This window comes from Corynebacterium sp., from assembly GCF_030532195.1.
Lineage (GTDB): Bacteria > Actinomycetota > Actinomycetes > Mycobacteriales > Mycobacteriaceae > Corynebacterium.
The window spans coordinates 75866-133536 of sequence record NZ_JAUNLP010000003.1 but is presented as its reverse complement, the minus strand read 5'-3'; the positions used below and the strand labels follow the sequence as shown (position 1 = coordinate 133536).

The window sequence follows — 57671 nt, the reverse complement described above, 5'->3', positions numbered from 1 at the left end:
GTGCCGTGGCGTCGCAGGAGGTCATCAAAGAACTGGGCACCAACGGCGGTGGCTACTTCAATGCCAACTCCGCGCACCCGTTTGAGAACCCAAATGCGTGGACCAACATGCTGGAGATCTTCCTTATCCTGCTGATTCCGGTGTCGCTGACCAGGGCATTCGGTGTCATCATCGGTGACAAGCGCCAGGGCTGGGCAATTCTTTCCACCATGGCGGTGCTCTACTTCATCTCTCTGGCTGTTGTTATGTCCAGCGAGACTGCATTGCAGGCCTTCCAAGGTGGCGGCATGGAGGGCAAGGAACTGCGCTTCGGCGTACTGCCGAGTTCTTTCTTTGCGGTGACCACGACCATGACGTCGACAGGCGCGGTGGACAGCTTCCATTCCAGCTACTCGCCATTGGCTGGTGGCATGCTCATGCTGAACATGCTGCTGGGTGAGATTAGCCCTGGTGGTGTGGGTTCCGGTCTCTACGGCATGCTCATCATTGCCATCCTGACCGTCTTCATCGCTGGCCTGATGGTCGGCCGTACGCCGGAGTACCTGGGCAAGCGCATTGGTGTTTCGGAAATCACCAAGGTCTGCCTCTACATCCTGGTCATGCCAGTGCTGGTGCTGGCAGGCGTCGGTATCTCCACCATGTTGCCGTCGACGCTGGACTCTGTCTCCGCTGATGGGCCGCACGGTTTCTCCGACCTGATTTACGCCTTCACCAGTGCGTCCAACAACAATGGTTCGGCATTCGCGGGCTTCGGTGCCGATACCCCGTGGTTCAACATGAGCCTCGGCTTCGCCATGCTGTTTGGTCGCTTCCTACCAATTGTCATGGTGCTGGGTCTGGCCGGTGACTTCGCAAAGCAGCGACCAGCCGCCGAGACCGCAGGCACCCTGCCAACTCACCGACCTCAGTTTGTCGGCCTGACCGTTGCCATCGCAATCATCGTCAGTGCCCTGACCTTCCTACCAACCCTCGTCCTTGGCCCGCTGACGGAGGCCCTGTCATGAGCAAGAATTCCAACGCATCTTCCGCATTTTCACCCAGCGCATTGAAAGCGGCTCTGCCACTGGCGCTGAGCAAGATGAATCCGCGCCAGCTCATTGCCACCCCGGTGATGTTCCTGGTCGAAGTCGGTGCCGCATTTACGCTGGTCCTGGCCATTGCGCACCCATCGCTGTTCAGTATTTCCATCACGGTGTGGCTGTGGTTGACCGTCCTATTTGCAACGCTGGCCGAAGCCGTCGCCGAGGGCCGTGGCAAGGCGCAGGCGGAATCGCTGCGCGCCTCGCGCACGACCTCCGATGCCTTCAAACTCAACAAGGGCGCCAATGCCGCCGCAGCGCTGGAGAATCCAGCCGCACAGACCACCAAGGTCGCGGCCACGGATCTGGTGCCGGGTGACGTTGTGGTGGTCTCCGCAGGCGAGCCCATTCCCGCTGATGGCGACGTTATCGTCGGTGCCGCCAGCGTCGATGAGTCCGCCATCACGGGCGAGTCCGCGCCGGTCATCCGCGAGGCCGGCGGTGATCGCTGCGCGGTCACCGGTGGTACGCGCGTGCTTTCCGACGCCATCGCCATCGAGGTCACCACCATGCCCGGTGAGAGCTTCATGGATCGCATGATCGGCCTGGTCGAAGGCGCACAGCGCAAGAAGACCCCGAACGAGCTGGCACTTGGCTCCCTGCTGCACGTGCTGACCCTGATCTTCCTCATGGTTGTCATTGCACTGGCTCCCATGGCCGTCTTCAACGGGGCTGAGCAGGACCCATTGGTCCTGGTCGCACTGCTGATATGTCTGATTCCGACCACCATCGGCGCACTGCTGTCCGCCATCGGCATCGCCGGTATGGACCGCCTAGTCCAGCACAATGTGCTGGCCATGTCGGGCCGTGCGGTCGAGGCCGCCGGCGACGTCGCCACGCTGCTGCTGGACAAGACCGGCACCATCACCTTCGGTAACCGCCAGGCCGCGGAGTTCTCCGAGGTCGGCGACACCTCGCACGCTGAACTGGTGCACGCCTGCCAGCTCTCTTCGCTTGCCGACGAAACCCCCGAGGGCCGATCCATCGTCGAGCTCGCGGAAACCGAATCGAATGAACGCATCGACGAGTCCGTCTACACCAATGCGACCTTCATTCCCTTTACTGCTCAGACTCGTATGAGTGGCATTGAGTTCCCGGCTACCAATGGTGAGAAGAACCGCAAGGTGGTCAAGGGTGCCGCAACGGAGATTGTGAAGCTGATGGAGCGCATTGGCACCACCGTGCCACCTGAAGTCGATGGCATTGTCCAGCGCATTTCGGAGGCGGGCGGTACCGCGTTGGTGGTCGCCGAGGTATGCGGTGGCGATGAAGTAACCAGCGGTGAGTCCGGACGTGTGCTGGGTGTTATTTATCTCAAGGACGTCGTTAAGCCTGGCATGCGTGAGCGTTTTGACCAGCTGCGTGAAATGGGCATTCGCACCGTCATGATTACCGGCGACAATGCGATAACGGCGCATGCGATTGCGAAGGAGGCCGGCGTCGACGATGTGCTCGCGGAGGCCACCCCGGAGCAGAAGCTGGAGCTAATCCGCAAGGAGCAGTCGAAGGGACGCCTGGTCGCCATGACCGGTGACGGCACCAACGATGCGCCGGCATTGGCGCAGGCAGATGTGGGTGTGGCAATGAACACCGGTACCTCGGCGGCGAAGGAAGCGGCCAACATGGTGGACCTGGATTCGGATCCGACCAAGCTCATAGACGTGGTGGGAATTGGCAAGCAGTTGCTGATTACCCGCGGTGCGCTGACCACCTTCTCCATTGCCAATGACGTGGCCAAGTACTTCGCCATCATCCCGGCCATGTTCGTTACGGCTCTGCCGGGACTGGACAAGCTCAACATCATGAACCTGCACTCGCCGGAAAGCGCCATCCTGTCTGCGGTGATCTTCAACGCGCTGGTGATTGTCGCGCTGATTCCGCTGGCACTCAAGGGTGTGAAGTACCGCGCCGGATCGGCTGCCTCACTGCTGAGCCGTAACCTGCTCATCTTCGGTGTCGGCGGCATCATCGCACCGTTTATCGGCATCAAAATTATCGACCTCCTGCTCTCCGGAGTGTTCGGGATGTAAATGCCTTCGGCCTCGCGCCAAAAAGGCGCGGCCGACGCACAGCACTTGGCATCTCGCAACATGTGAAAAGAATTGAGAAGGACATGAACAAAAATTTTCGGTTGGTATCCACCACAATCAAGGCATACTTGCTGCTCACCGTGGTTATCGGCCTGCTGTACCCAGCCGCCATCTGGTTAGTGGGGCGAATTTGGTCCGATAACGCTGATGGCTCGATGATCTATGACTCCGCGGGGCAAGCTCAGGGTTCAGAGCTCATTGCCCAAGAAGTGACGAAGCCGGGATTTTTCTACCCGCGCCCGTCGGCTGCGGGGGATAATGGCTACGACGCGATGTCGTCTTCGGCATCGAACGTGTCGCCGTATAGCAAGGAGTTCCAGGCTGAAATCGAACAGCGCCGCCAAGATGTCGCCGCCCGCGAGGGCATCGACCTGGCCAAGGTCCCGGTGGAGGCAGTCACTGCCTCCGGTTCCGGTTTGGATCCGCATATCTCCGAGGAATACGCGCAGCTCCAGGCCCCGCGCGTGGCCAAAGAACGCAAGCTGCCACAGGCAGAGGTTGAGCGTTTGATTTCGGAAAATAGTGAAAAAGCAATCACGGAACAGGGCTCGCAGGAAGGCGGGCAACTGGTCAACGTCGTAAAGCTCAACGCCGCGCTGGCAAACGGACAGTGAGCGTAAATACGGTAGTGAGGTCCTAAGAGATGACCCAGCGAGGAAAACTGAAGGTCTACCTGGGGTTTGCCCCGGGTGTGGGGAAGACGTGCGCCATGCTCAATGAAGGCCACGATCTGTATTCCCGTGGGCACGAGGTGGTCGTTGGCCTGGTGGAACACCATGGGCGGGAGCGCACGAAGAAGCTCATCGAGGGCCTGCCGGTGCTGGATTGCCGTGAGGTGAGCTACCACGGCAATACCTACCGTGAGCTCGATGTGGACGCGATTATCGCGGCGCACCCTGAAGTCGCTCTTGTCGATGAACTCGCGCACACCGTCGTCACCGAGGAGCCGGGCAACGAATTCGTTCAGCAACGCAAGCGCTGGCACGATGTCTACCAGCTTCTCGACGAGGGCATCGATGTCATCTCGACGATGAACATTCAGCACTTGGAATCGCTTAACGACGTCGTTGCGGCCGTGACCGGTGTACGCCAGATGGAGACCGTGCCCGACCGTGTCCTGCGCGATGCGGACGAAATTGAGCTGATTGACCTAAGCCCCGATGCGCTGCGCATTCGTCTGTCCCGCGGTGAGATTTACCAGAAGGAACAGGCGGAGCTGGCGCTGCGGAAGTACTTCCGCCCCGGAAACCTCAGTGCCCTACGTGAGCTGGCCCTTTTGTGGCTGGCCGACAAGGTCGAGGAAGTGCTGGATGCCTACCGCGAAGACGAGGAGATTGACGACCACTGGACCACACGTGAGCGCGTGGTAGTGGCTGTGCGCGATGACGAGAACGCGGAGTCGATGATTCGTCGCGGCGCGCGCATGACCGGACGTGTGGCCGGCCGCGAGATGATTGTCGTGCACATTACCGGCGAGGACGACGGCTTGGACCGCGGATATCTGCGCCGGTTGCGCAACCTGCAGGATCTCACGGAATCGCTGGGTGGGCAGTGGCGCACCATTGTCGGAGATGATGTGCCGGGGATTTTGCTGGAGTTCTCCCGCACGGTCAATGCATCGCAGCTGGTCATTGGCTCGGAGCGGGGCTTGCGACGCTATGTGGGCTTGAGTACCTCGCAGAAGATTATTGATCAGTCCGGGCCAATCGACGTGCACATTATCTCCAGCTCGTCGGAGAAAAGAGCCAAGCGCCGCAGCGAGTTTCAGTCCCGCTTTTCCCGGCCACGTCGTGTGACTGGTTGGGTGTTGGCGCTGGTGGGGCCGGTGCTGCTGACCATGCTGCTGCATCGGTTGGATACCGGCCCGGAGTTTCTGGGCGTGCTGCTTCTGACCTATCTGATGCCGGTGGTCTTCGCGGCCATGGCCGCAGGTCTGATCCCGGCGCTGGCGGCCGTCGTGGTGGGCTCGCTGCTTGCGAACTGGTATTTCACCGATCCGACCTACACGTTGACCATCACTGAACCGGCCAGCCTGATTCAGATTGTGCTCTTCGGCGTAATTGCCGCTGCTGTGGCAACGGTGGTGGAGCGTTCCGAGCGTCGCCGCGAGATGGCCGACCGCAGCCTGCATCAGGCAGTGGTCATGTCGGAGCTCGCCCACGGTGTGGTCCATGATGGCGACAATATGTCCAACCTGGTCCACAGCCTGGCGGATACGTTCTCCATGGAGCGAGTGGATGTTGAGCGCTACTCCTCCGAGCGCAAGAAGTGGCTTCCGATTGTCACCACCGCCGAGCACGGTCTATCCGAGCCCTGGCCATCGGAGCTGCCGATGACCAAGGTCGCTTCCGGCGATGACCTGCGCTTTGTGCTCAGTGGGCGTGAGCTCACCGCAGCTGAGACTGCCATGATTGCCGCGCACGGCTCGCGCATCCGCGCGTTGATGGACATGGAGGAAATCGCCGCCATGCGCCGCGCCACCGCCGCCCTCGAGGCCGGCAATCGCGTCGGCAGTGCCGTGCTCACCGCCGTATCGCATGATCTGCGCACCCCGCTGGCCAGCATCAAAGCGGCCGTTTCCAGCATGAATATGGAAGACGTCGAGCTTGACGACGAATCGCGGGAAATCCTCATGGAGACAATTGAAAGCTCCGCGGATCGTCTTGAGGTCGTCATTGGCAACTTGCTTGATGCCAGCCGTATTGATTCCAACAGCAAGCGCGTGGAGTCGGTGGCGGTCAGTGTTTCCGATGTGGTCGATGCCGTGTGTGCTGAGTTGCCGGAGGCCGCCAGCCACATCGTCCGAGACCTCGATTCCGATGCGGGAATGGTCGAGGGGGATCCCGGTCTGATTCAGCGCATCCTGTCCAACATCGTGATTAACGGTAGGCAGTATGCGCCTGAGTCGGAGCTGACCATTCGCACACGCCGTAGCGAGCGCGGTGTACATGCTGGTGGTTCGGGTGGCCCGGGTGGAGTCCCCGGCGGCATCGGCGGAGCTGGCGGAGCCGGAGTGAGTGTCGTTGGCGCTGTAAGTGGTTCACTGCCCGCCAGTGCCTGCGTAGACATTTTGATCATTGACCACGGTAAAGGCATTCCCGAGGATAAGTTGGAAGAGATTTTCCAGCCGTTCCAGCGCCTTGGTGACTACACCTCCGGGACTCAGGGATTGGGACTTGGGTTGGCCGCCGCTGCGCGTTTCGCCGATGCCATGGGAGGCGCCATCCGTGCTGAGCAAACGCCGGGTGGCGGTGCCACTTTCGTGTTGACACTGCCACGTGCGATGGGCAAGAGAAAGTAGGAATTCATGAACCGCAATCCAGGACAATCTGCAGGTCAGGCCGGCGAGAAACCTGGCGCATCCGGCAAGCCCGGGCGAAAGATTCTCATCGTCGAAGACGATGTCGCTATGGCACGCACCGTACTGGTCAGCCTCAAAGCTCGGGGCTACAACCCCCGCGTCGCGCAGACCGCCACGCGTGCGCTTGCCGAGGCCAGCGACTGGAAACCCGATGCCGTACTTCTCGACCTCGGCCTGCCGGATATCAGCGGCCTTGAAGTTCTGCGCTCGTTGCGCAGGTGGAGCGACATTCCAGTACTGATTGTCTCCGCGCGTCACGACGAGGCGGGGAAGATCAACGCTCTGAATGAAGGGGCCGATGACTACGTCACCAAGCCATTTTCCATGGGAGAACTGCTGGCCAGGTTGCGCTCGACCATGCGCCGCGCCAGCAAAGTCGTGGTTGAAGAAGAGCCCACGGTGACCTCCGCCGATGGGCACCTGGTCGTTGACCTGGCCAAACGGCAGGTGTTTGTCGCCGATGAACTGGTGCACGTCACTCCACGTGAGTGGGACATGCTGGTCTACCTGGTGCAGCACCGCGGAGAACTGGTTACCAAGACGGAGCTACTCAAAGCCGTCTGGGGTGACCAGTATGAGAAAGAGACCAACTACCTGCGGGTGTATATCTCTCAGCTCCGGCACAAGATTGAACCGGAGCAGGCCCACAACAAATACCTGCGCACTGAGATCGGTGTGGGCTACCGCATGGTCCTGGATGAGGAGTAGGGGAGTAATAGCCCGCAGCTTCTTTCTGCGACTAATCCGCGACTTCACGCCACCTATGTCACCTCATGCCAGCTGCGGAGGCGGCATGAGGTGACACTGGTGTCATGAAGTGAAATGGGCAGATTGGGCCGATTGGGCAGATTGGGAGCGGAGCCCCTACAAATCCAAATCCAGCGATGCGCCCGGAATAGCGTCCAGCAGCCGCTGGGTGTACTCCTTCTCCGGGTGGTCGAAGAGCTCATCGGTTGGACGGTGCTCGACCATCTTGCCGTGCTCCATCACGATGATTTCATCGGCTACCTGGCGCACCACCGCGAGGTCATGCGTAATAAACAGGTAGGCCAGGTCCAGCTCTTCCTGCAGCTCAGCCAGCAATTCGAGCACCTGCGCCTGCACCACCACGTCGAGGGCGGACACGGCCTTGTCACAGACCACAACCTCAGGATTCAGCGCCAGAGCACGCGCGACTGCCACGCGCTGACGCTGACCTCCGGAGAGTTCACCGGGGAAGCGGCGCCCCATCTCAGCTGGCAGTGCAACGCGGTCGAGCAGATCGAATACCCGCTGTTCACGCTCCTTCTTGGTGCCAATCTTGTGAATGCGCAGTGGTTCCTCGATGGAGGAGTGCACCGTGCGCATGGGATCCAGCGTCGCGTATGGGTTTTGGAAAATCGGCTGAATGCGACGCCGCAATTCCAGCTCTTCTTTTCGATTCCGGCCTTGGACGCGTTTGCCGTCGAAAAGCACTTCGCCTTCGGTCGGATCGAGCAGACCCAGCGCCATGTTGGCCACGGTGGATTTGCCCGAGCCGGATTCGCCCACGATGCCGATGGTGCGACCGCGACGCAGCGTGAAGCTGATGTCATCGACGGCGCGGAAGGAGTCCTTGCGCCACGGACGATTGCCCGGGATGGCGAAGTCGCGCACGAGATTCTTTGCGACCAGAATTTCCTTCTGCTCATGGTCCGCAGTTGTCGGTGCAGCGACCACGCGGTCACCGCGCCGGGCAGCCAGCGACGGCGCGGCGGCAATCAGCTGCTTGGTGTAAGGGTGCTGTGGGTGCGTGAGGACTTCCAACGCAGGGCCGGTCTCCACGACATGTCCCGCTTGCATGACGACGAGTCGGTCGGCGCGTTCGGCAGCCAACCCGAGGTCATGGGTAATCAGAACCACGGAGGTGCCCAGTTCGCTGGTGAGTTTGGCCAGGTGGTCGAGGATTCTCTTCGCCACGGTCACGTCGAGAGCCGAGGTGGGCTCATCGGCAATCAGCAGCTTTGGCCGTGCGGCCAGACCCATGGCAATCAGTGCACGCTGGCGCATACCGCCGGAGTACTCGTGAGGGTACTGGTCGATGCGCTTTTTAGCGTCGGGAAGGCCAGCCTGTTCCAGCAGTTCAATGGCTTTTTTGTGGGCTTCGGAGCCGGTGGCGATGTTGTTTGCACGCAGGGCTTCCTTGATTTGGGCACCGACGGTCCACACTGGGTTCAAGTTGGTCATCGGGTCCTGTGGGACCAGGCCGATTCCGCTTCCTCGGATGCCGACGAATTCGCGGTCAGTCAGGTGAGTGATGTCGCGGCCATCGAAGGTGATGGTGCCACCGGTGACTTCGCCGTCACCGGGTAGCAAACCCAGCGCGGCGTGAACGGTGGTGGACTTGCCGGAGCCGGACTCACCAACGATGGCGACCGTCTCACCGGGGTAAACCTCCAGGTCGACGTTGTGCACCACATCGGTGAGCTCTTTACTGCGGCGGCCGGACGCTGTGGCCGTCGGAAAGCCGATGCAGACGTCCTTCAGAGTGAGAATGGGTGCTGCGGTCTTAGTTGTGTCGGTGCTCATCGACGACGCTCCTTCGGGTCGAGAGAATCCTTCAAAGCGTCACCCATGAGGATGAAGCCAAGAACGGTAATCGCCAGGGCAAGTGCTGGCCAGAACAGGTTGGACGGGGCCTGGCGGAGCACCTGCTGTGCGACAGAGATGTCGTTGCCCCAGGAAACGGTGGTCGTCGGCAGACCAATGCCCAGGTACGACAGCGTGGCTTCGGCGACGATGTAGATACCCAGCGAGGTCGTGGCCATGACGATGACCGGGGCGAGGCAGTTCGGCAGCACGTGACGGAAGAGGATGCCGGTGTTGGACAGGCCGAGTGCCTTGGAAGCGGTGACGTATTCCTCGTTCTTCACAGAGATCACCGAGGAACGCACCACGCGCGCCATCTGCGGCCAGCCGAAGGCGGCGAGCACGAAGACGACGGACCAGATGGTGCGCTCCGTAAACAGCTGCATCAGCACGATGCCGGCGAGGATTAGCGGGATGGCGAAGAACATATCCGTGATGCGGGAGAGCACCGCGTCGACCCATCCGCCCAGGTAGCCGGCAATGGCGCCGAGGATGATGCCGATGACGGTCACGGCCACAGTCACACCAATGCCGACGATGACCGAGGCGCGGGCACCATAGATGACACGGGCGTAGACGTCGTAGCCCTGCTGCGTGAACCCCATGGGGTGGCCTTCGCGGGCCGGTGCCAGGGAGTCGCGCAGGTTAGCTGCCGACGGATCCACCGAGGTAAACAGTGACGGGAAGGCGGCCACTGCAATGGAGAGCAAAATGATGATTGCTGAGACCCAAAACAGTGGGCGGTGACGCAGGTTCTGCCAGGCCGAACCCCACAGGCCAAGTGGCGGGTTATCGGGCAGTTGGGTGTGGTCGGGCGCGGTCGCCGCGGTTGGAGCCTGCTTTGTTTCGGCCTGCACGGCGCTGGTCTGCTTTTCTGGCTGCGTTGAATCTGGCTTAGGCATAGCGAATCCTCGGGTCCAGGACTGCGTAGAGCAAGTCGATGAGCAGGTTGGCGAACATGTAAATAACCACCAGGATGGTCACAATGCTGACCACGGTGGGGGCTTCACCAATCTGGACGGCGTGGAAGATTAGGCCACCGATACCGGGCACGTTAAAGATGCCCTCAGTGACAATTGCGCCACCCATCAGGGCAGCGAGGTCTGCGCCGATGAAGGTCACAACGGGAATCAGCGAGTTGCGCAGAATGTGACGGCGGGTGACTTCAGAGGTGGGCAGACCCTTGGCGCGAGCAGTGCGCACGAAGTCGGCATGGCGTGCCGATGCCACCTCGGAGCGAGTCAGTCGCAGCACATAGGCAACCGAGACCAACCCCAACACGAATGCCGGAAGTAGCAGGGAAGTAAAGGATGCGTCGCTACCGACGGTGGGGGAGACAATGTGCCAGCGCACACCGAAGAGGTAGCGGGCAACGAAGCCGAGCACGAAAGTCGGAGTTGCAATGACCAGCAGGGACAGCACCAGAACGGTGGAGTCGAAGAAGCCGCCCTTGCGCATACCCGCGATGACGCCAAGGCCGATGCCGAAGATTGCCTCAATGGCAACGGCCATCAGTGCCAGGCGAATAGTAATGGGGAAGGCCAGAGCAATTTCCTCGCCGACTGAGCGGCCGGAGAAAGTCTCGCCCATATCCAGCGTGAACAGGCCCTTTAAATATTCCCAGTACTGGACGAAGAAGGGTTCATCCAGGTGATAGTGCGCGCGCAGCGCGGCGACCTGCTCTGGCGGCAATTGCTTGTCGCCGGCCAGTGCGGCGATGGGGTCACCGGGCATGGCAAAGACCATCGCGTAAATCAGCAGCGTGGCACCGAAGAAGACCGGCACCATCTGTAGGAGTCTCTTTCCGATATACCAACCCATGGCGCTAGTCCTTTTCAATCATTGGGTAGTCCAAAATGCCGTCCCACATCACCTCGGCATTGCGCAGCTTCGGGTTCCACGCCACCGAAGCATTCGGGTACCACAGCGGGATTGCAGGCAGGTCTTCCATCAGCACAGACTGAGCCTTGACGTAGATTGGCTTGGCTTCCTCTGCGTTCTTTGCCGAGGCGGCCTTCTGGATGAGCTTGTCGAACGTCGGATTCGAGTAGTGGTTGTCATTCGACGAACCCTCTGTGACAAACTGCGGAATCATGTAGTTGGCAACCGATGGGTAGTCCGCTGACCAGCCGGTACGGTAGCCGCTGGTCAGGGTCTCATTAGTGATCTCATCGCGCAGCTGCTTGAAGGTCGGGTAGGCCTTGCCATGGGATTCAATTCCGAGGGTTTCACCAATCATGTTGGTCACCGCTTCAACCCACTGCTGGTGCCCGCCGTCGGCGTTGTAGGCAATGTCGAACGAGCCTGTAAACGGTGCAATTTTGTTGGCCTCGGCCCACAGTTTGCGAGCCTTGTCCGGGTTGTACTTCAGCACATCTTGGCCAGGCACGTTCGGGTCCAAGTCGCCGAGCGTCAGCGAGCTGAACTCGCGCGCTGGGGTACGCGTTCCGAAGAAAATCTTTTCAGTAATGAGCTGTCGGTCAATCGCCATGGAAATCGCTTGACGACGAAGCTTGCCCTCTTCACCCGAAAAGCCTGGCAGATTTCGCGGAATTGCGAAGTACTGCGATGAGGAGGTCGGAACGTTTGCGCTGGAGTCAGGGAAGTCGGTTTCAAAGCTGGCCATCGCCGTCGGGGGAATGGTGCGCGGCAGCGTATCCAGGCGGCCGGCCTGGAGGTCCGCGTACGCGGTGTCCATATCTGAGTAGAAGCGGTAGACCAGGCCATTGTTGCGAGCCTTGTGTTCACCGGCGAAATCATCATTTTTGACCACGGTTAGCTGGTTATTGTGCAGCCAGGCACGGCCCTCGGCCATTTTGTAGGGGCCATTGCCGATGGGGTGTTCGCCGAATGCCTTCTTGTCGCCAAATGCGGCCTTCGGCAGCGGCATAAATGCGGTGTAACCGAGGGACAGTGGGAACGAGGAATCCGGATTGACCAGGTCGACCGTGAACTTTAGGTCATCGACCTTTTTCAGCCCAGACATCGTCTTGGTCGTGGCCTTTTCGCCCGAGACCTCATCGTATCCTTGGACATTGGCGAAGAAGGACTGCTGCTTCTGCAGGTTCGGGCCATAGGCAGCGTAGTTCCACGCATCGATGTAGCTCTGTGCCGTCACTGGCTCACCATCGTGGAACTTCCAGCCCGGCTTCAGCGTGATGTCGAAGTGAGTGGAATCCTCATTCGGTTTAATTTCTTCCGCATGGTCCAGAATCATTGAACCGTCGGTGTCGTAGCGCACCAAGCCGGAGTAGAGCATGCGGATAATGTCGCCGCCACCGGTTTCATTGGTGTCGGTGGTGTACAGCGGCGACTGTGGTTCAGAGTTTTGAATAACAATGAACCCTTCACCAACCTGCTGTTGGTCAGTGCTGCAGGCGGCAAGCGCAGCACCGGGCAAAGCGACAGCCAACAATGTCGCCAGGATTCGGCGTACATGCAGGCTGAACTTCTTCTTCGGACTGAGTTTTTCTCGCTGCCGGATACGGAAGGGGCCGGAGGCACTAGGTCTATGCATCGCGAGCCTTTCTAGTTTCTGCCAGATAGGCGATATGAATTTGGTGATCGGCTCACTCCGAAAAACCTAGCTACATGCCCCTTAACCTGCGTAAACAATGGCGATTGCGATACTGGATTGGAACTTTCACTCAGGCTTGGATAAGTCCGTTCAATACAATTTCTAACTTTACAAGTCCAAAGAATAAGTAAATATTAATCGGATTATTTGTCCCCTATTTGGCGGGGTGTGATACCCGCATTTGGGGAGTTAATGTCATGTATGCACCCAGTGACATCACAATCTGATACCCCCACAGGTGTCGAATTTTCCGGGTGGAAAACATAGTAGGCTAGGCAGATTTTATGTGCCGCAATAAGAATGGAACCCTCCCAATTCCATCGGCGCTGGTTGAGTGAACTTCGCGGGCGCCTCCTGCGGCTTAAAGGGATTAGTCACCGCTGCCAGAAGACGCTGGTAGAGGCCCATATCTCCTTCCGTTGCCGCTGCTAGCGCCTCTGTGACCAGGTGATTCCGCGGGATATACAGCGGATTGGTCTGCTCCATCAGCGCCCGCGCCGCCTCCTGTTCAATCTGCAGCTCTTCTCTGGTCCGCTGCCACAACTGCACCCACTCAGCCGCCGCAGCAGGGAACTCCGGATTATCCGACAGCGCAGCCAACGCTGCAACATCACCGCTGGTCAACACATCAATCAAGGCGCGATGAGCATTCGTGTGGTCAAGCCCAAACTTCGTCAGCAACGACTGCCACCGCTGAACCAGGGGGATGGCCAGGGGATCGTCGTAAAGCGAGGGGAAAATCCCCAGCTTAGGCAACCACCTGCGGCTGAGCGAATCAGTGAAGTCATCAGCGAAGGTGCCGATGATGTCGCGGGCGCGTGCCATGGCAGCATCGGGTGAGCTTTCAAAATGCGGCAACAACGTCTCCGCCAACCTGGCCATATTCCACCCCGCAATGGTCGGCTGCGCGCCATACGCGTACCGACCACCACGGTCAATGCTGCTAAACACCGCCCGTGGATCGTGCACATCCAGAAACGCACACGGCCCAAAATCGATGGTCTCACCTGCGATGCTGGCATTGTCCGTATTCATCACGCCATGCACAAAACCGCAGGCCAGCCACGCTGCAACGAGATTTGCCTGTCGCTTTACGACGGCCCGGAGAACCGACTCCGCGGAGGACTTATAGCCATGCCGCTTGGCCGCAAACTCGATGAGCCGCGCCATAATGTCGGTGCTCTGCGCCGAGCGTGCTACCAGCTCAAACGTGCCGACACGCAAGTGGCTGGACGCTACTCGCACCACGATGCCACCCGGCTGGAGCTCCGAGGTGGGATTGGTGTTGTCGAAAGGAGTTTGCGAGCCGCGGTAAATGTGCTCACCAGTGCTGATGACCGCCAGCGCGCGAGTGGTGGGGATGCCAAGGGCGAACATGGCCTCGCTGATGAGGTACTCCCGCAGTGCCGAGGAGAGCGTGGCCTTGCCGTCGCCCCCGCGGGAAAAAGGCGTGGGACCAGTGCCTTTGGCCTGGATTTCATAGGCCTGAGTGCGTGTGTTTTCCTGGTCGGGCAGTCCGGTCAGACCTGGCTCCGCCGACACGGTGGCCAGCAGGAGTGCGCGGCCATCACCCAGCAGTCCAGCGAAGTTGCCAAATTGGTGTCCCGCATAGGCCGTGGCCACAGGAGTCTCGTATGTGCCGACGCTGGGTGAGGTATCAGCGCCGCTGTAGGCTCCGTCGTCGGCACCGTGGCCAGTGAGGAACTTCAGGCCGGCATCCGAGCGAAGCCACTGTGGGGAGAGGCCGAGCTGGCTCGCAAGTTCGTCGTTAAGCAGGAGGAGCTGCGGTGATGGGGCATCAAACCCCTCTTGAGTGATGGCGAGTTCGGGGAGTTGCGTGGGCAGATCAACGACGTTTCGATCCATGTGCGCAGTTTAACGGGTAGGCCGGATTGGGTTTATGCGCTTTGGTACTCAGGGCTTGCCGAGACGCTCGGTGTCGTCTTCCAGCTGGCCCGCCAGGCGACGATTGAGCGTTGTGCGCCACCGCTTCGGGAGCTCAGGGGCCGCGAGGAGACGGTGGATGCCCTCGATGTCCTGGCGGTCGATATTCATGACTCGATTGGTTTCTGCGACCGACACTGCGTTGGGTAGGCGTTTGACCAGCCGCATGGTGTCGCCTTCGGCGATGGTGCCGGGGCGAAGAACCCGCAGGTAGTAGCCGGAACGGGACTTCGACTGCATGAGCCTGGGCAGTTGCTTGTCGCGCCAGCGTGCCGAGACCGTGGCGCAGGGACGGCGTGGCTGGGTGACCTGGACTGTCAGATCGTTCAGTTCGAAGATGTCACCCAGATAAACTACCTGGTCAGGAAGGCCTTCCAATGTGAGGTTTTCGAAGAACGCGCCCTCTGGCAAATCGAATCCATCGGTCGCCCACTGCGCCATGAACTCGAATGGGTAGCAGCACATGGCCTTGTTTGGCCCGCCGTGGACCTTCAGGTTGCCCTGGGCATCGCCGTCGAGGCCGTTTTCTGTGGCGCTCACGCGGTCCGTGCGTGGTGCTTTGGCCGCGCCGGTGCTGATTTCACGGCCGCTCCACTTTTGCGTCACCACCTGTCCGGTGCGGACTCGGCGCACTCGGCCGATGAGTTCTGGGAGTTGCTGGCTTGATTGTTGCTGGCTTGGCTGGGTTTGCGGGCTCATGTTTTGAGTTTGTCACATGGTAAGAAGCGATTTAGTCAGAAAAGAAGAATTTGTATGCGTCTTTTGGAAGTGCAGTAATGGCATCAAACCAGCGCCCCCGCGGTGTCGTTGAGGCTGCCAATGCCTTACGAATCATGCCCGCCGCCGAGCCATCAAAAATCGCATCCCACGTCAGGTGGATGATGGCGTAGCCGAGGTTGGTGAGTTGGTAATCACGACGCCGGTCATGCCAGATGTTGGCGGTGTTGGAGTGCTGTTGGCCGGCGCCGTCGCACGTATCTGATTGTGCTGTTGTTCGCGCTCTCGACTGCGCGGGCTCGTACTTTATCCGCCCGTCGCACTCGATGATGATGCCGTGAGCCGGAAGCAGGAAATCCACACGCGCAACGAACGCCCCAGCCTCATCTACTATTCGCGGTTGCTGTACAAATGAGAGCTTTAGCTCCATGAGCAGCGCCTTTGTCACTGATTCAAATGCACTTTCCGACCACGGTGAGGCCGCCATCAGTACCTCCAGCGTGCGGGGCCCACGCACCCTCCCGCGTTGATCGTGCACATGGGGTAAGAAATCCGTACTGGAAATGGCCACGTGCCGCGGCGTTGCGAGCTGCGGAAACTCCTGTTCAATGCCCCAATTGGATGGCTCAAAGCGCGGCGGCGCCTCCGGCCACGGCAGGGCTTGATGAGGCTGCATTCCCGTTGAACCAAGTGTTCCGACCGAGCCGCGCAGGGCGCCGTCGGCAAGCGCGATGGCTTCGGCGAAGCGTCGAAAGACCTCGGGTTTGCGGCGTGTGGCGTCGTCGACGCGCGGTTGAGCGGCGGCAATATCGACCACGGTCCGTGCCAGCGTGGTGACTCGCGCGCCATCGATGGTGGTTTCGTGCTCAGGTAGAACACGTTGGTAGTTTAAGAGAAACTGCACTTCGTGGCTAGTTTTTCTCGTATGTGAGGACCGTAGCGTCTGCGAACTCAAGGTCAGTTTTCGAGGCAAGTCCAGCAGTGGAAGTCCGTGCACGAGTGCCGCAGCGTAGCCAGTGAGCACTCGATCAGGATGTACCTGTGCCATGGCGATGGCCTGGAGTCGAGCTTGCGTAAAAGCCGCCTTAATTTTCAGTACACCATTTTCAAAATCACTGGTACCAGGCCAAATCGTCCGATTGATATACGTACCGCGGAAGAGTTTCACTAATTCACCATGCTCCACGCGGCGATTCAGCAGATTCCGTGCAGCATTCTTGCTGACATGTGTTTGTTCATGCAGGTGGGCAATACCTGCGGCGTTGAAGATTGGTTCTGCCTTTTGCTTCACGACGGTCATTGTTGCCAATCCCGATCATTCTTACAGTTTTGTTTTCGGGAAATTGGCCTCAGCAGTGGATAACTTTTACTTCCTGTTTCGGGACGGTACTCCCTGTGGATAACTTTTGGTCTGTGCTGGTTGGAGTCCTTAATGAGGCCAGAGCCCCAAGCACGCGAGACTGAAATTAACTGTTAACGCCGTTTATCCGGGGGTTGTTGCCCTAAGGTCTCGATTTGTGTGGCTTTTTGAGGCACGCTGGGCAATCTGACCTGGGAGTTTCTAATCTGAAGCCCACACAAATCGAGACCTTAGGGAAAGATGGCCCGATTTTGGCTCGTATTTGTTAATTTGGCGCGGTATTCGCTCGAAACTGGTCTCTGGTTCACTTTTCTCCCGGCTTTGAAGGCAGAAAAATCCCCGGCCACTGGAAAAACCCAGTTGACCGGGGACTACAACGGCCTAAGCTGTATGAACTGATTAACTAGCTGGCCGGGGACGCAACGAGCCCTACTTCTTCAGGGACTCCGGCGCGTTGAAGCGCTCGCCGTGCTTAGCAGCCAGCTCCTCAGCGCGCTCGACGAAGCCTGCGACACCGCGGCGCTCCGGGCGAGCGGCAGCCGGGTCGATAACGGTAGCACCGTCGTAGTTCTTAATGAACTGGCGAGTACCACCGGTCCAGGCCGGGTAGCCGATACCGAAGATGGAACCGATGTTGCCGTCGGCGTCGTGAAGCAGAACGCCCTCGTCGACGCACTTCTGAGTCTCGATGGCCTCGATGAACAGCATGCGGTCGACCAGTTCCTGCAGGTCGGTATCTTCCGGAGCAATCGGGGTGATGTTCAGCTCCTCGCGGAGCTCCTTGAACAGACCTGGCCAGAGACCGGAGCGCTTGCCGTCAACGTACTCGTAGAAGCCCTTGCCCTCGAGCTTGCCCGGACGCTCGAACTTGTGCAGCATGGCCTCGACCAGAGCGGGGACGCCGCCCTCATCCAAGGTCTCACCTGCAGCTTCGGCTGCGGCGCGGGTCTCGCCAGCGATCTTCTCCATGAGCTTGAGGTTCAGCTCGTCGGCAAGCTGGAGCTGCGGTGCCGGGTAGCCAGCCTGGCGACCAGCGGCCTCGATGATTGCCGGCTCGTAGCCCTCGGCGACCATGCGCAGAGCCTCGTTGATGACGGTACCGATGACGCGGGAGGTGTAGAAACCGCGGGAGTCGGTGACGACAATCGGAATCTTGCGGATCGCAACAGCGAAGTCCAGGGAAGCGGCCAGGATAGCCGGGTCGGTGTTCTCGCCGGTGATGATCTCAATCAGCTGCATCTTGTCAACCGGGGAGAAGAAGTGCAGACCGATGAAGTCCTTCTCACGCTTGACATGGGATGCCAGCTCGGTAATCGGAAGGGTGGAGGTGTTGGAGCCCAGAATGCAGGTCTCCGGAACAGCTGCCTCAATCTCCTGGTGGACCTTGTGCTTGAGATCAGTGTTCTCGAAAACAGCCTCGATGACCAGGTCGATGTCAGCCAGATCGTCGTAGGAGTCGGTCGGCTTGATGCGGTTGAGCAGAGCTGCGGACTTCTCCTCGGTGGTGCGACCACGCTTGAGAGCCTTGGCCTCCAGGCCCTCGGAGTAGGACTTGCCGCGCTCAGCGTTTTCAACGGAGATGTCCTTCAGGACAACCTCCATGCCAGCCTTGGCACAGACGTAAGCGATACCTGCGCCCATCATGCCGGCGCCGACAACGGCGACCTTCTTGAACTCGCGCTTCGGGTACGCAGTGCCGTCAGCCTGCAGCGGGCGGGAGCCGCCGCCCTGGGCGTGGTTGAGGTCGAAGAAGAAGGCCTGCATCATGTTCTTCGACTGAGTGCCGGTGACCAGCTCGGTGAAGTAGCGGGACTCAATGCGCAGTGCGGTGTCGAAGTCGACCTGGGAGCCCTCGATGGCGGCCTGCATAGCAAGGCGCGGAGCCTTCATCGGAGAGCCCTTGAGCTGCTTGGTCAGGTTTGCCGGGAAGGACGGCAGGTTCATAGCGAACTTCGGAGTCTTCGGGTCGCCGCCCGGGATCTTGAAGCCCTTCTCGTCCCACGGCTGGGTTGCCTTAGCATTCTCGCTGGCAAGCCATGCGCGAGCGGTGTCGATGAGCTCTTCTGGGGTAACGACCTCGTCGATGAGACCAGCGGCCTGTGCCTTGCCCGGGTTCATCTGTGCGCCGGTCAGGATGACCTTCATCAGGGCATCCTGGATGCCCAGCATGCGAACGACGCGGGAAACGCCGCCGCCACCTGGCAGAAGGCCGAGGGTGACCTCCGGCAGGCCAATCTTGGAGCCGCGCGCGTCAGCTGCAACGCGGTGGTTAGCAGCCAGCGCGACCTCGAGGCCACCGCCGAGAGCAGCGCCGTTGATGGCTGCAACGATCGGCACCGGGAGCTTTTCCAGGCGACGCAGCGAAGCCTTCATGTCCTCGACCATGTTGAACATGTCTTCTGCGTCATCCTCGGTGGCCTTGGACATCTGCTTGATGTCGCCGCCAGCGAAGAAGGTCTTCTTTGCGGAGGTGATGATGATGCCCTTGATAGAGGTCTCGGAGCCATCACCGATTTCGTTTTCCAGGCGCTCCACGGTTTCGCGGATATCGTTCTGGAAGGTCTGGTTCATGGTGTTGACCGGCGCATTCGGGTCATCCATGGTCAGGGTGACAATACCGGCGTCGTCCTGGTCCCACCGGAACATGTTGTCAGTGCTCATAAGTCTGTCAGTCCTTTGCGTGTAGCTGTGTCAGTCGCTGTGAGTTGTTGTTCCGGTAAGTGCTAGACGCGCTCGATGATCGTCGCAACGCCCATGCCACCTGCCACGCACAGAGCAATCAGGCCGTAGCGGCCGCCGGTGCGGTGCAGCTCGTCGATAGCAGTGCCAGTGATCATCGCGCCGGTTGCGCCCAGCGGGTGACCCATGGCCATTGCGCCACCGTTGATGTTCAACTTGTCGTAGTCGATGCCCAGGTTCTGCTGCGCATGCTTTACGACGGCGGCAAACGCCTCGTTGATTTCCCAAACATCGATATCGTCGACGGTCAGGTTGGCCTTGGCCAGTGCCTCACGAACAGCCGGTTCGATACCGGTGAGCATGATGGTCGGCTCAACACCATTGACGGCAGTGGCGACGATGCGAGCGCGCGGAGTCAGGCCCATGTCGTTGCCGGCCTTTTCAGAGCCGACCAGGGTCAGTGCAGCGCCGTCGACGATGCCGGAGGAGTTACCGGCGTGGTGGACGTGGTTGATCCGCTCGAGCTGTGGGTACTTCTTCAGTGCGACAGCGTCGAAGCCACCCTGCTCACCCATCATGGTGAAGGCCGGACGCAGACCGGAGAGAGACTCGGCGGTGACGCCGTCGCGGATGGTCTCATCGCGGTCGAGGATGGTCAGACCGTTGGCATCCTTGACCGGTACGACGGAGCGGTCGAAGCGGCCTTCCTGCCATGCCTTGGCGGCACGTGCGTGGGAGAGTGCAGCCATCTCGTCGAGCTGCTCACGCTCGAAGCCGTCGAGGGACGCAATCAGGTCAGCGGAGATGCCCTGCGGGACGAAGTCGGTTGCGAAGGAGACCTGCGCGTCCATGGCCATGGCGCCGCCGTCGGACATCATGGGCACGCGAGACATAGACTCAACGCCACCCGCGAGCACAAGCTCATCGAAGCCGGAACGAACCTTCTGGGCTGCCAGGTTGATGGCAGACAGACCGGATGCGCAGAAGCGGTTGATCTGAACGCCACCGGTGCGGAATGGCAGACCAGCGGTGAGGCCAGCAGTGCGAGCGATGTCTGCACCCTGGTCGCCGACTGGGGTGACACAGCCCACGATGAGGTCGCTGATGCGCTCCTCATCGAGATCCGGGAAGCGGTTACGGATTTCGTCAATAAGGCCGACGAGCAGCGATACCGGGCGCACCTCGTGGAGGGAGCCAGTCTTCTTGCCCTTGCCGCGCGGGGTACGAATTGCCTCGTAGATGAAGGCCTCGCCGCCCGGCTGAATGGTGGCGGAAGTCATGTTTTAATACCTCACAAATTCGTCGAAGAGTGTTGTGCGTCACTCTATATGCTCGGGCGGATTCGTGGGTGGAAATCCTCCAAAAATCGGGGGTAATTACATAAGTAATCTCAGCGCGGTTGTGAGTGCGCGGTCATGGACGTTCCAGGGCTGTGTGATGGCTCCGGAGCAGAGAACTACGCATGCGCAGTCACCGCACAATATGCAGTTAATCACAATAAAGTAAGCACCAATTCGGGCATAGGCGGGAATAAATCACGAATGGCACCCTGTTGAATCAGAACGCGAGCGCGATGAAAAGCGGTTCGCTGCGACTGATTACGCAACTGATTAGCCGTAACTCAATTCGTTAGGAGTTCTGTTTCAATGGACGCTTTGTACACCACCGAAGCACTGGCAACTGGCGCAGGCCGCGACGGTCACGTTTCCGTCCCGAATGGCAACCTGGAATTCGATCTGGCAATCCCGAAGGAAATGGGCGGCTCCGGCGAGGGCAACAACCCTGAGCAGCTCTTCGCAGCTGGCTACGCTGCTTGCTACCACTCTGCACTGCAGATGGTCGCTCGTATGAAGAAGGCCGACCTGGGCGAGTCCAGCGTTGGCGCAAAGGTCTCCATTGGCAAGGAAGGCGAGGGCTTCGGCCTGGCAGTCGCCCTCGAGGTTGTTATCCCGAACCTGCCGCACGATGAGGCTCAGGCTCTGGCTGACGCAGCTCACCAGGTCTGCCCGTACTCCAACGCAACCCGCGGCAACATCGAGGTCACCGTCGAGGTTGTCGAGGACTAATTTCGACTTTTCATCTGCATATCCGCGCTTGGCCCGTCGGTGGGCTAAGCGCGGTTTTTGCGTTGTTGGCCTCGACCCCTACTTCCTCCGCAGCACCAGCACCAAATTGGACACGGCGAACTCGCGGAAAATCGGCACATGCACCATCCACCACGCCCACCAGGGGTGATAGCGCGGAAACGCAGCCAGAAGCTCGGCCTCACCCGCGCGCTCCATTGCGCGCGCCCAGGTCAGACCCTCGGAGCAGTCGACGCGGAACAGTGACTCGCCGTAGTAATTCTTCGGTCGCTTGCCGTGCTTCTTCTCATACATCCGGCGCGCGCGATCGCCACCGAGGTAATGTGTCCGCCCCATCTCATGCCCACCGAACGGCCCAAACCACACCGTGTAGGAGTACACAACCAACCCGCCGGGCGCGGTCACGCGCAGCATCTCGCGGCCCATCCGCCACGGATCGGGCACGTGCTCTGCAACGTTGGAAGAGTACGTCAGATCGAAGGCTCCACTGCGAAATGGCAGGTCAAGCCCACTGCCACGCACCGAGGAATCCAATTTAATCCCCGCCGCAGCCATCTCGCCGACATCGGGCTCACAGGTGTAGTACTCGACTCCGCGCTCCGCGAACGCGCGCCCGAAATACCCCGGACCGCCGCCGACATCGAGAATGCGGTTTCCGCGCAACGGGGATTCCGTCGTAAAGCGTGACGACGACCTCCGTGCCCCAGCTGCAATTCCTTCCAGTAACCCCACGGTGTCGTTGGCGAGGTGACCGTAGAAGATGTCCGGGTCGGTTTGCTCGTACTTGAAGTCATTGAGCAAGCCGAAGGAGCGCTTCAATGTGGCAAAGCGACGCAGTGGTTTCAGTGCTGGTGGGATGAGAGAGGAACGGATAGTCACGCCTTTGAATCTAGTAGACCCTCGAAAGTGGTAGCGGTATTTGTACGAAAAGTACGAACAGTGAGAGCTTCCGCGTTAAGGTTATTATTGTTATGAAAATTTTACTGTTGTGCTGGCGCGACACGGGACACCCCGAGGGCGGTGGCAGTGAGCGCTACCTTGAGCGCGTGGCTGCTTACCTGGCTGAGCAGGGACATTCGGTGGTGTACCGCACGGCGGCGTATCCGGACGCGCCGAAGATTTCGACTCGTGACGGCGTTACATTCTCCCGTGCAGGTGGCAACTTCTCTGTTTATGTGCGCGCCTGGGCGGCGATGGCTGGCGCCAGGTTTGGCATAGGGCCTATTGCAAAGGCGCTCGGGGGCAAACCTGACGTGGTGGTGGACACCCAAAATGGCGTGCCGTTTTTCGCGCGCGTCTTTTCGGGCGCGCCAACGGTGCTGCTTACGCACCACTGTCATAGGGAGCAGTGGCCGGTGGCGGGTCCGGTGATCAGCAAGTTGGGGTGGTTCATTGAGTCGCGGCTCTCGCCGATGATTCATCGCCGCTGCCGCTACATCACCGTCTCGGAGCCAAGTGCTGCTGAGCTGGTAGGACTCGGCGTTTCGTCAGGGCGCATCTCGGTGATTCGCAACGGCGTGGATCCGATTCCGGAGGAAGTGCTCGCCACCGCGGGCGTGGCGGATTTGTCTGAGTGTAAAGGACCGGCGCCGCACTTGGTGACGCTGTCGCGGCTCGTGCCGCACAAGCAGATTGAGCACGCCATCGATGTGCTCGTGGATTTCGTGCAGGATCATCCGGGTGCGATTCTCGATGTCATCGGCTCCGGCTGGTGGCACGATAATCTGGTGGAATACGCTCGTGACAAGGGCGTTTCGGATCACGTCATTTTCCACGGCCAAGTCACCGAGGAAGAAAAGCACCGCATCCTCTCCGGCGCATGCCTGCACCTGATGCCCTCGCGCAAGGAAGGTTGGGGGCTCGCAGTCATCGAATCGGCGCAGCACGGCGTGCCGACGGTGGGGTACAGTTCCTCGGCGGGCCTGCGCGACTCCGTCAACGACGGCGAAACTGGTCTGCTGGCCAGCGATCACGCAGACCTGATTGCTAAGACTCGACAAATACTTGACGACGAAGCCCTGCATCACCGCATGTCTGAGGCCTGTGTGGCTCGCGCTGCGGAATTTGGCTGGGATAAAACTGCCGCAGCAGTTCTCAATGTGCTGGAGCACCCCGCCCTGGACTAACCACTACCCACGGCGGGGTAGCAGAGCTCTGACCACTCCAGCGAGCAGGCACACCGTCCAGAGCGCAAAGGCCATCCACGCGGCGATGTACGCGCCCTGGCTCGGCTGGGGCCGTGGCGCCCCTACTCCTGGAACGTGGTATAGCTGCAGGTCAGGGTCGGCATAGACGGGATCCAACGCAGCCACAAGCTCGGCGGAGTCGCCGAAGTTGCCGGGTGAATTCTCCACCAGCACCCAGCCAATTCCCTCGTTCCGGAGGTGCTGCAGAGCAGAGTCGACCTCGGCGGGCGATTCCACTCCGGCAAGTAGCGTGCGCTCAACGCTGGTGGCGCCCTCGCCAGCTACCGCCTGCCCAGAGACAATCAATTCGCCTGAGTTAGCAACGGGGGCGGGCAGAATTTTCGTTGCTGGGTCCAGCACAGGGCGTCCGTCGATGATGCGATAAGAACCAGCGGGCAGCACCGCAACGCCGTCGTCGTCAAGCGCGACCACGCCAGAGACGGCGGACCAGCCCGCCCAACTGGGGATGGGGCGCAGCGGTGCGACATCTGCGGGCAGCGTGGGAACTGCGGCGATGACAATCAGCGCACTGACGCCCACAGCCAGCCATTGACCACCGGTGTTGGCGGCCGAGCGGGCGCGACGCGCCAAGTGCTCAGCGCCAGCGGCGGCGAGAATGACATACGCGGGAAGGGCGAGTGCGATCCATTTTTGGGCATCGCGAAGCAGGCCTGCACCCGGAATGTGCTCGAGTGCCCGCCCAAGGGCGACAATGCCCGGAGTGGTAGCTGCTAGCGCCACGGCAATAATGGCCACGGCCCCGGTGATGATTGGGCCACGCCACTGTTCGGTTGAATGCCACACGCGGCGAAAACCCAGTGCCATCAGTGCCAGCAGCATCAGCACCATGACAGCCGAAAAACCGACCTCGCGCGTCAGCGGCACCGCCTGCTTATTCCAGATGCCACCGAGTCCCAGCAGGCTGCCGAGCGTGCCGACGTGCGCCTCTGCCCGGGCCGCAAAGGCGGCAGCGCCAGCCGCATCGGATGACCCTGCAGCACCGGGGTTCAGCAGGGAGGCGACCAACCACGGGGAGCTGACTACGGCGGTTGTAGCCACAATCCAGCCGCGGTCGCGGTTGTTGCGGGCGGCAACAACGCCGGTGATTCCCGCCAGCAGCGCGCCGGTGGGGGTTAGTCCCGCAGCGGCGATGGCGCTGGTGCGCCAGCAGACACTGCCCATGCGCACAGCCAGAACCACGGCAGGAAGCAGCAGCGCGGCAATCACCAGCGACCACTGTCCCTGCAGCAGACGCTCAACCACGAAGGGATTCCACAGCAGCATCGTCGGCGCAATCAGCTGGCTGGCCAGGCTCGGGGTCATGCGGACGATTCCATTGCCAGGTCGCGCGACGCTGCTGTGCGTTAACCTGCGAGCCAGCTCAGCGGCTGCGAGACCACCGACAATACACGCACCCACCATGGCAAAGCGCACCCAATGGCTGGCATCGACGAAATAGCCCAGCGCCCACAGTGCAGTGTCCTGTGGGACTGCACGTGCCGCTGCTGGGCCGAGCCCCAAGGCTGCGTCGGTAAGCGGTGGGTGATTGGGGATGACCATGTCGCGCAGTAGGAACATCGGCGGCCCAACGGGAGCGCCAGCTGCCGCCTTGTGCGGGATAAACAGTGGCCAGCATACGGCTGCGGTGAGAACAAAGATCCACATCAATACAAAAACCCAGCCGACGCGCTCCGAGTGGGGGCGGGCCGACTGGGTCAAGGTAGTGCGGAAACGTTGTGTCACGTGCCCTATCTTAAATTATTTTTAGGTTTCCTCGAGCAGGCCGTGCAGAATCTGAACCCCGCTGGTTGCAAGGAATCCTTGCCCTAGGTGGTCTTAGGCTACGCGGCCTTGCTGCGAACGCGGAAGCCAATGACAACCAACACCAGGCCGAGAACACCGAGGACCCACGGTGCGATGGTGCCACCGATGTTCAGGGACTTGCGAGCCTCCTGAGCGGTATCCATCTGGCGAGCCTGGGATTCCTTATCCCACTGCGCGGTGTACTTCATTGCGGTGCGGTTCTGTTCCTTGTCTTCCTTCTCGCGGCCAGCCTTGGAAGCAATCTCGTCAGCTTCCTTCTGGTCGCGGGCGTAGTACATGAACATCTCTTCAGTACCGTTGACAATCACACCAGAGGTTGGCTCCACACGAACGGTACGAACGTTGGTGTAGTAGCGGTCCATCTCAACGTCCTTGTCGCCCTCCAGGCCCCACTTGTGAGCCGGGAAGCTCAGGCGCAGAGCAGCCAGAGTGGACTTATCAGCTTCAGTCAGCTTGCGACCATCACGAGTGAAGTGCTCCTTCAAAGACTCGTACATGTTCTGTGGCGGAATGCTCATGGAGTACTTGTAGACCTTGACGCCGTCCTGAGTTTCCTCACCGACGTAGTCAATCTCGAAGTTACGCATCACCTGAACGTCGTAGTACGGGTACGACTTCTTCTCAGCACCGAATGGGAACTGGTACTGAATACCCGGACGGGTGAACGTCGGCGGCTTGGTGTCCGAGCCGCCCTGCGGGGCATTGATGGCGACGCTGGAGATTGGGTCATCGACCGGGAACGCAGTGGTGCGGTCGACCGTGATGCGGTCGAGTGTTGCGTTGACGAGGTTATTTGGTTCCTCGAGGTCATCGCGCAGCATGGTGGTACCAACCTGGAAGGTGGCAATCTTCTCGTCTGCTGGCTCTTCGATTTCCACATGGCGCTTCGAGATCATCGGAGTCTGATCATTAATGAAGCAGTGGACAGGGAGCTTCTGCTTTTCCTCGTCGGTCTCCGCCTTACAGCGCGGATCATTCTTACGGTTTGCCGTTGGCTCGTTCTTAGCCAGCTGGCCAGAGTCCAACAACGAACCATCACGCAGTTCCGTGTTGGTGTCGCTGACAGTGTCAAGCGGAATCACACGGAGACGAGGTACCAGGAAGGTTGGCAGCAGGACGGCAATGACAATCAATGCGGCACCGATAATAATCAGTGCATGTCCGAGAGTTCTCTTCATCAGCGGTTGGTCCTTTGACTGTACGTAACTTTCTGCAGCAAAACCTAGCAGGAAGTTATTAGTTATGGTGGTGTTTTTTCAGAATAACTTGTGGGGAAAACAAAAAAGAATTTAAGAAAACTGTCCTGAACTGGTCTTATCAAATATTAAAATACCAGTAAATTTACTACTTGTGGCACACCTGTAAGAAAGTATTTATGACGTCTAAGGCATCTGAGGCATCATCTCACCCCAGTAATTCGACGGACCTTGCTACCAATGGTTCGGCTGAACTGGGGGATTGCACTGTGTCTTCGCAGGCCACCGTCGCGACAGTCAAGCCTGAGCAGTCTACCCCCGAACGCACCACCTTTCGCCCCGGTTTCCTCCCCTCATTGGAGGGACTCCGCGCCGTTGCCTCGATGGGCATTATCGGCACACATGTCGCATTCCAGACCGGACATGACGTAGGCGCTCTGTGGGAACGCGTCCTCGGCCGCTTTGACTTCTTCGTGGCTGTCTTTTTCGCTCTGTCCGGATTTTTGTTGTGGCGTTCGCACCGCTCTGGCTACGGCGGAATTCCCCGTCGTAAAGCACTTGCTGAGTCCGATCGCGGTCGGAAAAAGAGCTGGGCGAAGTACTACAAGAAGCGTTTCGCGCGAATCATGCCCGCCTATTGGGTGCTGGTGCTGATTGTGCTCATCGCATTGCCGGTGGGCAGTGGGGCGGACTTCAAGACTTGGCTGACCAACCTGACACTGACGCAGGTGTACTTTGCCGGCACGCTTCACGGCGGGCTCACACACCTGTGGTCGCTGTCGGTGGAAGTCGCGTTTTATATCGCTCTGCCGCTGTTTGCCATTGGCCTGAGCAGGCTGGATCCGCATCGAATGCAGGGACGTCGAATTGCGGCAATCTGTCTGTTGGCGGCATTGAGCTTCGGCTGGCCGTACCTGCCGCTGCCATACCCCGAGGGCGTTAACCCGCACATTCAGCCGATTGCCTACTTCTCCTGGTTTGCCGTGGGCATGGTGCTCGCAGAACTCGAATCGCTCCAAGGAGTCGACTCCGATGCCGCGCGTACGAAAGTGGCGACCATGCAGCGCTGGGCGCGTCGCCGCCCATTGTGGCTGGCCATCGCCGTTGCGGCACTCGTGCTGGCGGCCTATCTCGGCCCTGAAGGGCTGGTGGAGATGAGCAACTGGGAATACACCCGCCGCCTCTGGTGTGGGCTGGTCTTCGGTGCGGCCATCATCGGACCGTGGGCGCTGGCGCCAGAGTCGCGTTTCCTCGAGCACCCCGTGATGCAGGCGTTGGGTCGCTGGTCCTACGGCATCTTCCTGTGGCATGTAGCGATGCTGTCGGTCGCATTCCCGCTTCTCGGCGTCAAACTCTTTACCGGCCATATTCTCAGCGTCACCATTGTTACCGTCGCGCTGTCGATTCCGGTCGCCGCCGCCTCCTACGCGCTTGTCGAGGAACCCGCACGCCGCTTCTTCGGACGCGTTTGGGTCAACCGCTAACCGCGTCTAATCAGCGTCGTCCGAGTCGGCGTCGTCCGAGTCAGCGTCGTTGTCGAACAACGCTGAGTAGCACGCTGCAATCGTCAGCGCTGCCGTCAGCAGTAACTGCAGCGGCCAGCCCGCACCGGCGTAGTCATCCTTCGGCCACGGATTCGCCGCCAGCACCATCCCCGCAATCGCCATCGTCGCAGCAAGTGCTGCAATCAGCGCGTTCCGGGCGGTCAACCACAGCTTGACGACGTCCCCACGCCGCCGTTGCCAGAAAACCATGCCAAGGGCAGCGGCAACCACTGTCAGTCCAACCACCGCGCCGGGCCAGCTGGATACCAAGGTCACGGTCACTGCGGCGGCGACGCCAACTGCCGCTCGCGGCAGGTCATTGCCCAGTGAGGTTGCGGGAATGGGGGAGGTGTAAGCGTAGCGTCGCCAAGCGAATGCGAGACCGACAGTAACCAGCGCGTACCCGGCTGCGAGCGCGCCACCTGCGAGGATGCCACCGCGCCAGGTCTTTTCCGGCGGGTAGGTCAGCTCGACTGCACCACCGATACCAGCGGGGATGATCCACCCCTGCTGCCAACCAGAGACCGTCACCGGCTTCATGGCAGCACCGCCGACACGCAGTTCATGGCCGGCGTTGACGGAACTCGGCAGCCACAGGATGCGGTCCTGATCGCTAGCGGAAATGGGGCTGCGCAAGTCAGTGGAAGTAATCTGCTGCTGCGCCGCGGTTGGAGCGAAGTAGGCATCAGAAGTCAGCGAGAGCCAGTCGGACTTGGCATCGATGCGCCATGGACCTGGGGCCAGTTCGATTTCTTCACCGCATGCCAATTCGCGGTGCGCGGAGCCGTCAGCGCGCTGGATGCTGGCCCAAGGATTATCAATACTGCTGCGGCACGTGTCCGCATCGACGGTGACCTTCGTTGGCTTGGGAACCGTGAACAGGCGCACCATCGTGCCCTCATGAATCTCCTGGCCGAAGACCCAACGCTGCGCCAGCGGCGAGGAATTCGGCACAACCGGGATGCGAACCGGCGTGAGATCCTCGGCAATTTCGTCGGTGGCAGGATGGGCGTCGGCCTCCGAGTCCGCCGGAGGGGGCTCCAACGCGTCGAAATTCGTGTCTGCCTTCGGAATTACCAGCGACAACTCGGAAATGGCAAAGCCCACAGGAGCGACCTTCGCAGTGATTTGAACAGACGTGGTCTTGCCGCCGGGCAGTGGAATGCGAGTGCTCTTTCCCGGCACCAGCTGCACAGAGCTGGAGGCCTTATCGGTCTGGATGCGCAGCTGCGCCGGAACACGTGCGCCAGTCAGTGTGAGTACGGCGTTGTCAGTGGGGTTCTGCCACGACAATTTCACCCACTCAGCCTGGCTCTTTCCGGCCAGCGGTTCCCACCACGTGGTGGGGTCGCCATCGAGCATCGCGTTGACAGAGTGATCCGCCGATGCGCCGCCGACGTTGTAGGGCTCGGAAGCCGAAGACGATACCTCGATCTTCGCGCGGCCCGTTGCCGTCTGCGTCAGCGGCAGACCCGCGACGGGATAGTCCGGAACGAGATTGCGGACATAGGTGTCCTCATCTTCGGCGAGAATGGCCGATTCCGCCCCAACAACCTCACCGTAATTGCGACCGCGACGTGCTGGTGTGTCGGTGACAGTGCCGGCATTCTTGCCCGACAGAATCCGCACCGGGGCATCCCCATCGACCTCATCGAGCCGTGTCAGTACCTCAGGGCCGCCGGCGACCAGTGGCACCTGTGCCGCGTCCACCAGCCGTGGTGTCATGGCGTGATTGCGCAGCTCCGTCGGGCCTGCACCCCAAATTTGGATAGCGGTATGGCCGTCTTCATCTGGGAATTCCGCCACTTTTTCCATAGTGGGGGAGTCCTGTAGCGTGTTGGTGATCTTACGCAGGGAATCAGCCCGCGATGCCACGCGCAAATCACGGCGCACCAGCACATAACCGATGCCGTTATTGCGCAGCGTGGCATCCAGGGCGGGGACCTCACGGCCACGAGTCAGTGAATTGCGCAGACCGTCGAGGCCACGAATCGCCTCTGGCGGTACTAGCGGCACGGTATCGCGGACTGCCCAGGGAACATCTGCCAATGGCTGCAGCGGTTCATCGCGCGTATTGCCCCACTCTTGATCGGCAAATGGCGAGGACGGCACAACCAGTGTTCGGGTGTCCTTGCCCTGCTTATTCAGCCAATCAGCGGCCTCGTGCCAGTAGCCCGGCACCTTTTCAAATCCACCTGCCGGGGCCAACCGGGCACTCCACGCTGGTGCTGTAGCACCGGCGATCACCACCAGTACCAGCATCGATGCGATAGCGCGCGGATGCTTCTCCGGGTGCAGCCACTGCTGCCAGGCGCTCGGACTCGCCGCCGCTGCTACCTTGCCGTCGCCGCTCACGGCATCGGCATCGGTACGCTCGTTCGATGCCTCTCGCCATGGCCACGGCAACTGTGCCGTGGCATGAGCAAATCCGATAATCAGTGGTAGGCGCAAAACCGTGTCGAATTTGTGCAGGTTGCGCACCGCTGCCAGTGTGGAATCGAGCACCTCGCGTGCTGATTCCCACACCAGCCCGAAAGGCTCGGTCCAAGCAGCCATGATGACGATGCCTATAAACGCCATCATCAGCCACATCCGACGCAGCGGCAGCGAGCGCATTATCAGGCCGAGCAGCCCAATTGCTGCCACCGCCAGTGTGGCGTAAATCAGAATTGGTTCTGCTACCAGCGCATTTCCGCCGACACGCTCGAAGGATACAAAAGGTGTCCACGACGTCGTACCGCGCAGTGTCTCACCGAGGCTCAGCCAACGAGTGGTCACACCGGAGGACTCAATGTAATCCGTAAACGGCGGCGAGTACTTGCCCAGCAACAGTAGCGGCACAATCCACCACACGCTGACCACCGCACACGCGGCGAGCCAACCGCCGAGCATCGCCCACGCACGTCCACGACGAGGCCCCGTGAACCCGAAGAAAAGCAGCATTAGGCCCGCGGGAATACAGGCCGCGGCCGTGCTGACCGCATTGACCGCGCCGGTACACAGCACCACAAGGCCAGACAGCAACACCGCGAGGACAGTCGCCCGCCAGGGCAGTTCCCCGCGCCGAGCCACAACTCGCAGCAGCGGAAGCAGAATCCACGGTGCCAGCGCCACGGGCCAGGCCTCGGACGAAATCGCGCCGAGCGTTGTGATCACACGCGGCGACAGTGCGTACAACAGCGCCGCCAGTATGCGGGAGGTATGCGTGCCGACGTTTACAGCTTCGGCAACCCGATATGCGCCGGTAAAGGCCAGGCAGAGAGTTAGACTCCACCACAGCGCTTGGATAACCCAGCCGGGGGCTAACGCGTCTGGCAGCAAACTGAACAGGGCAAAGAATGCGCCCTGGGGAAAGAGATAGCCATAGGCCTGGTTTTGAAGTTGCCCCAGCGGCATGGTGTCCGACCACATGTTCAGCGATGCCGACAGGAAACCGATGGGGTCTTCGGTCAGATCGTGTTTGGTGTCAGCGACAGTCTTACCGGGGGACTGGATAAAGGCCAGTAGGCACAGCAAAACCCACCACGGTGCAAGCACGCGCGTACGCGCTCGAACAGGGGTGGGCATCGCTAAAGAGCGGTCAGAGATCGCGTTTAGCGCTGACCGTATTCGACACCGCCAAGCAGAGCATCATCCGTGGAGACAGCCTGTGCCTCCGGAATCTTGTCTTCGGTCAGAGCCTGGCCGAGACCGAAAATAGCGGCACCACCGAGAAGCGCGCCAATGAGCGCCGAGGCCAGGGCCGGACCAACGCTACGACGCTGTTCGGAATCTGTTTCGTATGCCATGTGAGGACTCCTCGTGTGCATTAATTCATTACTGCTTATAAAAGTACACTCAGCGACCTCAGTTTACCAATGTTATGGATGTGTAATGCCCCGCTTAAGGGTGATCCTGGCTGACTTTCGTGGCCATTGAGTTTCTAGCTGAGAGGTTAACTCATTTTCTATCAACTAAGTAAGCTTTTCGAAATTTTTACAAGAATTAATCCTTTGGCCCCGGAACGACGAGGACCGGACGGCCTGCATTCTTCAGCAGTGCGTCAGAAGTCGAAGCAGTAAATAGGCCACGCAAGCCAGTGACACCGCGAGTGCCGGAGATAATCACGCCCGCATCGAGGTCATGAGCAGCATCAACGATGGCTGACCAAATAGTGGTTTCGGTTTCCACCAAGTAGGGCTCCGCAACAAAGCCGGCTTCGGCGGCAATTTCAACACCTTCGCGGCAGATGCGCACTGCCTCATCATGGGCGGGATCGCCATCTTCTGTCGTGGCATCCCAATCCGGCTGCATCATGCCAGAGGCGCCAGCAGTGCGAGCTGCAGCACGCTGCAGTGGCTCCCAGGCAGTCAGGATGTACGCCTTCTTTACGCTCAGCAGCTTTCCGGCGTAGGCCAGTGCCCGCTTGGCTTCATCGGAGCCGTCGTAGGCAATGAGCATGGAATCAGAAATCGGTTCAACCATTTTCAGTTCAATCCTTACGTCAGAGATAGCCGAAAAACTGTCAACAAATTAAGAAACAGAAATGTCGCTGTAGCCCAGGATAGGACAACAGCGACATCAAAGTACGCCAGTTTTGCAAGCTAGTTAAACAGACGGCCGAAGAAACCGCGGTTTGCACCAGCGGCCTTGATCTCAGCCTCCGTGTGCTTGCCGTCACACCACTGATTAGCAGGGACGGTAGCCTTCACCTGGTCGATGTGCTGGCCACAGCCAGCCCATGTCGTCTTGTGGCAAACATTGCATTCAACGGGACGGCACATTGTCGATCATTCTCCTTAAAAAGCGGCCAACCTCATTGGCCAGTCAGGGGCCAGGGTACGGTCTCACGACGCAAAAAGGAAACGCCGTTACACAACTGACAATTATCCCGTACCTCCGGTAAAAATCGCTAACCCCGGCGGAAAATCTCCCTCGACTGAGAAAACCTAGAAAGGGAAGGTAACGTCACCTCCTATGGCAGCAGAAGAACAATCAGTGAGTCACAACCCACATACCACTGACACACAGAAAAATGCCGTCATGCTGGGGCTACCCATCCTGGTTATCGCGGTCATCGTTGCAGCGCTGAACTTGCGCCCGAGTATTTCCTCCATCGGTCCGGTGCTCGATCAGCTACTTTCCGACATGGGCGCGTCATCCGCCTTCGGTGGTCTCATCACCGCAATTCCTGGGCTCGCCTTTTTCGCAATTGGTCTGTCCGCTGTGACCGTCGGCAAGCGCATGGGCTTAAGCGGCGCGCTCACGCTGTCCGCGGCGCTGCTGTTCGTCGGCCTCGTGGTGCGTCCATGGGTGAGCAGTATTTGGGTATTCCTGCTCTTTACAGCGTTGTCCGTTGCGGGTATCGCACTGGGAAACGTGCTTCTACCTGCATGGATTAAGGTCCACGGTGGTCGTCACACGGTCATGTTGATGATGCTGTACTCCAGCATGCTCGCCCTCGGCGGTGGTCTTGGTCCGGCGACGGCGTTTCTGATCAGCGATTCGCCCGACAGCTCCGCCAGCGGCACCAGCATGTGGCGCTGGGCAGTTGCTGCGTGGGCTGTTATTGCGCTGGTGCAGCTCGTGGTGTGGCTACCGCTGCGCTCGCGCCTGGGTTTCGACTACCCGAAGGCGCCGGTCAGTGCCTCGGCAAGCACGCCCATCTGGAAGTCCCAGACGGCCATTGCGCTGGCGGTTTTCTTCGGCGTGCAGTCGATGAACGCCTACATTCTGATGGGCTGGATGCCGAAAATGCTTATCGACGCTGGCATCAGTGTCAGCGTCGCCACCGCAGCGTCCATGCTGGTCCAGGGTCTGGGCATCATTGGTGGTCTGCTGATGCCACTGCTGATTGAGCGGCTTCGCAACATGTCCTACGTTGCTTTTGGCCTCGGCTGTCTGTTCATTCTCGGCTACCTGCTGATGATCCTCATTGACCAGCGAGGCGCGTCCGCCACCGGCGCGGGCTACGCAATTGGTGCCGCATTCCTGCTGGGTACCGGCGGTTTTTGTTTCCCGATGGCCATTGCGCTGATTCCGGCTCGCACGCGCAGCCATGAGCTGACCGCGCGACTGTCCGGTTTTGTCCAGCCGATTGGCTACATCTTCTCCGCCATCGGTCCGTTCCTGGTGGGTGTTGCCGCAGGCGCCACCGAGACCTGGACACCGATTCTGATTGTGCTGCTGGCAACCACGGCGGTACTTGCGGTGCTGGGACTCATCATCGGCAGGCCAACGCTTATCGATGACGAACTAGCTGCCCGCGGCATCGGCGAGAAGAAGTCGGGGCGCATCCAGCTCGACTGAATTTAGGGGAGCTAGCTCCACTGTTTTTGGCCAGAGGAAAATTTAGCTTTGAAACTATGACAAAGAAAAAGAATTTAATCGCTCTGGCCTGGAGTTTTATTCTCGGGCTGCTGTTCATTCCGGGCCTGGTGGTCTCGGTCGTTCTCCTGCCATGGATTCCGCTGATCGGCCGTGGCGCCGACTGGCTCTCCCGCTGGGCGGCTGAGTGGTCCGGCACACCGATCCCAAACCGTGTCACCAATCGCTGGTTCGATATCCGCAACTTCGTCAACCTGCTCGTCCAGTTGGTCATCGGCTTCGTCACCTTCACAGCATGGGTCGGTGGCGGATTCACCGTCGGTGTGCTGGCGGTCGCGCCATTCATGGTCGACGAACTGTACTTCCTCAACTGGACACTGGGAGATCCCGCACAGAAAATCATCGTCTCCTGGATTTTCGCTATCCTCTGCCTGGCGCTGACCATCGCCATCAACCTCGGCGCCGGCCTGCTGTCCATCTGGCTCGCCCGAGCCATCCTCGCACCATCCAGTGAGGAAGTCAGTCAGTCCCGCGACGTGCTCATCGACTCCTTCTCCGGCGAGCGCCGCCGCATCGAACGCGAGCTTCACGACGGCCCACAGCAGCACCTCACCGCGTTGAAACTGAACATCGCCGCTGCTCGTCTGGGCAAAACCGAAGAAGAAGTCGCCGAAGCTCTCTCTGCCGCCGACCACAATGCAACGCAGGCACTAGCCCAGTTGCGCACCGTTGTCCTCGGTATCGCCCCGCCGGTGCTGTTTGAAAACGGCCTGGTCGCAGCCGTGGAAGAGCTGGCCGCGCACTCCGGCATGCAGGTCTCGGTCCACCAGGAGGGTGTTGCCGATTTCGGTCCTCTCGACGAGACCACAGCCCTGCTGGCCTACCACTGCGCAGCGGAGGGACTGACCAATGCCACCAAGCATGGCCACGCCGATCGCGCCGAAATCGACATTGCAATCCACACTCCGAAGAAGGCAATGATGTCGCATCGCGGTACGCTCACGGTCAGTGTGCATGACAACGGCACAGGCCTGAAGGCACGACCGGGTGTGGACGCTGCGGACGTCGTAAAGCATAGCGATGGCACCGGCATTGCAGGCCTGCGCGAACGTGCGGCGGCGCTCGGCGGAACTGTGACGCTGACCAGCGCGGGCGATGGCGCCGAACTGCTGCTGGAACTGCCCATCCATGGAAGGACACGATGAAAGTACTGCTGGCAGAGGACTCCGTACTCCTGCGCGAGGGGCTCACCGGCCTGCTGCGCGCGCTGGGGCACGAGGTCGTCGCCGTCGGCGATGCCGATGAGCTGCTCGCCACCGCCAGGGGCGCGACGTTCGATGTCATCGTCACCGATGTCCGCATGCCGCCGAACATGCGTGACGACGGCCTGCTCGTCGTGTCCCAACTGCGCTACGACAACCCCGACCAGCCGGTGGTGGTGCTGAGCCAATACGTGGCGGCCAGCTACCTGGACCGGCTGCTGCAGCACGGTGGCTTTGGGTATTTGCTCAAAGAACGCGTCTCGGACGTTGAGCACTTTGTGCGCGCCCTGGAGGAAGTTCGCAGCGGCGGTACCGTGGTCGACCCCGAAGTGGTGGCAACACTTCTGACGGCAAAGCAGGACGGTATTGCCGAGCTGACCCCGCGCGAGCGCGAAGTGTTGGACCTGATGGCGCAGGGGTTAAGCAATAAGGAAATTGAAAAGCGGCTGGTGTTGACCGCCGGTGCGGTGAGTAAGCATGTGGCAAATGTGTTTTTAAAGCTCGGCTTCCAGCCGGAAGATAACAACCGTCGCGTCAAGGCGGTGCTGCGGTGGCTGAGGTACACCACGCCGTCGCCCTAGACTTTGCCCGTGCCTCTGGCTTCGACCGATTCCATGCAAAGGCCCCGCACCGACTCCAATTTCGAATGAGTCGGTGCGGGGCCTTATGTCTAACGCTCAGCTAGCTGGGAGTTACTTGGCTTCAGTCGGCTACTTGGCTTCGGCTGTAACTGTCTCGTCAGAGTTAGCTTTCGCAGCCTGACCGAACTTCTTATTGAGGTTCGCGCCCTCCACGTCCACGGACGGGATGATCTTGTCCAACCAGCGCGGAATCTTCCACGCACGCTCGTCGAGCAGGAACATCATTGCCGGAATGAAGGTCATGCGGACAATGAAGGCATCGAAGAGCACCGCGGCTGCCAGGGCAAAGCCCATGACCTTAATGAACGGCTCATCCATCAGGATGAAGGCGGCGAACACCGAGATCATAATCAGCGCAGCGGCGGTGACCACGCGGGCACCGTGCTTGAAACCGTTGGCCGTGGCATTACCTGCGGTCTTGCCGTGTGCCCAGCCCTCGCGCATGCGCGTGACCAGGAAGACCTGGTAGTCCATGGCCAGGCCGAAGACGATACCAATCAGCATGATCGGCAGGAAGGAAATGATTGGCTGCGGGTCATCGATGATGCCCAGGGCACCCTCCTGCCACAGGGACACCGTGACACCGAAGGTTGCTGCCACGGACAGCGCGAAGCCGATTGCTGCCACCAGTGGGACCCAAATGGAGCGGAAGACAAGCATCAGCAGCAGGAATGCCAAGACGAGCACGATGCCGATGTAGGGCAACAGCGCGTCGGAAAGCCGCTGCGAAATGTCCTCGAACATGGGCGAGACACCAGTGATGGAGTAGCGGGCGCCGGTGGCGTCGTTGTACTTGCCCTCTGCGTCGCGGATGGACTGCAGCAGATCAGCGGCGCGCTCATCGGTGGCGCTGTACGCCGGGGTAATGAGAACCTGCGCGGCATCGCCGATGTCGCGCGGATCCTGCGGATTGCCATTAGTGGCAATGACCTGGGCGTTGACCACACCATCGATGCTCTGCAGCTCGGTGAGAGCCTCGGTCATGGCCTGCTGCTTTTCCGGTGCGCCGAGGTCCTTGTAATCCACCAGCGCAATCATCGGGGAGTTGCGGCCCGGACCGAAGGCATCCTCGGTCATCTCGTATGCCGTGCGGTTTGGCGAGCCCTTGGCCATCATGCCGTCGGACGGCATGGCCAGGCGGAGGTTGGCGGCCGGAATGGCCAGCAGAATCAGCACAACTGCGGTGCCCAGCACGAATGCCAGCGGGCGCTTGCGCACGATGCGGACCCATTTCAGCCCCATGGTCGGGGTGTCGTTCTCCGGGTCCGGAGCCTTGACAAAAGGTACGCGACCAGCGAATACCTTTGTGCCGAACAGGCCGAGGACAGCCGGCAGCAGCGTAATGGCAACGAGCACCGCCATAGCGACGGTGAATGCTGCGGCCAGCGCCATTGCGGTCAGGAACGGGATGCCGATAATCGACAGCGCCGCCAGCGCAATCAGTACAGTCAGGCCCGCGAAGACAACCGCGGAGCCCGCCTTGCCCACGGCCAGACCAGCCAGGTGAGCACGCTCAGCGCGCGGAATCTTCTTCAGCTCGGCGGCCAGTTCCTTCGGCTCCAGGTTGGAGACATCCGCGTGGGCGACCAGCTCATTGCGGAAGCGCGCCAGGATGAACAGCGCGTAGTCAATGCCGACAGCCAGGCCAATCATCGAGGCCAGCGTCGGCGTCATGGTGGAGATGGTGTCAGTAAAGCTCGTGGCGGCGAAAATGCCCGCCATACCAATGCCCAGGCCAATCACAGCTGACAGCAGCGGCAGACCAGCCGCCACGAAGCTACCGAACGTCACAATCAGCACAAACGCCGCAACAATTATGCCGATAATCTCCGCAGTCGCTGAAATCTCGCTCATCTGGAACGCATTGCCGGACCACGCAACCTCTAAATCGCCCTTGTGCTTTTCGACGGCCTCGGTGAACGCATCTCGGACCTCGTTTTCGATATCCATGCTGGTCTCGGCATCGAAAGTCACGGTAATGGTGCCGGTGGTCTTATCGGCGCTCAGTGGGGAAACGGCCTCGAGATTGGAGTTGATCTGCTCCTCGGGGAATCCCTGAGCTTGCATGGCTGGTAGCGCCTGCTGCTTCATTCCCTCGGCGGCCATCGTGGGCGGGACAATTTCTTCAGTCTTAGTCAGACCTTGTGCATCCCGCATGGCCGCGACCAGCTCATTGACCTCGCCGGCAACAGCCGGGTCCTCAAGAGTCTTGCCCTCAGGGGCTTTGACCACGACAGTGCCTGTCGGAGCCTGCAGCTGGTCTTCATCGGTGGCGAAGCGCTGCTGAATCTCGTCCTGAGTTTCTACCGACTCGAGGCCCGGGATGGTGAAGTTTTCAGAAGTACCGCTGTAGAGAGTCGCCGTCGCGGTGCCCATACTTGCAATCAGTAATAACCAAACGACGAGAAAACGCCATCGGTGCAGATACGCCGATCGTCCTATCCGATATAAAAATGAAGCCATAGAGGAAACACTGTCATAAATTGACTGTGTTTTCTAATGAGTCTGCGCTGCGCAATAGTGTTTCCCGGGGTGACTTCGGCTCTGCATCCGTGTAGCAGAAAATAAAAAATGAGGCTCAGCATAGCTGGCCTCAGTGGAGCCGATGACGGGAATCGAACCCGCGCCGCCTGCTTGGGAAGCAGGAGTTCTACCATTGAACTACATCGGCCTGCAGCAGGCAGAATGACGGACAACGCGCCACGGATTATTGGCACAGTATTGCGACGCGCAGACAATCAATCGCCCTCTGCAGTTTTAATGTAGCACTGCGGATATCCGTCCAGAAAATCCCCGTGGTTATTGTCTGGTTATTGTCGAGGGGCGCCAACGAACCCTTGCTTCCAGCGAGTTTTTGCGGACCGATACTGGGGCAGGCGCGCCGCGCTAGGCAACTAACCGGTTAAGCTGGAAAGCGTGTTGCTCTCAGACCGTGATATCCGTGCCGCCATCCACGCCGAAGGCGAATACCATCTCGGCGTTGAACCGTTCGACCCGGAGATGATTCAGCCATCGTCCATTGACGTACGCCTGGACAAGTTCTTCCGCGTCTTCAACAACTCGCGGTATACGCACATTGACCCGAAGCTTCCACAGGAGGAATTGACCTCCCCGCATGAGGTGGCAGACGGCGAGGCCTTCATCCTTCACCCAGGTGAATTCGTGCTGGCCTCCACGCTGGAGTACTTCGATATCCCGCCGAACTTGGCTGGCCGACTGGAGGGCAAGTCCTCTTTGGGCCGCCTCGGCTTGGCAACGCACTCCACTGCGGGTTTTATTGACCCGGGCTTTTCCGGTCACATCACCCTGGAGCTGTCCAACGTGGCCAACCTGCCTATCGCACTGTGGCCGAACATGAAGGTCGGCCAGTTGGCGCTGTTTAAGATGTCCTCCCCGGCGGAGGTGCCATACGGCTCCGGCAAACTCGGTTCCAAGTACCAGGGGCAGCGTGGCCCAACTCCGTCGCGTGCGTACCTGAACTTCCGCGACAACTAGCGGCAACACGCCACATTTTAGGAATTTATGCCAACTGACCTCCGAGAAACCGCCATTCGCTTTGAAAAAGTGACCAAGATCTATGGTCACGCCGGAGGCTCCATGCCGTCGTCAAGCAGCAACACGGTGTTGGATGACGTCACCTTCGACATCCCGCGTAACGCCATTACGGTACTGGTGGGGTCGTCGGGCTGCGGGAAGACGACGTTGCTGCGGATGATTAATCGGATGGTGGACCCATCTGAGGGGCGAGTGCTGATTGATGGCGAGGACGTGGCCGGGCGCGATCCGGTGAGTCTGCGGCGAGGCATTGGTTATGTGATGCAAAACGGCGGGCTGCTGCCGCATCGCACGGTGGTGGACAATGTGGCGACGGTGCCGCGGCTCAATGGTGTGTCGCGCAAGCAGGCGCGCGCTCGGGCGATGGAGTTGCTCGAAGTCGTGGGGCTGGAGGCCAGCGTTGCCAAGCGTTACCCCGCGCAATTGTCCGGCGGTCAGCAACAGCGCGTGGGCGTGGCGCGGGCGCTGGCGGCGGAGTCCGGAATTTTGCTGATGGATGAGCCCTTCGCCGCCGTCGACCCGATTGTGCGCCGCGAGCTACAGGCCGAGGTGCTACGTCTGCAGCGCGAATTGGGGCGCACCATCGTCTTTGTCACGCACGATATCTCCGAGGCATTCCACCTTGGTGACCAGGTGGTCTTGCTCCAGCGTGGCGGGAACATCGCGCAGCGCGGCACGCCGGAGGAGTTCATCGCCGCGCCCGCCAATGACTTCGTTCGCGAGTTCATCGACGCCGACTCCCGTCACTTGCGTATCGACGGCAACCGGGTGGTCGACGCCCGTGGGCGCGTCGCCGGTGTGCTTGACGACGCCGCCACCGACCCCTCTGCGCGCATGCAGCAGGGCAGGGGCGCGGCCTCATGATTCGATGGTCCTGGTTTCTGGAGAATTTCGAGCAGATTGCGGAGCTGACCCGCGCACATATCGCGCTGTCAGTCCCGCCAATTGTGGCCTCCGTGTTGATTTCGGTGCCGCTGGGATACCTGGCAGCCCGGTGGCCGCGGGCCCGCGCGGTTATTAATTCCGGAACCGGGCTGCTTTATGCCATTCCGTCGCTGGCGTTGTTTGTGCTGCTGCCCATTGTGCTGGGAACCTCCATTCTCTCGCCGCTGAATGTGCAGGTGGCGCTTACCATTTATGGCATTGCGCTGATGACCAGGACCGCCACGGATGCCTTTGGTTCGGTGCCGGCGTTTGCCCGCGATGCCGCCATGGCGGTGGGCTATTCCTCCTGGCGGCGAGTGTTGGCAGTTGAGTTGCCGCTGGCCGGTCCCGTGCTGCTCTCTGGCGCGCGCGTGGTCTCGGCGTCGACGGTGTCACTGGTCAGCGTCGGTTCGCTGATTGGAGTCCACGGGTTGGGATACTTCTTTACCGACGGCTTCAACCGCAGCTTTCCGACGGAAATTCTGGCTGGTATCTTCGCCACCGCAGCGGTGGCCCTGGTCTTTGACGTAATTCTGCTGGCAGTAGGTCACGTGGTGATGCCGTGGACTCGCACGTCCGCATCTGCATCGGCCTCCCGCACCGGAAGAGCCGCGGCACGGACGGCGGGCTGATGTTGATGAATAACAGCGGAGCACTCAGCCAGGCGTGGCAGTGGTTGACTACGTCCTCGTCGTGGCAGGGAGAAAGCGGCATCTTCAACCGCATTGCGGAGCATCTTGGCTACGCAGCGTTGGCCACGGTGATTGCGGTGGTGCTCGGTGTGGGCCTTGGCATTGTGGTTGGGCACACAGGTCGTGGGCGCGGGGCCGTGTTGGGAGCCTCTGGGGTGCTGCGAGCAATGCCGACGCTGGGGCTGCTCACATTCCTGGCGCTGGTTATCCCGTCGGGTATTACCGTGGCTCTGATTCCGGCCACAATCGTGCTGGTCATCCTCGCAGTACCACCGGTGCTGGCAGCAACGGCCGCAGGTTTTGAGGCGGTCAATCGCGACACTATTGACGCGGCTACCGCGATGGGATTTTCGACTCGGCAGGTCATTACTGAGGTGGAAATGCCGTTGGCTCTGCCGGTGGTCATTGGTGGGATTCGTTCGGCGTGGTTGCAGGTATTGGCCACCGCGACGGTGGCGGCCTACCTCGGTCTTGGCGGTCTTGGTCGCTATCTTCTCGATGCCCTGGCGGTGCGGGACTACGGCGTCATGTTGGCCGCCGCGGCCATCATTGCAGTGTTGTCATTACTGTCCGACGCGCTATTTGCCCTGTTAGAGAAAGTATTGAGTCCGGCCGGAGCAGGAGGCGGAAGGTCCCGATGAGCCAGCACCAGCGCCAGTCCCGGCTTCAGCAATCCCAGCAAAACCCGCGCCACTCGCGCCGGGCCTTCATACACGCCGTGGCACGTGTCGGCGCAGTAGGAGCCGCGGGCGCGGTACTGGCCACCCTGACCGGCACTGTGGCCGGATGTGCGCCCAGCGCCACCAATTCACAGCGCGAGGGCAAAGAGATTCGCATTGGCTCTGCGATGTTTCCAGAATCGGAGATTATTGCGCGGATCTGGGCATATGCCCTGCAAGATGCTGGGGTCGCTGCAACCGTCGTCCCGCAAATTGGCTCGCGCGAGGTCTACCTTGAGGCGCTGACAGAAGGATCCGTCGATATTGTGCCGGAGTATTCCGGCAATCTCGGTTCGTACTACGGCGACGTGCCAGTCGGTGCTGATGCAGCTGGCGTGATGAAGGCTGTGCGGACTAATTTGCCGCCTGAGTTTTTTATCGCCGCAACCGCGCCGGCTGAGTCCAAAGATGCCTACCGCATTACGCGCAAGACGTCGGAGGACCTTGGCGTGACTTCGCTGGAAGACCTCAACCGACTGCTGGCAAAAACGCAGCGTATCCGCATCGGCGGCTCGCCCGAACTCGCCGAACGCCCCTACGGCCCGAAAGGGCTGACTAAGTTCTATGGTCTGCCTGCCGACCGTCTTGAACTGGTCGGATACGGGGATTCGGGTGGTCCACTGACGATTCGTGCACTTGTCGACGGCGCTGTCGATGTAGCCAATATTTTCACCACTACGCCATTGTTGGACTCCTCAGGTCAACACGTTGAACTGGTGACATTGGACGATCCGAAGCGGATGATTTCGGCGCAGAATGTGGTGGCACTGGCTCGCCGCGACAGTGTGCCCGAGGCAGCTGCACGGATTCTTACACAGGTGTCGAAGAACCTCACCACAGCGGATTTGGTGGCCATGAATGAGAGGGCGTCGGGGGCGGAGAAGGCCTCCGCGGGATTGATTGCTCGTGACTGGTTGAAAGGCAACACACTTTGAGCGCTTCGGCAACTCGGGAAAGCAATAAAATAGCTGGGCCGTACGGCTACCCCGCATAGAGGGTAAATCGGTTTGAAGGTCGTTAACAGTTCTACAAATAATGAACGTTATGCGACTTACGGTTATTGGTACGGGCTACCTCGGTGCCACCCACGCCGCCGCCATGGCGGAGTTGGGGCATGAGGTGCTCGGAGTTGATGTTGACCCGGCAAAGATTGAAGCACTTTCTGCTGGTCAGGTTCCTTTTTATGAGCCCGGTTTACCGGAGCTACTAAAGAAGCACGTCGAGTCCGGTCGGCTGCGTTTCACCACCGATTACGACGAGGCCGTAGAGTTCGCAAATGTGCACTTTGTGGGTGTTGGTACCCCACAGGTCAAGGGTTCCTACGCTGCGGATGTCCGCTACGTGGATTCCGCTATCACTGAGCTGGCTAAGCGCGTCGTCGGCAAGCACTTGGTGTTTGGTAAGTCCACGGTTCCGGTCGGCACCGCGCCGCGCCTGCAGGAGCTGGGTGCAAAGATCATCGCCGAGCGAGCTGCGCAGGACAAGGAGCTGGCGGATACCAGCCTGGAGATTGCCTGGAACCCGGAGTTCTTGCGTGAGGGCTTTGCGGTGAAGGACACTCTGGAGCCAGACCGCGTGGTGCTGGGTACTCCGAAGCCGGGAGCTATCGTCAACGGTGCGGGTCAGACTGTGGATTCCATTGCCGAGGAAAACCTGCGCGAATGCTTTGCACCCATCTTTGAGCGCGACACTCCGTTCATCGTCACCGACACTGCAACGGCAGAGCTGGTGAAGGTTTCGGCAAACGCATTCCTCGCCACCAAGATTTCGTTTATTAACGCGGTCTCGGAGATTTGTGAGGTCACGGGCGCGGATGTCACGACGCTTGCCGACGCCATCGGTATGGATCCGCGCATTGGCCGTCGTTTCCTCAATGCCGGTTTGGGCTTCGGTGGCGGTTGCCTGCCGAAGGATATTCGCGCCTTCATGGCTCGCGCCGGTGAGCTGGGCGTTGACCAGGCGCTGACCTTCCTGCGTGAGGTTGATGCGATTAATATGCGTCGCCGTGAAAAGGCAGTTGACGAGGTTCGCCATAGCTTCGGCGGTTCCCTGCTCGGCCATACGGTGACCGTTTTGGGTGCGGCGTTCAAGCCGAACTCGGACGATGTGCGTGACTCTCCGGCACTGTCGATTGCCGGTTCGCTGTCGCTGGCCGGTGCCTCGGTGATTGTGTATGACCCGCAGGCCATGGGTAACGCCAAGAAGGTATTCCCGACGCTGGAGTACGCCTCCAGTATCGATGAGGCCCTGGAAGGCACCGAGATAGTGGTTGTTGCAACGGAGTGGCAGCAGTTCCGGGATATCGATCCGGTGGCTGCAAAGAAGCTGGTCAAGCGCCCAGTTGTGCTCGATGGCCGTAACTGCCTGCCGGCTGATGCCTGGCGTGCAGCTGGCTGGGAGGTTAGCTGCCTGGGCCGCGGCTAATTGCCCACTAAATTCCACGCCCAGCGCCTGTTGGTTTCCGGTTTCCTCCGGCGACCAACAGGCGCTTTTGTTGTCAGCTCCTAAATGCTGGGGCGGCGAGAGCGCTTCGGAAACACCATTGCCTGCGGCGCAACCGTGTGCGCGGCAATAAAGGTGGTAATCGGCACTGCCAGGACAAGTGCCACCGCGCCGATTACTGAGCGCAGCAACTCGGTTGCCACTACATCAGAGGTCAGTGACTGCATGATTGGTCGGTTAGAGACGCTGAGCAGCAGCGATAGTGGCAATGCGGTGCCCAAGTAGGCGAGCACGAGCGTGTAGACCATCGACGCGATATGGTCGCGTCCCACTCGCATGGCAGAACGGAAAACTTCCATCGGGCGTGAGCGCGGATTAGCTTCGTAGAGCTCTTGAACGGTCGATGCCTGGGCGATGGTGACGTCGTTAAGCACACCCAGTGCGCCGATGATGAACCCCGCCAACAGGAGGCCAGTGACGGAGACCTCGGGAAGGTAGAGCTGGATGAGCAGGTTGTCTTCGTCGCCGAGTCCGCGCAGCTGAGAGGTGGAGATGGCCAGGTTTGCCAGCCCTGCTGCCAGCACCATCGTGGTAAGCGTGCCAGCCAGCGCAGATGCGGATTTCCAGTTCACTCCGTGGACAAGGAAGAGAACGGGGAACAGAATTGCCGAGCCAGCTGTAATAGCCAGCGCGACCGGATCGCCACCGCGGAGCAGTGCCGGGACCAGGAATCCCAGCACTGCTGCCAGCGTGATGCCGAGACCAACCAGGCTGAGGAGACCTCGTCCCATGCCGACGAGCGCGACCAGCAGCACCGCAGCACCGAGCCAGAGCCACAGCGTTACTGTGCGGTCCATATCCAGGAATGTGTAGGTGTTGCCCTGTGCCAGGTAATTGGCATCGGCGACTTGTTGCGGGGCAACGTCCACTGATTCGGGCGCGGGCGCTGGTGCGGGAGCCGGTGCAGGTGCCGGAATGTCAGCCGGTGGAGGCGGAATCTCGCCTGCCCCCTCGCCCTCTGGTTCAGGTGCAGGCGGCGGCGGTGGCGGGAGCTGGCCGTCAGGCGCTGGCGCGGGCGCGGGCGCGGGAGCCGGAGCTTGTTCGGGCGCTGGCACCGGGGGAACATTTTGCCCCGGACCAGGAACGACATTGTTTGCCGCCGGGCGATGAATCGCCAGCAAAATCTTGTCGCCCTCTTCAAGATCAATTTCACCGGGCAGACCCGAGGCCTCCAACAGCGTCCTCTTGCCCTCATCGGGCCCCGAGGTCAATTCGACAATCGAAATCTGGCACTTCGGTGACTCCGCACCAGTTGGCCCAGAAGGCATCGCAGCTGGCGGTGCCTGGCGCGGCTCGCCCTCGAAGACGCGTCCGGTATCCGGCGAATTACACGTACCCGTCGTGTGCTTTACGACGGTCCCCTTGACCGACTCCGACGCTGATGACTGTGACTCCAGGAATCCCGGGCGCGGTTTGGGGGCATCTCCTGACGGCCACAGCGCCACAAGCGAGAGGAACGTGGCGATACCCGCCACGGCCAATACAAAACCAAGCAGGCGTCGGGCACCAGTGGGGTTGTGACGTGGCTTCATCGGTTTCGTTATCGGTTTCGTTGGTGATCCGGAAGCAGCTTGTCTCGGGGCGGTTGCTGCAGGGGCACTTGGCGCAGGAGCACTCGGTGTGGTCTCCCCTGCGGGCCGCGATTTTCGGTCGTGAGTGGTAGCACCACTGGAGGATTTCTGGAATGCCTTAAAATCCACACCTATGTCAGAGCCGGCAGCAACTTTGAAAGATTGCTGCTTATCGGGTGTATTTGAGTCTATTGAGTGCCTTCCCACGCCTAATAACCTAATTGGTGAACGCTATTGCCTATCTCATAGGGGCCTTCGGCGTGCCAAGGTCGGATTCTTAGGTTGCGACATCAAAAAGCGCGCCGACGGCGGGTAGTGCCGTGGCGCGCATTAGCAGTGGGGGGGGGAATCTGCTGTAAAACCTACTTCACAAACTACTGCTTGTAGCTGGCCAGGAAGTTACCCAGACGCTCAATGGCCTCCTTGAGGTCACGTGCCCAGGGCAGCGTGACAATGCGGAAGTGATCCGGCGTTGGATAGTTGAAGCCCGAACCGCCGACCATCAAAATCTTCTCCTCGCGGAGAATATCGAGCATCAGCTTCTCATCGTCGTGGATCTCATAGACATCTGGATCCAGGCGCGGGAACGCGTACATGGCACCCATCGGCTTCACGCAACTCACACCTGGAATCGAGGTCAGTGCATCGTAGGCGACGTTGCGCTGCTCCAGCAGGCGGCCACCCGGCAGGATGAGGTCATTGATGGACTGGTATCCGCCCAGCGCCACCTGAATACCGTGCTGAGCAGGCACATTCGGGCACAGTCGGGTACTGGCCAGCAGGTTAATGCCCTCAATGAAGCCCTCGGCGTGGCGCTTCGGGCCAGTCAGCACCATCCAACCTGCGCGGTAACCGGCCACGCGGTAGGTCTTGGACAGACCATTGAAAGTGATGCAGAGCAAATCCGGAGCCAGTGAGGCCGTGGAAATATGCTGTGCATCATCGTAGAGGATGCGGTCGTAGATTTCGTCGGAAAGCAGCAGCAGTGAGTGCTCGCGTGCGATGTCGACGATGGCCTCAAGCGTCTGGCGTGAGTAGACCGCGCCGGTCGGGTTGTTCGGGTTGATGATGACAATCGCCTTGGTGCGGTCGGTTACCTTTTCCCGAATATCCTCGACGTTTGGTGCCCAGTTATTGTCCTCATCACAGGCGTAGTGGACGGCCTTGCCGCCGGCGAGGGTCGTCGCTGCAGTCCACAGTGGGTAATCCGGTGCTGGAATCAGCACCTCGTCGCCCTCGTTGAGCAGCGCCTGCGTGGTAATCGAAATCAGCTCGGAGACACCATTGCCCAGCCAGACATCATCGACATCAAAGCGCGGGAACTCGGGGTCCATCTCATATCGCGTGACGACGGCACGACGTGCGGAGTAAATACCCTTGGATTCGGAGTAGCCCTGTGCGTGGGGGAGGGCGCGGACCATGTCTTGGACGATGGTGTCTGGTGCATCAAAGCCAAACTTGGCCGGATTACCGGTGTTGAGCATCATGATGCGGTGACCGTCGGCCTCCATCTGCTCGGCGAGCGTGGTCACCGGACCGCGAATGTCGTAGAGGACATTCTGCAGCTTGGACGATTGATCCAGTTTCTTCAGCGGAGTGCGACGGGGCGCCCTGATGTTTCCACGGCGGGCGGCGACACGCGCGGCGCGAGCCTGCTCGGTCTGAGCGGCCTGTGCAGCCTGCGCGGCCGGAGCCTTCTGTGCGGTGTCGTTGGTGGTATCGGTGCCCTGGGAAGTATCTTTACTGGAACTCACCTGTATAAGCATGCCACTTTTTTGCGTCAGCACCATGCTTTTTCTTTACCGGGGGCATATTAATTACGCATTAGCTACGCAAAAGCGCCCTGCATGTGCATGCAAGGCGCTTTTATTGAGGATTGTGCTACCGGTTGGGCTGACTACTGCTTAACTGCGGAACCGTCAATCTGCAGGGAAATCTCATTGCCAATCAGCACGCCACCGGTCTTGATCGGAGCGTTGTAGTCGATGCCGAAGTCGTTGCGGTCGATCTTGGTAGCTGCCTCGAAACCAACGCGGGTCTGGCCCCACGGATCCTCAGCGGAGCCGAAGATGTCGACATCGAGAGTGACCGACTTGGTAGTGCCGTTAATGGTCAGGTCACCGGTGACGGTGGCCTTCTCCTCGCCGACCAGCTCAATGGCGGTGGAGGTGAACTCAATAGTTGGGTTCTCGCCAGCACCGAAGAAGTCCTTGGAGCGCAGGTGGTTGTCGCGCTCCTCGTTGTTGGTGTTGATGGAGTTGGCCTGAATGGCGGCCTTTGCGGTGGAGTTCTCCGGCTTATCAGCGTCGAAGGCAATGGTGCTCTCGAACTCATCGAACTGACCGTGGACCTTGGTGATCATTGCATGGCGAACAGTGAAGCCAATGGTGGAGTGCTGAGTATCAAGAACGTAGTTACCAGACTGAAGAGCCATATTGAATCTCCTAAAAGTTTTACGACTTAGTTTCGTCTTAGTTTCATCTACCGGAACCAATCCCCGGTGTTGACACGTCAACCATAACCATGAATGTGGTGATGTGTCAACAAATATTCGGAAAACGTGGGATTAATTTTTAATAACGCACATCCGGTCGGGCGATTGGCGCGGGATTTTGGCGTGGCTTGAGCGTGATTTTGGGCATTGTTGGTGCGGGTAGACGGGCGGGGCCTTCTGGGTTGTGGCTAACGTAACCGTGCACCTTGCCAAAACGGTCGGACTCCTCTTCCCAGTCCTTGCGGAACTGGGCAATCTCCTCCGTGGAGCGGCCAATAAAGTTCCACCACATCACCAAATCCTCAGTGAAAGGCTCGCCACCGATGAGGATGAGACGGTTTTCTTCCTCGCCGGGATTGTGTAGCTCAATAGTGTTCTCGCCGACGCCGGTGTAGGCCAGCTCGGTGCGTTCGACCGTGGTGTTGTCAATGGTCAGTTCGCCAGCATCTAAGAGGAAGCCGTGCTCGAACTTCGAATCGACATCGATGGTGATAGTCGCTCCGGGCTCCATGTGAATCTCCGCGCCTACCAACGGGGTGAACATCCGTACGGGGGACTTGGAGCCAAAAAGCTCGCCGATAAATACCAGGGCGCGCCCGCCATTTAGCTGGACCATCTCGGGTTTGTAGTGGTCAAATCCAGGTTCGTCATCGCGCCCCTCGTCGGGAAGCGCGACCCACAACTGCACGCCGTGCAGGATGGTGGTGTCCTGTGTGGAGACTTCTGAGTGGCAAATTCCAGACCCTGCGGTCATGAAATTTGCCTCGCCAGGCTTGACGACGGCGTGGTTGTCGGCCGAATCGTGATGGGTGATCTCACCCTGAAAAAGCCAGGAAACAGTCTGCAGGCCGGTGTGGGGATGGGGTGCGACATCCATGCCGCCGGTGGTGGCGACATTGTCGGGTCCGTAGTGGTCGACGAAGCACCATGCTCCGATGGTGGAGCGCTGGCGCTGTGGCAGGGTTCGGTGAACGGTCATGCTGCGCGGGCCGCCTAGCGGCACTTCGCGGGAGGTGATGATTTCAACTTTTGTCATAGTTTTTCACGGTTCCTCTGAATGAGAAGCGGGTGCAGTATGAGGGAGCTTTAACTGTCTATGCCCAGCATAGCAGGTGTTGACATGTCAACAAAAGGTATTTAGGATGAGAGTCATGCAATTCGGAATTTTTACAATTGGTGACGTTACAAAAGACCCGACAACTGGAAAGATCCCTACCGAGCACGAGCGTATTAAGGCAACTGTTGCGCTAGCGAAGAAGGCTGAAGAAGTTGGCCTTGATGTATTCGCTACCGGTCAGCACCACAATCCGCCATTTGTGGCTCCGGCGAATCCGCCTATTTTGCTCGCACATCTGGCAGCGCAAACGGAGAAGCTGACGCTGTCGACCTCGACGACGCTAATTACCACTACTGACCCCGTGCGTATCGCGGAGGATTACGCATACCTGCAGCACCTCACTGAAGGTCGCATGGATCTTATGATGGGCCGTGGCAATACTGGTCCGGTGTATCCGTGGTTTGGCAAGGATATTCGCAAGGGCATGCCGCTGGCCATTGAGAATTACCACCTGCTGCGCACTCTCTGGCGTGAGGAAAACGTCAATTGGAAGGGCCAATTCCGCACGCCGCTGCAGCACTTTACCTCCACTCCGCGTCCGCTGGATGGGGTCGCGCCCTTTGTGTGGCACGGCTCGATTCGCTCGACCGAGATTGCGGAGCAGGCTGCCTTCTATGGGGACGGCTTCTTCCATAACCACATCTTCTGGAATATCGAGCACACCACCGCCATGGTCAATCTCTACCGTCAGCGGTTCGAGCACTACGGTCACGGTGCCGCTGACCAGGCAATTGTGGGGCTCGGTGGTCACATCTTCGCAGCCGAGACGGAGAAGAAGGCCAAGGAAATCTTCCGCCCGTACTTTGATAACGCGCCGGTTTACGGTCATGGGCCATCGCTGGAAGAATTCGAGCGCATTACTCCACTGACCGTCGGCACGCCTGAGCAAATTATTGAGCGATACCTGGGTTACGCCGATGACGTGGGTGATTACCAGCGTCAGCTCTTCCTTATTGACCACGCCGGGCTGCCGCTGGAAATGGCGCTGGAGCAGGTCGAAATTCTGGGCACCGAAATTGTGCCTGTCCTGCGTGAAGAGTTCGAGCGTCGCCGTCCGGCGCACGTTCCGTCCGACCCGCCGACGCACTCCTCGCTGGTGGCTGAAGGTCCCGACTCGCCGCACCTGCTTGTCCGCCCGGCAGAAAGGAATCAGCAGTGAAGAAACTTGTTGTAGTCAGCGCTGGCGTCTCCGATCCGTCGACCACCCGCATGCTCGCGGACCGCATCGCGGACGCTGTCGAGGCGCAGGTCTCCAAGCGCGGTGAAGGACTCGACGTCGAATTCATCGAGCTGCGCGAACTCGCAGTCAGCCTCGGCACGGTCATGTCCACCGGGCTTTACGACGAAAAACTGCGTGCCGCCCTCGATACTGTCAGCGGTGCCGACGGTCTGATCGCGGCCACGCCAGTGTTCGCGGCATCCTATTCCGGACTCTTCAAGATGTTTTTCGATGCCCTGGACAAGGACGCGCTGACCGGCATGCCGGTAATTGTGGCAGCGACCGCCGGGACCGCGCGGCACTCATTGGTGCTGGAATATGCAATGCGTCCGCTGTTTAGCTACCTGCGTGCAACAGTGATGCCCACCGCTGTTTTCGCAGCTACTGATGATTTTGGCGCTGATGTAGACGGCGCGGAGATGAATAAGCGTACGGTGCGTGCCGCTCGCGAATTGGCTGAATATCTTGTGGATGTGCGTTCAGCGGTGGTGGGATTTGGGCCCGATTTCTCGGACGCGGATTCTAATGGTGGCCAAAGTGGTGGCCATGACGATGGCCATGATGGCGGTCCTACTAATGGGCCGTCGCGCGGACGGTCGCAGCGGCGCAGTACTAACACGCAGGTCGATCAAAACGTGACGGATTTTGCTACGTTGCTGTCCGGTCACGATGGGACGCTGAGTTAAGCACGGCTGAACTGGGGGGCGTATGAATGCTTTTGGCCGAAATAGCCGTCAAAAGTTCATGCGGACCCCAGGTTGCGTGCTGCCTTAGTGAGAGTGCGATGCCCTATTGGGAACTAGCGGCACCACGGCAGGTGGTAGTAGTCGCAGGAGAAAGTATCTGCCATTGCGTATTCCTGAACCTGCAGGTCATCGCTAGTGGTAGCCGGGGTGGCGGTGGCTGCTGGTGCGCCGGTCAGGCTGCCCAGTGCCAGTGCGCCGGAAAGAATGGTGGTAGCAAGAGAAGATGCGCTTCCAAACATGGTTGTTACTCCGAAAAGATTAATGATTCTCGGCGAAGCGTCACTAAAGGTGTCGACTGCCAGAGAGTGCTCAGCTATTTATTAAAAGATCTGTATTTATCCTGTGCTGTGGACAGAAGGGATGCAACCCTAAACTCGGTAAACGCGGTTCATAGGGTGTTTTAGTGCCCGCGGTGGAGGGTAGTCAATTGGCCACCTTTGCGGTCTTTTTGTCTTTATGACGGTGACTGGAAGGCGGAACACAGTGTTCCAATTGGCTGCGTCGTGTATCACTTTTACGGTTCAAAAGGTGTACTGCCCGCCGGTATGTGGTGACAGTCTGCGCATTGTGGCCAAACAATATTTGTGCAGTTAGGACGGGTAAAAGTGCGCGTGAAGACGCGGAATTGGCGCCAGTGAATACCGACGATACTGGATGGCTGAGGCGCTGTGTACGTCGTAAAGCGAGACGAAATATTTGAGACGTAAAACTACGACTTTCGTTCTAACTTAAGCGTTGTTAGCTCATTTCTTTCCAACTCCGTTGCTCGACACATTCCGAAAGGATCCCCGCCGTGAAGAAGACCCTCCTGTCCGGCTCCGTTGCAGCCCTGATGGCGATGACCTCACTCGCAGCTGCCCCAATCGCCGACGCCGCCCCCACTCCGACCCCGGGTAAAGTCGGCGGCACCTGCTCCGTGGAAGGCCAGACCGGCCAGTCCTTGAAGATCACCGGCTCCGAGTTTGAGGTCGAAGGCACTGCGACCGTCGCCAACTACGGTGACACCGACCTGCCGCTGACCCAGACCCTTAAGGAAGGCAAGACCAAGGAGTGGAACGTCGGCGGTTCTGTCGACTTCGACCTGCTCAAGCTCTTCCACATCACCTTCAGCGCTGGCTACCAGTCCAGCCAGACCTGGGAAGTTGGCCAGACCCTCGGCCCGTACCCGGTCAAGCCAGGTTTCACCGGTGTCATGGAGTACGGCTTCCTGAACCAGACCTTCGAGGGTACTCACCTGACCTGTAAGAACGGCAAGTGGGTCGACGCTGGTCGTCCGTACTGGGGCACCATCCCGAAGGAGCGCCACATCCGCGTTTCCATGCGCGCCAATGAAGCCAGCCGCTCCGTCGACGGCGCTCAGGCCGAGGTCAAGGAATTCGCTGCCTAGTTTTTGCTAGCACGAGCGACTTTTCCGAAGACGTAAGAAGCAGGAAGAAGTTTGTCCATGTTGAGACTGAAAACGAAGGCGATTGCCTGCGCCGTCATGGGAGCGAGTCTGCTCGCACCCGGGCTTGTGCAGCAGGCGGTAGCCACGCCGCTGACGCAGACTCCGGATCAGGACGAGCACCGCACCGAGTTCGTCAACACCGACAAGTGTGACCCGGTGGCCGACGCCAAGCGTCACCCGTGGGAGCAGTGGGTTACCGACGAGTGGGACCGCTACAACGGCACCAACTCGTTTACCAACCGCACGGACCGTCCAATTCAGTACACCCTTGAAGTCACCGAGGGTGTCAATGAGTCCGTCAAGGCCATGAGTTCCGGCAATATGTGGGACGTATTCCTCCACGGTGTGAAGGCGAAGTACGGGATTGTCGAGGTCAGCCAGTGGTCGGTCGGCGACAAGCTCGGCCCCGTCACTGTCAACCCGGGCGAGACCGTTCGCGCCGACTATGGCGTGCACATGAAGTCCTTCATTGGTCGCGTGCGCACGTGCGATGCCAAGACTGGTCTGTGGCGAGGTGAGCCCGCATTCGGCGAGTACAACGGCAAGGGGCCGTCGACACGCTTTGTGGTCTGGCATAAGACCACCAAGGAAGGCGAGCACCGCCAGCAGTGGGCTCCGGTAAGCGGCAACTCCGGCGACGGCGGTCCAGCATCCGCCACGATTAACGACTAGGAGGGGCGAAGATGAAAAAGCACGCACTAGCACTGTGCTTGACGACGGTCTTTGCGCTGGGACTCGGCTCTCCCATGGCGGTGGCCAACCCGAATCCAGGTGCTGGCGAACCATTTGCACCCGAAGAATGGGTACCGGTGCCAAAGCCCGCAGCCGTTGATTCAGGTCCTGCTCCGGGAACAACCTGTGAGCAGCCTGGCTCGGTTGCTGAGTTCGTCGAAATCACCGGTTCTCGCTATGACGTCGAAGGCGTGGTATCGACCACCAATGACATTGGTGATGATCCGATTCCGCTGACGCAGACAATTAAGGAATCGAAGAAAAAGAAATGGTGGACCAACATCTCGGTGGGAGTAAAGGTGGGCGAGGAGCTCAACCGCAAGTACTCCTGGGAATACTCCCGTGAGATGGTGTGGAGCCTGGGGCAAAAGATTGGCCCGTACGAGGTTCGCAAGGGCGAAACTGGTCGCCTGAGCTGGGGTTTCCTGGTCGACGAGTTTAAGGGACAGACCGTCCGCTGCGATAACTCGAAGACCTGGCAGCCGACTGGTCGCAGCTACTTCGGTGTCGCACCGCGTGAGCGCCACGTGGAGGTGACTATCGACTAAAAGGCACAAGTGATCTTAAAGTGAAACACCGCAAAGGCCGGGGTTTGCACACTGCGTAATGCATGATGTGCGCCCCGGCCTTTGTGGTATCTGACTTTGTGATGTCTGACTTGGCCGCGTTATTTGCGTTACTTGGTTGACGTTGGTGGCTGGTAGCCCGCGTTCATTGCCTTCAGCGCCAGGTCCAGGCGGGATGTGGCGCCGAATTTATTAAACATGTTGGAAAGGTGCTTTTTAATTGTGCCGGCGGACTTGCCCAATTCTTTCGCAATATCATGATTGGATTTTCCGCGACAAATAAGTGCGAGAACTTCTTCCTCGGCCTGGGTGATTTTGTAAGACTCATAATTGCGCGACGGCAGTGTCTTAATCAGGCGGGTAGCAGAAATGGGCGAAATTACGGTGCCGCCCTCCATGACATCTTCAATTGTGCCAATTACAGATTCCGGGCGCGCCGTTTTCAAAATGTAGCCATTTCCACCAAGGCTGAGGATTTTCAGCATTGTTTCATCGGTGTCGAATGACGTAATGGCAATAAATTTTGGTGGGTTGTTAACCCGCTTAATTCGCTCCAGAAGTTCAACGCCATCCATATTCGGCATGTGAATATCTGTCAGGACTACGTCAATACCACCGCGTGCCACGATGTTGAGAGCCTCATGGCCGTCACTAGCCTCGTCGACGACCGTGATGTTCGGGGCCTTCTTGAAATAGGTTCTCAGTGTCGAAAGAACCAAGGGATCGTCATCGACAATGAGGACCTTTATTTCGGACATCGCGTACCTTTCACGAAATTCGCATTACGAAAAATAACCGTCAACCATCATCGGATACTACTACGTAATCCCATGCTTTTCGAAGTCAAATGTTGCGAATCTCACTTGCCGTGTGGCACTGGTAATTGCAGGCGAGTAGTCCAAACATCGCCTTCTCTTTCGGACTCAATAGTTCCAGACCATGGGCGTGTACGGCGTCGAAGTGAGCTAAGGCCCAGGCCGCTGGAAAGCATTGCGCGGGGTAAGAGGTTTTGTCGACTATTTGAAATCTGATTACTGATAGTCAGCGAAAAACCGTCATTTTTATCGCCTGTTGCAAGAATATAGACGGTTGAATTCGGTTCACCATATTTCTGGATATTGGTACAGATTTCCGATAGCGACGGAGCAATGACTTCAGAAACCTGTGACAGTGACGGCTCCATATCCAGAAGTTCAACGAGGGAGACAGCGAATCCTGCCTCTTCCAATTCATCCCGCGCCTGCGACAGCACTTTGCTCATCGAAGGCACTCGCTCATCTTGACCGATGGCCGACGATAGCGAACTGTCATCCTCGGCAGACTTCAACAGAGACAGCAACTGGCGCAATTGCAGAAGCCCCTCACGGGAAGTTTCGGCAATATCCTCCAGGGAATTCTCCAGCTTCTCGTCGGTGCCCTCGCGGTCGATGGCAAGTCCCTGTGCCAGCATGGTCACACGGGTAAAGGACTTTGCGGTGGAGTCATGCAGCACTGTCGCCAGTTCGAGTCGTTGCTGTTCCAGAGCCTTATTTGCTTCTTGTGCGGCCTCGGCGCGCTGATGCTTGTACCGTGCTCGCAGCAGACCGATGAAGTAGGCGATGAGGAACAGTAGGGTAGTGACGAACGTCGCCATGCCATCGCGCGCAAATGTACGTGTGGGCACGTCGTAATTGGAAATCACCCACAGCAGCACAGTTGTAATCTGCGCGGAAATTTTGTCATCGTTGGCGCGCATGACTTCGACGATGAGCAGGACGCAGAAAATCTGTAGGGGCGTCTGCTCAGCTGGCAGAAAGGCAAACGCGAGGAAGTTCGCAGGTACCACCGCGGTGGCGAAAATAGGCAGGTAGACCGCAATTGCCACCAACACCACCTGCAGACCACCGATGATGATCAGCAGTAGATCCGGGCCAGAAGTGCGCATCACCAGCACGTCGAGCGCCGTGAGGATAAACGCCGCCACAATCTCGAAAAAGCCCGGTTTTCTTAAAGATCGCCTGATTTGTGACAGCGACTGCTTGACCTCCACGTCGAGAGTCCTTTCCCAGATCGCCCACGAGTTACTTACAAAACTATAGGCGGTGTTCACGGTGTCGTCGTAACGCACAAAAAATCCGCTCGGAGGACGATTCCTCACGAGCGGATTTCTCAGGCTTCGTAAACGCTACTTACGGCGCGCCGAGCCCGGCAGCGGAACTCCGTGCTGATTACGCGGGAGTTCGGCGTTGCTTGACGACGGCGCCTGCGGCTTGTCCTCCGCAGCGTCATCGGCAGCTGCAGTGTCCTCGGCCGGCGTGCTCTCGGCCTCGGTAGCCTGCGGCTCTTCGGTGACCTGTTCTGGTGCAGGTGTCTGCTCTTCTTCAGCAGGCTGCTCAGTCGGCTTCTCCTCAGGGGCTGGTGCTGCAGCGGCCGGCTTGGCCTTGCGAGCGCTACCCGGAATCGGTGCCCCCTTACGAGCGCCACCTGGAACCGGAGCGCCGGAAGCGGTCTTCGGCTGTGCCGGTGCCTCAGCTGCTGGAGCCTCAGCCTCTGCTGCGGTGTCCGCCACGGCCGGAGCTGCCTCTTCCCGCTGTGGCTTCGGGGCCGGGGCAGCCTTCTTTGCGCCACCGGGGACCGGTGCGCCCTTGCGAGCGCCACCCGGAATCGGTGCACCCTTGGCGGTCTTCGGCTGTGCTGGTGTCTCAGTTGCTGGAGCCTCAGCCTCTGCTGCCGGAGCGGACTCCGCCGCTGCAGCTGGCTTTGTCGACTTGGCGCCGCCTGGTACCGGTGCGCCCTTCTTGGCACCACCCGGAACAGGAGCGCCCTTCTTAGCGCCACCCGGCTTCGGTGCGCCGCCCTTAGCGCCGCCCGGCTTCGGAGCGCCGGCAGGCTTCGCTGAGCAGCATTGTTAGGGTGAGCAGACATATGAGCCTCCCGGCTTAGGTGACGCG

At 59.6% G+C, this 57671-nt stretch carries 47 protein-coding genes and 1 tRNA gene (1 of these 48 cut by a window edge); 22 read left to right on the top strand and 26 right to left on the bottom strand.

The annotated features are described in order from the left end of the window. From kdpA to Q4E11_RS04965, 5 genes are all read left to right on the top strand, one after another. Positions 1 to 1004 carry the 3' portion of a potassium-transporting ATPase subunit KdpA gene (gene kdpA, locus Q4E11_RS04985; protein ID WP_303164114.1) on the top strand. The gene continues 649 nt to the left of window position 1, outside the view, so 1004 of the gene's 1653 nt are visible here — the last part of the coding sequence; its start codon lies off the left edge, out of view; the stop codon is at positions 1002 to 1004. Next, positions 1001 to 3109: a potassium-transporting ATPase subunit KdpB gene (gene kdpB, locus Q4E11_RS04980; RefSeq protein ID WP_303164112.1), complete on the top strand. Its 2109-nt coding sequence runs from the start codon at positions 1001 to 1003 to the stop codon at positions 3107 to 3109. The genes kdpA and kdpB overlap by 4 nt, the downstream gene beginning before the upstream one ends. A gap of 83 nt (positions 3110 to 3192) precedes the next feature. Then, complete coding sequence (gene kdpC, locus Q4E11_RS04975; RefSeq protein WP_303164110.1) at positions 3193 to 3783, top strand: K(+)-transporting ATPase subunit C; 591 nt, start codon at positions 3193 to 3195, stop codon at positions 3781 to 3783. A gap of 29 nt (positions 3784 to 3812) precedes the next feature. Continuing rightward, entirely contained in the window at positions 3813 to 6470 is a 2658-nt protein-coding gene (locus Q4E11_RS04970) for an ATP-binding protein (RefSeq protein WP_303164108.1), read from the top strand. Between the two features lie 6 nt (positions 6471 to 6476). Beyond that, positions 6477 to 7238 (top strand): response regulator transcription factor, encoded by a 762-nt coding sequence (locus Q4E11_RS04965; protein WP_303164107.1) that lies wholly within the window; start codon positions 6477 to 6479, stop codon positions 7236 to 7238. Positions 7239 to 7394: 156 nt separating this feature from the next. On the opposite strand, the gene Q4E11_RS04960 is transcribed toward Q4E11_RS04965, so the two are convergent. The 9 genes from Q4E11_RS04960 to Q4E11_RS04920 all read right to left on the bottom strand — a co-directional run bounded on the left by Q4E11_RS04960 (position 7395) and on the right by Q4E11_RS04920 (position 20694). After that, a complete protein-coding gene (locus Q4E11_RS04960) occupies positions 7395 to 9077 on the bottom strand; it encodes an ABC transporter ATP-binding protein (RefSeq protein WP_303164106.1) in 1683 nt (560 codons plus the stop codon). Further along, positions 9074 to 10039: an ABC transporter permease gene (locus Q4E11_RS04955; RefSeq protein ID WP_303164105.1), complete on the bottom strand. Its 966-nt coding sequence runs from the start codon at positions 10037 to 10039 to the stop codon at positions 9074 to 9076. The genes Q4E11_RS04960 and Q4E11_RS04955 overlap by 4 nt, the downstream gene beginning before the upstream one ends. Next, positions 10032 to 10958 carry an ABC transporter permease gene (locus tag Q4E11_RS04950; protein ID WP_303164104.1) on the bottom strand — a complete coding sequence of 309 codons (927 nt, stop codon included), beginning with the start codon at positions 10956 to 10958 and terminating at the stop codon, positions 10032 to 10034. The genes Q4E11_RS04955 and Q4E11_RS04950 overlap by 8 nt, the downstream gene beginning before the upstream one ends. A gap of 4 nt (positions 10959 to 10962) precedes the next feature. Further along, entirely contained in the window at positions 10963 to 12654 is a 1692-nt protein-coding gene (locus Q4E11_RS04945) for an ABC transporter substrate-binding protein (protein ID WP_303164102.1), read from the bottom strand. A 342-nt stretch (positions 12655 to 12996) separates the two neighbouring features. Beyond that, on the bottom strand, positions 12997 to 14580 hold the full coding sequence (locus Q4E11_RS04940) for a YdiU family protein (RefSeq protein WP_303164101.1): 1584 nt from the start codon (positions 14578 to 14580) through the stop codon (positions 12997 to 12999). A 48-nt stretch (positions 14581 to 14628) separates the two neighbouring features. Next, a complete protein-coding gene (locus Q4E11_RS04935) occupies positions 14629 to 15357 on the bottom strand; it encodes an MOSC domain-containing protein (RefSeq protein ID WP_303164100.1) in 729 nt (242 codons plus the stop codon). 31 nt (positions 15358 to 15388) lie between these two features. After that, positions 15389 to 16675, bottom strand: coding sequence for a hypothetical protein (locus Q4E11_RS04930; RefSeq protein WP_303164099.1), 1287 nt, complete (start codon positions 16673 to 16675; stop codon positions 15389 to 15391). 489 nt (positions 16676 to 17164) lie between these two features. Further along, positions 17165 to 19396, bottom strand: coding sequence for a 3-hydroxyacyl-CoA dehydrogenase NAD-binding domain-containing protein (locus Q4E11_RS04925; RefSeq protein WP_303164098.1), 2232 nt, complete (start codon positions 19394 to 19396; stop codon positions 17165 to 17167). A 62-nt stretch (positions 19397 to 19458) separates the two neighbouring features. Then, positions 19459 to 20694: an acetyl-CoA C-acetyltransferase gene (locus Q4E11_RS04920; protein WP_303164097.1), complete on the bottom strand. Its 1236-nt coding sequence runs from the start codon at positions 20692 to 20694 to the stop codon at positions 19459 to 19461. Positions 20695 to 21060: 366 nt separating this feature from the next. Between Q4E11_RS04920 and Q4E11_RS04915 the strand changes: the two genes are divergently transcribed. After that, on the top strand, positions 21061 to 21480 hold the full coding sequence (locus tag Q4E11_RS04915) for an organic hydroperoxide resistance protein (protein ID WP_303164096.1): 420 nt from the start codon (positions 21061 to 21063) through the stop codon (positions 21478 to 21480). Positions 21481 to 21558: 78 nt separating this feature from the next. Here Q4E11_RS04915 and Q4E11_RS04910 read toward each other — a convergent pair whose 3' ends face one another. Further along, positions 21559 to 22377, bottom strand: coding sequence for a bifunctional 2-polyprenyl-6-hydroxyphenol methylase/3-demethylubiquinol 3-O-methyltransferase UbiG (locus Q4E11_RS04910; RefSeq protein WP_303164095.1), 819 nt, complete (start codon positions 22375 to 22377; stop codon positions 21559 to 21561). 92 nt (positions 22378 to 22469) lie between these two features. Between Q4E11_RS04910 and Q4E11_RS04905 the strand changes: the two genes are divergently transcribed. Beyond that, positions 22470 to 23624, top strand: coding sequence for a glycosyltransferase family 4 protein (locus tag Q4E11_RS04905; RefSeq protein ID WP_303164094.1), 1155 nt, complete (start codon positions 22470 to 22472; stop codon positions 23622 to 23624). A 3-nt stretch (positions 23625 to 23627) separates the two neighbouring features. Here Q4E11_RS04905 and Q4E11_RS04900 read toward each other — a convergent pair whose 3' ends face one another. After that, entirely contained in the window at positions 23628 to 25427 is a 1800-nt protein-coding gene (locus Q4E11_RS04900) for a hypothetical protein (RefSeq protein ID WP_303164093.1), read from the bottom strand. 98 nt (positions 25428 to 25525) lie between these two features. Then, positions 25526 to 26686 (bottom strand): DUF3068 domain-containing protein, encoded by a 1161-nt coding sequence (locus tag Q4E11_RS04895; protein ID WP_303164092.1) that lies wholly within the window; start codon positions 26684 to 26686, stop codon positions 25526 to 25528. Positions 26687 to 26883: 197 nt separating this feature from the next. Between Q4E11_RS04895 and Q4E11_RS04890 the strand changes: the two genes are divergently transcribed. Beyond that, a complete protein-coding gene (locus Q4E11_RS04890) occupies positions 26884 to 28188 on the top strand; it encodes an acyltransferase (protein ID WP_303164091.1) in 1305 nt (434 codons plus the stop codon). 6 nt (positions 28189 to 28194) lie between these two features. Here Q4E11_RS04890 and Q4E11_RS04885 read toward each other — a convergent pair whose 3' ends face one another. The 4 genes from Q4E11_RS04885 to Q4E11_RS04870 all read right to left on the bottom strand — a co-directional run bounded on the left by Q4E11_RS04885 (position 28195) and on the right by Q4E11_RS04870 (position 33011). Further along, positions 28195 to 31815, bottom strand: a complete 3621-nt coding sequence (locus tag Q4E11_RS04885; protein WP_303164090.1) for a DUF3367 domain-containing protein — start codon at positions 31813 to 31815, stop codon at positions 28195 to 28197. A gap of 26 nt (positions 31816 to 31841) precedes the next feature. Beyond that, the gene (locus Q4E11_RS04880; RefSeq protein WP_303164089.1) at positions 31842 to 32036 is read right to left on the bottom strand and encodes a DUF2613 domain-containing protein; all 195 of its coding nucleotides are present in this window, start codon (positions 32034 to 32036) and stop codon (positions 31842 to 31844) included. A gap of 196 nt (positions 32037 to 32232) precedes the next feature. Continuing rightward, positions 32233 to 32712, bottom strand: a complete 480-nt coding sequence (locus Q4E11_RS04875) for a universal stress protein (RefSeq protein WP_303164088.1) — start codon at positions 32710 to 32712, stop codon at positions 32233 to 32235. Between the two features lie 119 nt (positions 32713 to 32831). Continuing rightward, positions 32832 to 33011: a hypothetical protein gene (locus Q4E11_RS04870; protein ID WP_303164087.1), complete on the bottom strand. Its 180-nt coding sequence runs from the start codon at positions 33009 to 33011 to the stop codon at positions 32832 to 32834. 193 nt (positions 33012 to 33204) lie between these two features. Here Q4E11_RS04870 and Q4E11_RS04865 point away from each other — a divergent pair, with 193 nt between their 5' ends. The 3 genes from Q4E11_RS04865 to Q4E11_RS04855 are packed head-to-tail and all read left to right on the top strand — an operon-like array spanning position 33205 to position 36397. Then, entirely contained in the window at positions 33205 to 34536 is a 1332-nt protein-coding gene (locus Q4E11_RS04865; RefSeq protein WP_303164086.1) for an MFS transporter, read from the top strand. Between the two features lie 56 nt (positions 34537 to 34592). Next, positions 34593 to 35759, top strand: a complete 1167-nt coding sequence (locus Q4E11_RS04860; RefSeq protein ID WP_303164085.1) for a sensor histidine kinase — start codon at positions 34593 to 34595, stop codon at positions 35757 to 35759. Next, on the top strand, positions 35756 to 36397 hold the full coding sequence (locus Q4E11_RS04855; RefSeq protein ID WP_303164084.1) for a response regulator transcription factor: 642 nt from the start codon (positions 35756 to 35758) through the stop codon (positions 36395 to 36397). The genes Q4E11_RS04860 and Q4E11_RS04855 overlap by 4 nt, the downstream gene beginning before the upstream one ends. 129 nt (positions 36398 to 36526) lie before the next feature. On the opposite strand, the gene Q4E11_RS04850 is transcribed toward Q4E11_RS04855, so the two are convergent. Both Q4E11_RS04850 and Q4E11_RS04845 read right to left on the bottom strand, forming a co-directional pair. Continuing rightward, positions 36527 to 38920 (bottom strand): MMPL family transporter, encoded by a 2394-nt coding sequence (locus Q4E11_RS04850; protein WP_303164083.1) that lies wholly within the window; start codon positions 38918 to 38920, stop codon positions 36527 to 36529. Positions 38921 to 39054: 134 nt separating this feature from the next. Beyond that, positions 39055 to 39128, bottom strand: a tRNA-Gly gene (locus Q4E11_RS04845). Between the two features lie 245 nt (positions 39129 to 39373). Here Q4E11_RS04845 and dcd point away from each other — a divergent pair. From dcd to Q4E11_RS04815, 6 genes are all read left to right on the top strand, one after another. Beyond that, positions 39374 to 39952, top strand: coding sequence for a dCTP deaminase (dcd, locus tag Q4E11_RS04840; protein ID WP_303164082.1), 579 nt, complete (start codon positions 39374 to 39376; stop codon positions 39950 to 39952). 102 nt (positions 39953 to 40054) lie between these two features. After that, on the top strand, positions 40055 to 40876 hold the full coding sequence (locus Q4E11_RS04835) for an ABC transporter ATP-binding protein (RefSeq protein WP_303164253.1): 822 nt from the start codon (positions 40055 to 40057) through the stop codon (positions 40874 to 40876). Further along, complete coding sequence (locus tag Q4E11_RS04830; protein WP_303164081.1) at positions 40873 to 41568, top strand: ABC transporter permease; 696 nt, start codon at positions 40873 to 40875, stop codon at positions 41566 to 41568. The genes Q4E11_RS04835 and Q4E11_RS04830 overlap by 4 nt, the downstream gene beginning before the upstream one ends. Positions 41569 to 41573: 5 nt before the next feature. After that, positions 41574 to 42269, top strand: a complete 696-nt coding sequence (locus Q4E11_RS04825; protein ID WP_303164080.1) for an ABC transporter permease — start codon at positions 41574 to 41576, stop codon at positions 42267 to 42269. Then, positions 42266 to 43282 (top strand): ABC transporter substrate-binding protein, encoded by a 1017-nt coding sequence (locus Q4E11_RS04820; RefSeq protein ID WP_303164079.1) that lies wholly within the window; start codon positions 42266 to 42268, stop codon positions 43280 to 43282. The genes Q4E11_RS04825 and Q4E11_RS04820 overlap by 4 nt, the downstream gene beginning before the upstream one ends. A gap of 109 nt (positions 43283 to 43391) precedes the next feature. Beyond that, the gene (locus tag Q4E11_RS04815) at positions 43392 to 44771 is read left to right on the top strand and encodes a UDP-glucose/GDP-mannose dehydrogenase family protein (RefSeq protein ID WP_303164078.1); all 1380 of its coding nucleotides are present in this window, start codon (positions 43392 to 43394) and stop codon (positions 44769 to 44771) included. Between the two features lie 80 nt (positions 44772 to 44851). Here the strand turns inward: Q4E11_RS04815 and Q4E11_RS04810 are convergent, their stop codons facing one another. From Q4E11_RS04810 to Q4E11_RS04795, 4 genes are all read right to left on the bottom strand, one after another. Then, positions 44852 to 46381, bottom strand: coding sequence for a YibE/F family protein (locus Q4E11_RS04810; RefSeq protein WP_303164077.1), 1530 nt, complete (start codon positions 46379 to 46381; stop codon positions 44852 to 44854). A gap of 413 nt (positions 46382 to 46794) precedes the next feature. After that, positions 46795 to 48174 carry a pyridoxal phosphate-dependent aminotransferase gene (locus tag Q4E11_RS04805; protein WP_303164076.1) on the bottom strand — a complete coding sequence of 460 codons (1380 nt, stop codon included), beginning with the start codon at positions 48172 to 48174 and terminating at the stop codon, positions 46795 to 46797. 143 nt (positions 48175 to 48317) lie between these two features. After that, positions 48318 to 48854, bottom strand: a complete 537-nt coding sequence (locus tag Q4E11_RS04800) for a YceI family protein (RefSeq protein ID WP_303164075.1) — start codon at positions 48852 to 48854, stop codon at positions 48318 to 48320. Between the two features lie 139 nt (positions 48855 to 48993). Further along, complete coding sequence (locus Q4E11_RS04795) at positions 48994 to 49950, bottom strand: pirin family protein (RefSeq protein WP_303164074.1); 957 nt, start codon at positions 49948 to 49950, stop codon at positions 48994 to 48996. A gap of 115 nt (positions 49951 to 50065) precedes the next feature. Between Q4E11_RS04795 and Q4E11_RS04790 the strand changes: the two genes are divergently transcribed. Together Q4E11_RS04790 and Q4E11_RS04785 are read left to right on the top strand one after the other, a co-directional pair. Further along, entirely contained in the window at positions 50066 to 51190 is a 1125-nt protein-coding gene (locus Q4E11_RS04790; protein ID WP_303164073.1) for a CE1758 family FMN-dependent luciferase-like monooxygenase, read from the top strand. Then, entirely contained in the window at positions 51187 to 51936 is a 750-nt protein-coding gene (locus Q4E11_RS04785) for an FMN reductase (RefSeq protein WP_303164072.1), read from the top strand. Before Q4E11_RS04790 ends, Q4E11_RS04785 begins: the two co-directional genes overlap by 4 nt. 113 nt (positions 51937 to 52049) lie before the next feature. Here the strand turns inward: Q4E11_RS04785 and Q4E11_RS04780 are convergent, their stop codons facing one another. Then, positions 52050 to 52235, bottom strand: coding sequence for a hypothetical protein (locus Q4E11_RS04780; protein ID WP_303164071.1), 186 nt, complete (start codon positions 52233 to 52235; stop codon positions 52050 to 52052). 554 nt (positions 52236 to 52789) lie between these two features. Here Q4E11_RS04780 and Q4E11_RS04775 point away from each other — a divergent pair. The 3 genes from Q4E11_RS04775 to Q4E11_RS04765 are packed head-to-tail and all read left to right on the top strand — an operon-like array spanning position 52790 to position 54723. After that, a complete protein-coding gene (locus tag Q4E11_RS04775; RefSeq protein ID WP_303164070.1) occupies positions 52790 to 53383 on the top strand; it encodes a hypothetical protein in 594 nt (197 codons plus the stop codon). A gap of 57 nt (positions 53384 to 53440) precedes the next feature. After that, positions 53441 to 54115, top strand: a complete 675-nt coding sequence (locus Q4E11_RS04770) for a hypothetical protein (protein ID WP_303164069.1) — start codon at positions 53441 to 53443, stop codon at positions 54113 to 54115. Positions 54116 to 54126: 11 nt separating this feature from the next. Beyond that, on the top strand, positions 54127 to 54723 hold the full coding sequence (locus Q4E11_RS04765) for a hypothetical protein (RefSeq protein WP_303164068.1): 597 nt from the start codon (positions 54127 to 54129) through the stop codon (positions 54721 to 54723). A 128-nt stretch (positions 54724 to 54851) separates the two neighbouring features. On the opposite strand, the gene Q4E11_RS04760 is transcribed toward Q4E11_RS04765, so the two are convergent. The 3 genes from Q4E11_RS04760 to Q4E11_RS04750 form a co-directional block, all read right to left on the bottom strand. Further along, positions 54852 to 55499 carry a response regulator transcription factor gene (locus tag Q4E11_RS04760; RefSeq protein WP_303164067.1) on the bottom strand — a complete coding sequence of 216 codons (648 nt, stop codon included), beginning with the start codon at positions 55497 to 55499 and terminating at the stop codon, positions 54852 to 54854. Between the two features lie 101 nt (positions 55500 to 55600). Next, on the bottom strand, positions 55601 to 56770 hold the full coding sequence (locus Q4E11_RS04755; protein WP_303164066.1) for a histidine kinase: 1170 nt from the start codon (positions 56768 to 56770) through the stop codon (positions 55601 to 55603). A gap of 135 nt (positions 56771 to 56905) precedes the next feature. Beyond that, complete coding sequence (locus Q4E11_RS04750) at positions 56906 to 57289, bottom strand: hypothetical protein (protein WP_303164065.1); 384 nt, start codon at positions 57287 to 57289, stop codon at positions 56906 to 56908. Positions 57290 to 57671: the final 382 nt, after the last annotated feature.

What these genes read in the sequence shown, in the direction of transcription:
- kdpB (WP_303164112.1), top strand. Translation starts at nt 1,001, where the DNA reads ATGAGCAAGAATTCCAACGCATCTTCCGCATTTTCACCCAGCGCATTG.
- kdpC (WP_303164110.1), top strand. Translation starts at nt 3,193, where the DNA reads ATGAACAAAAATTTTCGGTTGGTATCCACCACAATCAAGGCATACTTG.
- Q4E11_RS04970 (WP_303164108.1), top strand. Translation starts at nt 3,813, where the DNA reads ATGACCCAGCGAGGAAAACTGAAGGTCTACCTGGGGTTTGCCCCGGGT.
- Q4E11_RS04965 (WP_303164107.1), top strand. Translation starts at nt 6,477, where the DNA reads ATGAACCGCAATCCAGGACAATCTGCAGGTCAGGCCGGCGAGAAACCT.
- Q4E11_RS04960 (WP_303164106.1), bottom strand. Translation starts at nt 9,077, where the DNA reads ATGAGCACCGACACAACTAAGACCGCAGCACCCATTCTCACTCTGAAG.
- Q4E11_RS04955 (WP_303164105.1), bottom strand. Translation starts at nt 10,039, where the DNA reads ATGCCTAAGCCAGATTCAACGCAGCCAGAAAAGCAGACCAGCGCCGTG.
- Q4E11_RS04950 (WP_303164104.1), bottom strand. Translation starts at nt 10,958, where the DNA reads ATGGGTTGGTATATCGGAAAGAGACTCCTACAGATGGTGCCGGTCTTC.
- Q4E11_RS04945 (WP_303164102.1), bottom strand. Translation starts at nt 12,654, where the DNA reads ATGCATAGACCTAGTGCCTCCGGCCCCTTCCGTATCCGGCAGCGAGAA.
- Q4E11_RS04940 (WP_303164101.1), bottom strand. Translation starts at nt 14,580, where the DNA reads ATGGATCGAAACGTCGTTGATCTGCCCACGCAACTCCCCGAACTCGCC.
- Q4E11_RS04935 (WP_303164100.1), bottom strand. Translation starts at nt 15,357, where the DNA reads ATGAGCCCGCAAACCCAGCCAAGCCAGCAACAATCAAGCCAGCAACTC.
- Q4E11_RS04930 (WP_303164099.1), bottom strand. Translation starts at nt 16,675, where the DNA reads ATGACCGTCGTGAAGCAAAAGGCAGAACCAATCTTCAACGCCGCAGGT.
- Q4E11_RS04925 (WP_303164098.1), bottom strand. Translation starts at nt 19,396, where the DNA reads ATGAGCACTGACAACATGTTCCGGTGGGACCAGGACGACGCCGGTATT.
- Q4E11_RS04920 (WP_303164097.1), bottom strand. Translation starts at nt 20,694, where the DNA reads ATGACTTCCGCCACCATTCAGCCGGGCGGCGAGGCCTTCATCTACGAG.
- Q4E11_RS04915 (WP_303164096.1), top strand. Translation starts at nt 21,061, where the DNA reads ATGGACGCTTTGTACACCACCGAAGCACTGGCAACTGGCGCAGGCCGC.
- Q4E11_RS04905 (WP_303164094.1), top strand. Translation starts at nt 22,470, where the DNA reads ATGAAAATTTTACTGTTGTGCTGGCGCGACACGGGACACCCCGAGGGC.
- Q4E11_RS04895 (WP_303164092.1), bottom strand. Translation starts at nt 26,686, where the DNA reads ATGAAGAGAACTCTCGGACATGCACTGATTATTATCGGTGCCGCATTG.
- Q4E11_RS04890 (WP_303164091.1), top strand. Translation starts at nt 26,884, where the DNA reads ATGACGTCTAAGGCATCTGAGGCATCATCTCACCCCAGTAATTCGACG.
- Q4E11_RS04885 (WP_303164090.1), bottom strand. Translation starts at nt 31,815, where the DNA reads ATGCCCACCCCTGTTCGAGCGCGTACGCGCGTGCTTGCACCGTGGTGG.
- Q4E11_RS04880 (WP_303164089.1), bottom strand. Translation starts at nt 32,036, where the DNA reads ATGGCATACGAAACAGATTCCGAACAGCGTCGTAGCGTTGGTCCGGCC.
- Q4E11_RS04875 (WP_303164088.1), bottom strand. Translation starts at nt 32,712, where the DNA reads ATGGTTGAACCGATTTCTGATTCCATGCTCATTGCCTACGACGGCTCC.
- Q4E11_RS04870 (WP_303164087.1), bottom strand. Translation starts at nt 33,011, where the DNA reads ATGTGCCGTCCCGTTGAATGCAATGTTTGCCACAAGACGACATGGGCT.
- Q4E11_RS04865 (WP_303164086.1), top strand. Translation starts at nt 33,205, where the DNA reads ATGGCAGCAGAAGAACAATCAGTGAGTCACAACCCACATACCACTGAC.
- Q4E11_RS04860 (WP_303164085.1), top strand. Translation starts at nt 34,593, where the DNA reads ATGACAAAGAAAAAGAATTTAATCGCTCTGGCCTGGAGTTTTATTCTC.
- Q4E11_RS04855 (WP_303164084.1), top strand. Translation starts at nt 35,756, where the DNA reads ATGAAAGTACTGCTGGCAGAGGACTCCGTACTCCTGCGCGAGGGGCTC.
- Q4E11_RS04850 (WP_303164083.1), bottom strand. Translation starts at nt 38,920, where the DNA reads ATGGCTTCATTTTTATATCGGATAGGACGATCGGCGTATCTGCACCGA.
- Q4E11_RS04835 (WP_303164253.1), top strand. Translation starts at nt 40,055, where the DNA reads ATGCCGTCGTCAAGCAGCAACACGGTGTTGGATGACGTCACCTTCGAC.
- Q4E11_RS04830 (WP_303164081.1), top strand. Translation starts at nt 40,873, where the DNA reads ATGATTCGATGGTCCTGGTTTCTGGAGAATTTCGAGCAGATTGCGGAG.
- Q4E11_RS04825 (WP_303164080.1), top strand. Translation starts at nt 41,574, where the DNA reads ATGAATAACAGCGGAGCACTCAGCCAGGCGTGGCAGTGGTTGACTACG.
- Q4E11_RS04820 (WP_303164079.1), top strand. Translation starts at nt 42,266, where the DNA reads ATGAGCCAGCACCAGCGCCAGTCCCGGCTTCAGCAATCCCAGCAAAAC.
- Q4E11_RS04815 (WP_303164078.1), top strand. Translation starts at nt 43,392, where the DNA reads ATGCGACTTACGGTTATTGGTACGGGCTACCTCGGTGCCACCCACGCC.
- Q4E11_RS04810 (WP_303164077.1), bottom strand. Translation starts at nt 46,381, where the DNA reads ATGAAGCCACGTCACAACCCCACTGGTGCCCGACGCCTGCTTGGTTTT.
- Q4E11_RS04800 (WP_303164075.1), bottom strand. Translation starts at nt 48,854, where the DNA reads ATGGCTCTTCAGTCTGGTAACTACGTTCTTGATACTCAGCACTCCACC.
- Q4E11_RS04795 (WP_303164074.1), bottom strand. Translation starts at nt 49,950, where the DNA reads ATGACAAAAGTTGAAATCATCACCTCCCGCGAAGTGCCGCTAGGCGGC.
- Q4E11_RS04790 (WP_303164073.1), top strand. Translation starts at nt 50,066, where the DNA reads ATGCAATTCGGAATTTTTACAATTGGTGACGTTACAAAAGACCCGACA.
- Q4E11_RS04780 (WP_303164071.1), bottom strand. Translation starts at nt 52,235, where the DNA reads ATGTTTGGAAGCGCATCTTCTCTTGCTACCACCATTCTTTCCGGCGCA.
- Q4E11_RS04770 (WP_303164069.1), top strand. Translation starts at nt 53,441, where the DNA reads ATGTTGAGACTGAAAACGAAGGCGATTGCCTGCGCCGTCATGGGAGCG.
- Q4E11_RS04765 (WP_303164068.1), top strand. Translation starts at nt 54,127, where the DNA reads ATGAAAAAGCACGCACTAGCACTGTGCTTGACGACGGTCTTTGCGCTG.
- Q4E11_RS04760 (WP_303164067.1), bottom strand. Translation starts at nt 55,499, where the DNA reads ATGTCCGAAATAAAGGTCCTCATTGTCGATGACGATCCCTTGGTTCTT.